Origin of the sequence: Pseudoalteromonas rubra (assembly GCF_000967655.1) — a bacterium.
Taxonomy (GTDB): domain Bacteria; phylum Pseudomonadota; class Gammaproteobacteria; order Enterobacterales; family Alteromonadaceae; genus Pseudoalteromonas; species Pseudoalteromonas rubra_A.
In genome coordinates this window covers 1-57,671 of the sequence record NZ_JXYA01000027.1, presented here as the reverse complement: position 1 = coordinate 57,671, position 57,671 = coordinate 1, and the positions used below count along the sequence as shown (strand labels likewise).

Annotated in this window: 54 protein-coding genes; 26 read left to right on the top strand and 28 right to left on the bottom strand. The window is 50.2% G+C overall.

Features of this window, described 5'->3' with window-relative positions:
• Positions 1 to 62: 62 nt before the first annotated feature.
• Positions 63 to 1,157 (bottom strand): cell division protein ZapE, encoded by a 1,095-nt coding sequence (gene zapE / locus TW77_RS12585; RefSeq protein WP_046005334.1) that lies wholly within the window; start codon positions 1,155 to 1,157, stop codon positions 63 to 65.
• Positions 1,158 to 1,300: 143 nt separating this feature from the next.
• Here zapE and TW77_RS12580 point away from each other — a divergent pair, with 143 nt between their 5' ends.
• From TW77_RS12580 to TW77_RS12570, 3 genes are all read left to right on the top strand, one after another.
• Positions 1,301 to 1,753: a YhcB family protein gene (locus TW77_RS12580; protein ID WP_046005333.1), complete on the top strand. Its 453-nt coding sequence runs from the start codon at positions 1,301 to 1,303 to the stop codon at positions 1,751 to 1,753.
• 111 nt (positions 1,754 to 1,864) lie between these two features.
• Complete coding sequence (locus tag TW77_RS12575; RefSeq protein WP_046005332.1) at positions 1,865 to 3,217, top strand: DegQ family serine endoprotease; 1,353 nt, start codon at positions 1,865 to 1,867, stop codon at positions 3,215 to 3,217.
• Positions 3,218 to 3,377: 160 nt separating this feature from the next.
• The gene (locus TW77_RS12570; RefSeq protein ID WP_046005331.1) at positions 3,378 to 4,460 is read left to right on the top strand and encodes a trypsin-like peptidase domain-containing protein; all 1,083 of its coding nucleotides are present in this window, start codon (positions 3,378 to 3,380) and stop codon (positions 4,458 to 4,460) included.
• A gap of 64 nt (positions 4,461 to 4,524) precedes the next feature.
• On the opposite strand, the gene murA is transcribed toward TW77_RS12570, so the two are convergent.
• From murA to TW77_RS12535, 7 genes are read right to left on the bottom strand one after another with little or no spacing between them, the layout of a single operon-like run.
• Positions 4,525 to 5,790, bottom strand: a complete 1,266-nt coding sequence (murA, locus tag TW77_RS12565; protein WP_046005330.1) for a UDP-N-acetylglucosamine 1-carboxyvinyltransferase — start codon at positions 5,788 to 5,790, stop codon at positions 4,525 to 4,527.
• 12 nt (positions 5,791 to 5,802) lie between these two features.
• The gene (locus tag TW77_RS12560; protein ID WP_046005329.1) at positions 5,803 to 6,060 is read right to left on the bottom strand and encodes a BolA family protein; all 258 of its coding nucleotides are present in this window, start codon (positions 6,058 to 6,060) and stop codon (positions 5,803 to 5,805) included.
• 5 nt (positions 6,061 to 6,065) lie between these two features.
• Positions 6,066 to 6,359: an STAS domain-containing protein gene (locus tag TW77_RS12555; RefSeq protein ID WP_046005328.1), complete on the bottom strand. Its 294-nt coding sequence runs from the start codon at positions 6,357 to 6,359 to the stop codon at positions 6,066 to 6,068.
• A complete protein-coding gene (locus tag TW77_RS12550) occupies positions 6,352 to 7,035 on the bottom strand; it encodes an MlaC/ttg2D family ABC transporter substrate-binding protein (RefSeq protein ID WP_046005327.1) in 684 nt (227 codons plus the stop codon). Before TW77_RS12550 ends, TW77_RS12555 begins: the two co-directional genes overlap by 8 nt.
• A 4-nt stretch (positions 7,036 to 7,039) precedes the next feature.
• Positions 7,040 to 7,585 (bottom strand): outer membrane lipid asymmetry maintenance protein MlaD, encoded by a 546-nt coding sequence (mlaD, locus tag TW77_RS12545; protein WP_046005326.1) that lies wholly within the window; start codon positions 7,583 to 7,585, stop codon positions 7,040 to 7,042.
• A gap of 14 nt (positions 7,586 to 7,599) precedes the next feature.
• On the bottom strand, positions 7,600 to 8,379 hold the full coding sequence (mlaE, locus tag TW77_RS12540; RefSeq protein ID WP_046005325.1) for a lipid asymmetry maintenance ABC transporter permease subunit MlaE: 780 nt from the start codon (positions 8,377 to 8,379) through the stop codon (positions 7,600 to 7,602).
• Positions 8,376 to 9,182 (bottom strand): ATP-binding cassette domain-containing protein, encoded by an 807-nt coding sequence (locus TW77_RS12535; protein ID WP_125716832.1) that lies wholly within the window; start codon positions 9,180 to 9,182, stop codon positions 8,376 to 8,378. Before TW77_RS12535 ends, mlaE begins: the two co-directional genes overlap by 4 nt.
• A 229-nt stretch (positions 9,183 to 9,411) precedes the next feature.
• Here TW77_RS12535 and TW77_RS12530 point away from each other — a divergent pair, with 229 nt between their 5' ends.
• The 12 genes from TW77_RS12530 (at position 9,412) to mgtE (ending at position 18,699) form a co-directional block, all read left to right on the top strand.
• Positions 9,412 to 10,371: a calcium/sodium antiporter gene (locus TW77_RS12530; RefSeq protein ID WP_046005323.1), complete on the top strand. Its 960-nt coding sequence runs from the start codon at positions 9,412 to 9,414 to the stop codon at positions 10,369 to 10,371.
• A 9-nt stretch (positions 10,372 to 10,380) separates the two neighbouring features.
• Positions 10,381 to 11,352 carry a KpsF/GutQ family sugar-phosphate isomerase gene (locus TW77_RS12525; RefSeq protein ID WP_046005322.1) on the top strand — a complete coding sequence of 324 codons (972 nt, stop codon included), beginning with the start codon at positions 10,381 to 10,383 and terminating at the stop codon, positions 11,350 to 11,352.
• On the top strand, positions 11,353 to 11,904 hold the full coding sequence (gene kdsC / locus TW77_RS12520; protein WP_046005321.1) for a 3-deoxy-manno-octulosonate-8-phosphatase KdsC: 552 nt from the start codon (positions 11,353 to 11,355) through the stop codon (positions 11,902 to 11,904). It begins immediately after the preceding gene.
• On the top strand, positions 11,901 to 12,455 hold the full coding sequence (lptC, locus tag TW77_RS12515) for an LPS export ABC transporter periplasmic protein LptC (RefSeq protein WP_046005320.1): 555 nt from the start codon (positions 11,901 to 11,903) through the stop codon (positions 12,453 to 12,455). The genes kdsC and lptC overlap by 4 nt, the downstream gene beginning before the upstream one ends.
• On the top strand, positions 12,445 to 12,984 hold the full coding sequence (lptA, locus tag TW77_RS12510) for a lipopolysaccharide transport periplasmic protein LptA (protein ID WP_046005319.1): 540 nt from the start codon (positions 12,445 to 12,447) through the stop codon (positions 12,982 to 12,984). The genes lptC and lptA overlap by 11 nt, the downstream gene beginning before the upstream one ends.
• The gene (gene lptB, locus TW77_RS12505; RefSeq protein WP_046005318.1) at positions 12,981 to 13,706 is read left to right on the top strand and encodes an LPS export ABC transporter ATP-binding protein; all 726 of its coding nucleotides are present in this window, start codon (positions 12,981 to 12,983) and stop codon (positions 13,704 to 13,706) included. The genes lptA and lptB overlap by 4 nt, the downstream gene beginning before the upstream one ends.
• 44 nt (positions 13,707 to 13,750) lie before the next feature.
• A complete protein-coding gene (locus tag TW77_RS12500) occupies positions 13,751 to 15,259 on the top strand; it encodes an RNA polymerase factor sigma-54 (protein ID WP_046005317.1) in 1,509 nt (502 codons plus the stop codon).
• Between the two features lie 25 nt (positions 15,260 to 15,284).
• Positions 15,285 to 15,572 (top strand): ribosome hibernation promoting factor, encoded by a 288-nt coding sequence (gene hpf / locus TW77_RS12495; protein WP_010386630.1) that lies wholly within the window; start codon positions 15,285 to 15,287, stop codon positions 15,570 to 15,572.
• A 2-nt stretch (positions 15,573 to 15,574) separates the two neighbouring features.
• Positions 15,575 to 16,030, top strand: coding sequence for a PTS sugar transporter subunit IIA (locus tag TW77_RS12490; RefSeq protein ID WP_046005316.1), 456 nt, complete (start codon positions 15,575 to 15,577; stop codon positions 16,028 to 16,030).
• Between the two features lie 12 nt (positions 16,031 to 16,042).
• Positions 16,043 to 16,888: an RNase adapter RapZ gene (gene rapZ / locus TW77_RS12485; RefSeq protein ID WP_046005315.1), complete on the top strand. Its 846-nt coding sequence runs from the start codon at positions 16,043 to 16,045 to the stop codon at positions 16,886 to 16,888.
• Positions 16,885 to 17,163, top strand: coding sequence for an HPr family phosphocarrier protein (locus TW77_RS12480; protein ID WP_046005314.1), 279 nt, complete (start codon positions 16,885 to 16,887; stop codon positions 17,161 to 17,163). The genes rapZ and TW77_RS12480 overlap by 4 nt, the downstream gene beginning before the upstream one ends.
• 177 nt (positions 17,164 to 17,340) lie before the next feature.
• Positions 17,341 to 18,699, top strand: coding sequence for a magnesium transporter (gene mgtE, locus TW77_RS12475; protein ID WP_046005313.1), 1,359 nt, complete (start codon positions 17,341 to 17,343; stop codon positions 18,697 to 18,699).
• A gap of 25 nt (positions 18,700 to 18,724) precedes the next feature.
• On the opposite strand, the gene pmbA is transcribed toward mgtE, so the two are convergent.
• Positions 18,725 to 20,071, bottom strand: coding sequence for a metalloprotease PmbA (pmbA, locus tag TW77_RS12470; protein ID WP_046005312.1), 1,347 nt, complete (start codon positions 20,069 to 20,071; stop codon positions 18,725 to 18,727).
• A gap of 183 nt (positions 20,072 to 20,254) precedes the next feature.
• Between pmbA and yjgA the strand changes: the two genes are divergently transcribed.
• The gene (yjgA, locus tag TW77_RS12465) at positions 20,255 to 20,776 is read left to right on the top strand and encodes a ribosome biogenesis factor YjgA (protein ID WP_046005311.1); all 522 of its coding nucleotides are present in this window, start codon (positions 20,255 to 20,257) and stop codon (positions 20,774 to 20,776) included.
• A 76-nt stretch (positions 20,777 to 20,852) separates the two neighbouring features.
• On the opposite strand, the gene tldD is transcribed toward yjgA, so the two are convergent.
• From tldD to TW77_RS12420, 9 genes are all read right to left on the bottom strand, one after another.
• Positions 20,853 to 22,307 (bottom strand): metalloprotease TldD, encoded by a 1,455-nt coding sequence (gene tldD, locus TW77_RS12460; RefSeq protein WP_046005310.1) that lies wholly within the window; start codon positions 22,305 to 22,307, stop codon positions 20,853 to 20,855.
• Positions 22,300 to 23,124, bottom strand: a complete 825-nt coding sequence (locus TW77_RS12455; protein WP_046005309.1) for a carbon-nitrogen hydrolase family protein — start codon at positions 23,122 to 23,124, stop codon at positions 22,300 to 22,302. Before TW77_RS12455 ends, tldD begins: the two co-directional genes overlap by 8 nt.
• The gene (locus TW77_RS12450) at positions 23,121 to 27,095 is read right to left on the bottom strand and encodes a YhdP family protein (protein ID WP_052713167.1); all 3,975 of its coding nucleotides are present in this window, start codon (positions 27,093 to 27,095) and stop codon (positions 23,121 to 23,123) included. Before TW77_RS12450 ends, TW77_RS12455 begins: the two co-directional genes overlap by 4 nt.
• 46 nt (positions 27,096 to 27,141) lie before the next feature.
• Positions 27,142 to 28,614 carry a ribonuclease G gene (gene rng / locus TW77_RS12445; RefSeq protein ID WP_046005308.1) on the bottom strand — a complete coding sequence of 491 codons (1,473 nt, stop codon included), beginning with the start codon at positions 28,612 to 28,614 and terminating at the stop codon, positions 27,142 to 27,144.
• Positions 28,607 to 29,185, bottom strand: a complete 579-nt coding sequence (locus tag TW77_RS12440) for a Maf family protein (protein ID WP_046005307.1) — start codon at positions 29,183 to 29,185, stop codon at positions 28,607 to 28,609. Before TW77_RS12440 ends, rng begins: the two co-directional genes overlap by 8 nt.
• Positions 29,185 to 29,661 carry a rod shape-determining protein MreD gene (mreD, locus tag TW77_RS12435; RefSeq protein WP_046005306.1) on the bottom strand — a complete coding sequence of 159 codons (477 nt, stop codon included), beginning with the start codon at positions 29,659 to 29,661 and terminating at the stop codon, positions 29,185 to 29,187. The genes TW77_RS12440 and mreD overlap by 1 nt, the downstream gene beginning before the upstream one ends.
• Positions 29,658 to 30,497 carry a rod shape-determining protein MreC gene (gene mreC, locus TW77_RS12430; protein WP_046005305.1) on the bottom strand — a complete coding sequence of 280 codons (840 nt, stop codon included), beginning with the start codon at positions 30,495 to 30,497 and terminating at the stop codon, positions 29,658 to 29,660. The genes mreD and mreC overlap by 4 nt, the downstream gene beginning before the upstream one ends.
• The gene (locus TW77_RS12425) at positions 30,497 to 31,540 is read right to left on the bottom strand and encodes a rod shape-determining protein (protein WP_046005304.1); all 1,044 of its coding nucleotides are present in this window, start codon (positions 31,538 to 31,540) and stop codon (positions 30,497 to 30,499) included. Before TW77_RS12425 ends, mreC begins: the two co-directional genes overlap by 1 nt.
• Positions 31,541 to 31,679: 139 nt before the next feature.
• Positions 31,680 to 33,704 carry an SUMF1/EgtB/PvdO family nonheme iron enzyme gene (locus TW77_RS12420; RefSeq protein ID WP_046005303.1) on the bottom strand — a complete coding sequence of 675 codons (2,025 nt, stop codon included), beginning with the start codon at positions 33,702 to 33,704 and terminating at the stop codon, positions 31,680 to 31,682.
• 211 nt (positions 33,705 to 33,915) lie between these two features.
• Here TW77_RS12420 and TW77_RS12415 point away from each other — a divergent pair, with 211 nt between their 5' ends.
• Positions 33,916 to 34,818: a 1-aminocyclopropane-1-carboxylate deaminase/D-cysteine desulfhydrase gene (locus TW77_RS12415; protein WP_052713166.1), complete on the top strand. Its 903-nt coding sequence runs from the start codon at positions 33,916 to 33,918 to the stop codon at positions 34,816 to 34,818.
• 23 nt (positions 34,819 to 34,841) lie between these two features.
• Here TW77_RS12415 and TW77_RS12410 read toward each other — a convergent pair whose 3' ends face one another.
• Positions 34,842 to 36,437 (bottom strand): EAL domain-containing protein, encoded by a 1,596-nt coding sequence (locus TW77_RS12410; RefSeq protein WP_052713165.1) that lies wholly within the window; start codon positions 36,435 to 36,437, stop codon positions 34,842 to 34,844.
• Positions 36,438 to 36,781: 344 nt separating this feature from the next.
• Between TW77_RS12410 and TW77_RS12405 the strand changes: the two genes are divergently transcribed.
• On the top strand, positions 36,782 to 38,059 hold the full coding sequence (locus TW77_RS12405) for a serine hydrolase domain-containing protein (protein ID WP_240479485.1): 1,278 nt from the start codon (positions 36,782 to 36,784) through the stop codon (positions 38,057 to 38,059).
• 96 nt (positions 38,060 to 38,155) lie between these two features.
• On the opposite strand, the gene ssb is transcribed toward TW77_RS12405, so the two are convergent.
• From ssb to TW77_RS12390, 3 genes are all read right to left on the bottom strand, one after another.
• Positions 38,156 to 38,851 (bottom strand): single-stranded DNA-binding protein, encoded by a 696-nt coding sequence (gene ssb / locus TW77_RS12400; RefSeq protein ID WP_046005302.1) that lies wholly within the window; start codon positions 38,849 to 38,851, stop codon positions 38,156 to 38,158.
• A 27-nt stretch (positions 38,852 to 38,878) separates the two neighbouring features.
• Positions 38,879 to 40,246, bottom strand: coding sequence for an MFS transporter (locus TW77_RS12395; RefSeq protein ID WP_046005301.1), 1,368 nt, complete (start codon positions 40,244 to 40,246; stop codon positions 38,879 to 38,881).
• Between the two features lie 97 nt (positions 40,247 to 40,343).
• The gene (locus TW77_RS12390) at positions 40,344 to 41,096 is read right to left on the bottom strand and encodes a substrate-binding periplasmic protein (protein WP_046005300.1); all 753 of its coding nucleotides are present in this window, start codon (positions 41,094 to 41,096) and stop codon (positions 40,344 to 40,346) included.
• A gap of 124 nt (positions 41,097 to 41,220) precedes the next feature.
• On the opposite strand from TW77_RS12390, the gene uvrA reads away from it, so the two are divergent.
• Both uvrA and TW77_RS12380 read left to right on the top strand, forming a co-directional pair.
• Positions 41,221 to 44,040: an excinuclease ABC subunit UvrA gene (gene uvrA / locus TW77_RS12385; protein WP_046005299.1), complete on the top strand. Its 2,820-nt coding sequence runs from the start codon at positions 41,221 to 41,223 to the stop codon at positions 44,038 to 44,040.
• A gap of 67 nt (positions 44,041 to 44,107) precedes the next feature.
• Positions 44,108 to 45,178: a hypothetical protein gene (locus TW77_RS12380; RefSeq protein WP_046005298.1), complete on the top strand. Its 1,071-nt coding sequence runs from the start codon at positions 44,108 to 44,110 to the stop codon at positions 45,176 to 45,178.
• A gap of 10 nt (positions 45,179 to 45,188) precedes the next feature.
• Here the strand turns inward: TW77_RS12380 and TW77_RS12375 are convergent, their stop codons facing one another.
• Positions 45,189 to 45,578 (bottom strand): acyl-CoA thioesterase, encoded by a 390-nt coding sequence (locus tag TW77_RS12375; protein WP_046005297.1) that lies wholly within the window; start codon positions 45,576 to 45,578, stop codon positions 45,189 to 45,191.
• 29 nt (positions 45,579 to 45,607) lie between these two features.
• Here TW77_RS12375 and TW77_RS12370 point away from each other — a divergent pair, with 29 nt between their 5' ends.
• Complete coding sequence (locus tag TW77_RS12370) at positions 45,608 to 46,324, top strand: 2OG-Fe(II) oxygenase (RefSeq protein WP_046005296.1); 717 nt, start codon at positions 45,608 to 45,610, stop codon at positions 46,322 to 46,324.
• On the opposite strand, the gene TW77_RS12365 is transcribed toward TW77_RS12370, so the two are convergent.
• Positions 46,321 to 46,695: a YacL family protein gene (locus TW77_RS12365; RefSeq protein WP_046005295.1), complete on the bottom strand. Its 375-nt coding sequence runs from the start codon at positions 46,693 to 46,695 to the stop codon at positions 46,321 to 46,323. The genes TW77_RS12370 and TW77_RS12365 overlap by 4 nt on opposite strands.
• A gap of 135 nt (positions 46,696 to 46,830) precedes the next feature.
• Between TW77_RS12365 and TW77_RS12360 the strand changes: the two genes are divergently transcribed.
• On the top strand, positions 46,831 to 47,736 hold the full coding sequence (locus TW77_RS12360; RefSeq protein WP_046005294.1) for an AEC family transporter: 906 nt from the start codon (positions 46,831 to 46,833) through the stop codon (positions 47,734 to 47,736).
• Here the strand turns inward: TW77_RS12360 and TW77_RS12355 are convergent.
• The gene (locus TW77_RS12355) at positions 47,728 to 47,952 is read right to left on the bottom strand and encodes a hypothetical protein (RefSeq protein WP_046005293.1); all 225 of its coding nucleotides are present in this window, start codon (positions 47,950 to 47,952) and stop codon (positions 47,728 to 47,730) included. The genes TW77_RS12360 and TW77_RS12355 overlap by 9 nt on opposite strands.
• A gap of 238 nt (positions 47,953 to 48,190) precedes the next feature.
• Here TW77_RS12355 and TW77_RS12350 point away from each other — a divergent pair, with 238 nt between their 5' ends.
• Positions 48,191 to 49,504 carry a short-chain fatty acid transporter gene (locus tag TW77_RS12350; protein ID WP_046005292.1) on the top strand — a complete coding sequence of 438 codons (1,314 nt, stop codon included), beginning with the start codon at positions 48,191 to 48,193 and terminating at the stop codon, positions 49,502 to 49,504.
• A gap of 38 nt (positions 49,505 to 49,542) precedes the next feature.
• Here TW77_RS12350 and TW77_RS12345 read toward each other — a convergent pair whose 3' ends face one another.
• Positions 49,543 to 50,556: a site-2 protease family protein gene (locus TW77_RS12345; protein ID WP_046005291.1), complete on the bottom strand. Its 1,014-nt coding sequence runs from the start codon at positions 50,554 to 50,556 to the stop codon at positions 49,543 to 49,545.
• Positions 50,557 to 50,729: 173 nt separating this feature from the next.
• Between TW77_RS12345 and TW77_RS12340 the strand changes: the two genes are divergently transcribed.
• The 3 genes from TW77_RS12340 to TW77_RS12330 all read left to right on the top strand — a co-directional run bounded on the left by TW77_RS12340 (position 50,730) and on the right by TW77_RS12330 (position 55,396).
• A complete protein-coding gene (locus TW77_RS12340) occupies positions 50,730 to 51,938 on the top strand; it encodes an EAL domain-containing response regulator (protein WP_046005290.1) in 1,209 nt (402 codons plus the stop codon).
• 89 nt (positions 51,939 to 52,027) lie between these two features.
• The gene (locus TW77_RS12335) at positions 52,028 to 54,481 is read left to right on the top strand and encodes an alpha/beta hydrolase family protein (RefSeq protein WP_046005289.1); all 2,454 of its coding nucleotides are present in this window, start codon (positions 52,028 to 52,030) and stop codon (positions 54,479 to 54,481) included.
• A gap of 210 nt (positions 54,482 to 54,691) precedes the next feature.
• On the top strand, positions 54,692 to 55,396 hold the full coding sequence (locus TW77_RS12330; protein WP_046005288.1) for a response regulator transcription factor: 705 nt from the start codon (positions 54,692 to 54,694) through the stop codon (positions 55,394 to 55,396).
• A gap of 8 nt (positions 55,397 to 55,404) precedes the next feature.
• On the opposite strand, the gene TW77_RS12325 is transcribed toward TW77_RS12330, so the two are convergent.
• Together TW77_RS12325 and TW77_RS12320 are read right to left on the bottom strand one after the other, a co-directional pair.
• The gene (locus tag TW77_RS12325) at positions 55,405 to 56,922 is read right to left on the bottom strand and encodes a YifB family Mg chelatase-like AAA ATPase (protein WP_046005287.1); all 1,518 of its coding nucleotides are present in this window, start codon (positions 56,920 to 56,922) and stop codon (positions 55,405 to 55,407) included.
• 14 nt (positions 56,923 to 56,936) lie between these two features.
• On the bottom strand, positions 56,937 to 57,551 hold the full coding sequence (locus TW77_RS12320; protein WP_046005286.1) for a trimeric intracellular cation channel family protein: 615 nt from the start codon (positions 57,549 to 57,551) through the stop codon (positions 56,937 to 56,939).
• Positions 57,552 to 57,671: the final 120 nt, after the last annotated feature.

Sequence of the window (57,671 nt, the reverse complement as noted above, 5' to 3'; positions counted from 1 at the left end):
ATTGCCAGTTTTAAGGCACAATGCATGGGTTATGCATACATTATGTACGCATTATGCACGCATTATGCAAGGTGCTCACGGGCGAGATACTCCAGTGATTGCATTTCCTGTAAACGGCTGATGCAACGCTTAAACTCAAAGTTCAGTGTACCGTCGGTATAGAGTTCCGTGATGGGCGCCTCAGCAGAAATAATCAGCGTCACGTTGCGCTCATAGAATTCATCCACCAGCGCAATAAAACGCCTTGCCGCATCATCGTTGTTCTGCCCCATCTGTTTAACATCAGACAAGATAACGGTGTTATACAGGCGACTGATCTCCATATAATCCACCTGAGAGCGCGCCGTTTCGCACAGCGCACCAAAATCGAACATCACAATGCAATCAGACACTTTACGGGTCTGGATCAGACGCCCTTCAATCTCTATCGGCTCGTCCAGTTTGCCTGGTTCAGGCGACAATTTATCGAAGTACTCAAACAGGTTATCGTCGGCTGCTTTGCCCAGTGGACTATGAAAGATCTCGGCCTGCTCTAAGGTACGCAGACGATAGTCGATCCCTGAATCCACATTGACCACCTCGGTGTTTTCATTCACCAGTGCAATGGCCGGTAAAAAGCGCGCGCGCTGCAAACCATTGCGATAGAGCTCGTCCGGTATGATATTGGACGTGGCGACCAGCACAATGCCACGTTCAAATAAAGCTTCCATCAAACCGCCCAGCAGCATGGCGTCGGTAATGTCCTGGACAAAGAACTCGTCGAAACAGATGATATCCGTCTCAGCCTTAAAAATATCCGCAACCACTTCCAGCGGGTTTTTCACTTCTTTGAGTTTTTTTAGCTCATCGTGCACACGGTGCATAAAACGGTGGAAATGCACCCGCATTTTACGCTCCGTCGGTAAAGCCTCATAAAACGTATCAACCAGATAGGTTTTACCACGCCCGACCCCACCCCAGAAATAGAGCCCTTTGACTTTGGGCTGAGGTGTTTTCTTCAGGCCAAACAGGCTACCCAGCAGGCTTTTTTTGACCGGCACTTGGTTGACCAGGTCGTCATACAATCTTTGCAGGTGCCTGACGGCATTTTCCTGTGCGCTGTCATAGTGAAAATCATCACGCTGTAAGTCTTGTTGGTACTTTTCCCAGGGCGTCATCATCTTTTTTATTGTCGAAGAGCAGTTTTATTTACCCGCTATATTAACACGCATCGAAACTCAGCGTATATTTAAGCTATCGAAGTCGATTATTTTTTTGCATTCGGTGTGCCATCAGGTGACACCATCAACAGGAGTACTTTATGACAACAATCGCGTGGTTCGGGATCCTTGTAATAGTCGCAATCGCTGCCTTCTTTGCAGGCACATTACTGACTAAAAAACGCTTCAAGCATGATGAGCTGGAACAACAAGCGCAAGAAGCGCAGCATGCATTAGAACAATATCGCCAGGATGTCAGTGATCATCTGGCAGACAGCAAAAAACTGATGGCTAAGCTGGAGGAAAACTACACCCTGCTGAACCGCCACTTTGAAGAGGGCAAACAGCTCCTCAGCCAGGACAAACCACTGCCAAGTGAGCCTTTCTTCTCTAAAGAAACCACTGAACAGCTACATGCTTCACTGCACATGCGTGATGAAAAGCGCCGCGCCAGTGAGCACACCCACGACGCACCACCAAGTGATTACGTTGAGGGAGAAAGCGGCCTGTTCAAAGGAGAAGGGTCACAAAATGAGCAATTAAAAGCCTCTTGATGAACTTTTTTTTGACCCCATAGTCTGTAGAAATAGCAATTGAATAATGGGTGATGCGCGAACGCGCGTCGCCCAACGGACTAACGCTGTTTCCAGGAGAATTCCACGACTATGAAACTGAAATTATCATTACTTACCGCAGCGCTACTTTCTTCAAGCTTATTCTTATTACCCGAAACCAGCCATGCGCGCTTGCCTGTTGCCGTGGATGGCCAGCAGCTGCCCACCCTGGCTCCGATGCTGGAAAAGGTCACCCCCGGGGTGGTCAGTATTCAGGTCTCGGGCGCAAAAGAAGTACGCCGACGCGTTGATCCATTTGATTTCTTTTTTGGTAACCCTGCCCCACGCTCTCAGAAACGCCCTTTCAGTGGCTTAGGGTCTGGTGTCATCATTGATGCAGACGAAGGGTACGTGGTCACCAACAACCATGTTATCGACGAGGCAGACAATATCGTGGTCACCTTAAAAGATGGCCGGGAGTTTAAAGCAGAGCTGGTTGGTGCAGACAAAGAATCCGACATCGCGTTACTGCAAATCGAGGGCGAAGATCTCACTGCCGTGAAATTGGCTGACTCCGATCAGCTCAGAGTGGGGGACTTCTCAGTCGCCATAGGTAACCCATTTGGCCTGAGCCACACTGTGACCTCAGGGATTGTCAGTGCGCTGGGCCGCAGTGGTCTCAACATTGAGGGATATGAAGACTTTATCCAGACCGATGCCGCCATTAACCAGGGTAACTCAGGTGGCGCACTGGTCAACTTGCGCGGTGAACTTATCGGGATCAATACCGCTATCCTCGGTGCTTCGGGCGGCAACGTCGGGATCGGATTTGCCATTCCCTCAAACATGATGAAAAACCTGGTCGACCAGATTGTTGAATACGGTCAGGTACGTCGTGGCTCACTGGGGATCCGGGGTCGAACGCTTGATGCAGGCCTGGCCAAAGCACAAGGCTTTGATGTTAAGCAAGGTGCCTTTGTACAGGAAGTGGTTAAAGACTCAGCCGCCGATGAAGCCGGTATTAAAGCGAATGACGTGATCATCGCGCTCAATGGCGACAAAATAGAGAGCTTTGAGGAATTACGCGGCAAGATAGCAACGCTGGGCGAAGGCAAAAAAGTCAAAATCGAGATTTATCGCGACGGAGACACGCGTACGCTAAATGTCGAATTAAAAGGTCAGAGCGAGCAGCGCGCCGAAGCCGATCGCATTCACCCTAGCCTGCAAGGCGCGGCACTTGAGAGCGGCGAGCGTAATGGCAATCAGGGCATTGTGGTCGTCTCTGTAGAAGAGCGCTCACCCGCTGCCCGAGTTGGTTTGCAAGAAGGGGATGTCATTATGCAGGTCAACCGTCAGCGTGTTGCCTCGGTGCGAGACATGAAGCGCCTGATTGACGACATTCAGGGTAATATTGTGCTGGGTATTAAACGCGGGCGCGACTCGGTGTTTTATCTCATTCAGTAACCCACAACACGCATCTGATTTAATTTGAGCAAACAAAAACACAGCGGCTATGGTCGCTGTGTTTTTATATCTAACCACTTCTTTGAGTCGTGCATTAATGCAGATTGGTATCAATTATGCCATCATTACGCTCTACACCGATAACTAGACAAAAATAACCGTGTTTAAATTACTCAAGCTCATTATCCCGCCAGTCTTTATTGGCTTAGGCCTGGCATTGATTATTATCTGGTTCACACCCGAGTTGCGTCAGAATGCCCTGCGCCTCGAACTGAAAAGCCATTACACCGCTCAGCATATGAGCTTTGCGTCTGGCGTTAACCGCGCGGCCCCGGCTGTGGTGTCGATTTTTTCAGAAAGCTTTAGCAATCAACCGAGATTTAAACGACAAAATACGGTTCAGGAGCTGGGTTCCGGTGTGATCATGAGCCGTGAAGGCTATATCCTGACAAACTATCATGTCGTTAATAATGCCGACCAAATCATTGTGCTACTGCCGGATGGAAGGTTATTTAACGAAGTACAGTTGGTGGGATATGACACCATCACCGATCTGGCGCTGTTAAAGATCAAGGCTGAACACCTCCCCGTGATCCCGGTTGACGATACCTTTAGCCCACAGGTGGGCGATGTGGTGCTGGCCATCGGCAACCCGCTGAACCTGGGACAAACCATCACTCAGGGGATCATCAGTGCCACTGGCAAGCAAACCCTGACAGACAGCCAGTATAATAGCCTGCTGCAAATGGACGCTGCGGTGAACATGGGCAACTCAGGCGGCGCATTGGTGAACTCCAATGGCGATCTGGTGGGGATTACATCGGCCCAATTCAGAGCCCGATACAATATTGATATTCAGGGCATTTCGTTTGCCGTGCCCTACTCTCTGGCCAAAGACGTGATGGCCAAGCTGATCAAAGATGGCCGGGTGATCCGCGGCTATCTGGGATTCAGAGGCACTCCGGTCGACAATACCGGGCAGGAAGTCACCAATGTGTACACCACCATTGTCGGTTTACGGATTAGCGATCTCGACCCACTGGGTCCGGCCTGGCAAGCTGGCATGAAGGAAAATGACATAGTCACTAAAGTAGCTGGTGAACCCGTTAAGAATCCACAGCAGACCCTGCGTAAGATAGGCAACACGGCACCGGGAACCCAACTGGAGTTTGAAGTCTACCGGGGCGATCGCCATCTGACCTTTATGGTGGAAGTGGCTGAGCTGGAGACGCCGATTTATTAATCTGGCAAGAAATTGAAGCAATAAAAAAGCGAGCTTAGCTCGCTTTTTTATTTGTTGTCATTTTTTAATTGTGGCGGCGCTTAATCTTCGCGCCCAGCTTACTGAGCTTATCCTCAATACGCTGATAACCCCGGTCAACATGGTAAATGCGATCAACCACCGTCTCACCACTGGCGACAATACCGGTTAAGATCAGACTGGCCGATGCCCGTAAGTCGGTTGCCATCACCTGAGCACCAGATAAGAACTCGGTTTCGCCACAGTAGGCCGTGTTGCCCTCAAGACGAATATTAGCCCCCATACGCTGCAACTCAGGCACGTGCATAAAGCGATTTTCAAAAATCGTTTCGGTAATGGTCGCGCTACCATTGGCCACCACATTCAGTGCCGTAAACTGCGCCTGCATATCGGTCGGAAAACCAGGATGCGGCATGGTTTTAATGTTAACGCCCTGAAGCTCACGGCCACGCATACTGACAAAAATGCTGTCCTGCGCTACCTCTACCAGGGCATTGGCATCGCGCAGCTTGTCTAATACCGGCTCAAGGCTATGATAGTCTGTGTTTTTACACAAGACTTCACCCTGGCTCATGGCTGCTGCGACTAAAAAGGTACCGGTTTCTATTCTGTCCGGGAGGATCTTGTGCTCACACCCACGCAGAACTTCAACCCCTTCTATTTCAATACGACTGGACCCGGCACCCGAGATCTTTGCGCCCATGGCAACCAGACACTCTGCCAGATTGACGATTTCAGGCTCGCGCGCTGCGTTTTCCAGCACCGTTTTACCGTCTGCCAAAGTGGCCGCCATCAAGAGGTTTTCGGTTGCGCCAACGGATACGGTTTCCATGAAGATTTCGGCGCCATGCAAGCGCTTACCCTGTTCAACATGGGCATTAATGTAGCCGTTTTCGACACGGATGGTTGCCCCCATTTTTTCAAGCCCGGCAATATGCAGGTCAACCGGACGCGCACCGATGGCACAGCCTCCCGGCAACGACACCTGCGCTTTACCAAATCGCGCAACCAGCGGCCCTAACGCCAGCACTGATGCACGCATCTGCTTAACCAGCTCGTAAGGCGCCAGTACTTTATCGACCTTGGCACCATCGATCTCTAACAGCTGACCGCGCCAGTTTACCTCTGCACCTAAAGTGCGCAATAAGGCTTCTGTAGTCCCTATATCCCTGAGTCTGGGTACATTACTGAATGTGCTTTTTCCATCGGCCAGAATCGCCGCAAACAGAATTGGCAGGGCTGCATTTTTAGCCCCGGAAATAGTGACTTCACCGTTTAAAGTGGTGCCACCTTGGATAACAAACTGATCCATTGTGGCTCCAGATTATTGAGGTAAGATAAATTTGCGCTCGCGTTGCCACTCAGTTGGCGTAAAGGCTTTAATGCTGACGGCGTGGATAGTGCCATCTTTAATCACTTCCATCAGCGGAGCATAGACCATTTGCTCGCGCTTAACCCGGCGCAAATCTTCAAAGCAGCCGCCTACTGCGATGACTTCGTAATGACTGCCTTCTGATTTAACTTTGACTTCGTCAAGTTTCAGCGCTTCTTGTAGTAAAGCTTCGACTTGGTTTGTTTCCATTGGACTCACTCAAATAGGTTACTGACCTGACCCAGCGCCATCAGATTTTGTAGCTGGTCAGGCACATTTTTTAACTCAAGACGGACGTCTTGCTGTTTTAATTTGCCTAAAGAGTGAATTAACCAAGCTAAGCCCGCGGTGTCAACCCTGGATACCTCAGAAAGGTCAAAATACAGGACTGACTGCGCATTTTCTAGCAACTGGTTAAGAAGCGATTCATTTGTCAGGCTATCTCGTGTGAGCTCGCCAACGACCGTGACAGTGTCGGCCGAAGGCTTGGTAAGTTGCAAATTAGGCATTGCCGTCGTCACCTCGAAACTGCACTGGCAGTTTGCTTTTCTTGTCCAATAACTCAATCACACGTTCAATCCCCTGCTGACGTAAAATACCGTGCAGCTCAGATTGTTTGGCATCGAGCAAGCTGATCCCTTCTGCCATCATGTCAAAAGCTCGCCACTCGCCATTGCTGTCGCGGCGCACTTTAAAATCGATCTTGATATCCGGTTTACCCGCTTCGACAATCTTGGTTTTGACTATGGCGATTTTGTCACCATCGGCATCACGCGCCGGTTCAAACTCAACGGTCTGATCGGTGTACTGCGTGAACACACCAGCATAGGTTGCAACCAGGTAAGACTTAAAGACATCAATAAAAGTGCGAATGTGCTCAATGGCCTGACGCTTTTCTTCTTTGTCTTCAATATTACGGACTTTCTGAATATGGCTGCCCAGCACACGATAGGCGGCATATTTATAATCAATATACGGCAGCAGCTCTTCTTCAACGATCACCCGCAGATGCTCTTTGTCCTGCGCGATCATTTTCTGATCTTTGGTCACACGTTTAAAGGTGTTATCTGCAACTTGTTGCACCATAGTGTAAGGGTTGGTCATGTCCACTTCACTGGCAGACACAGTGCTGGCAAGTACAATCAGAAAAACACTTGCGAAGAAACCCAAAACTTTCGCCATCATGGTATTACTCACTACTTTGATTAAACAGGAATTGGCCAATCAGTTCTTCCAGAACCAGAGCCGACTTAGTATCAGTGATCATGTCACCATCTTTGAGTGCCGCGCTTTCAACGCCAAATAGCTCACCCAGATCAAGCTCATCATTACTCACCACTTCTTGCCCCAGACAGTTTTGCTTGGCAGACTTTGACGCAATCACCGGAGAAATACCCAGATATTGCTCACCCAGAATGCCTGACGTCAGGATAGAGACCGAGGTGGTATCTGAGAACTGACATTCATAGTGACTGTCGATGCTCATGCTGACAACCGGCACGAACTCTTGAGGGTGAATGCGGATCCCCTCAACGCGGCCGATAACAACACCACCGACTTTAATAGGCGCTCGGGTTTTAAGTGAACCGATATTGTCGAACTTAGCCTCCAGGGTGTAGGTTTCGCCATTTCCGCTGATCCCTGCATTGGCCACTTTCAGTGCCAGCATTACAAAGGCGGCCACGCCTAACGCAACGAACAGGCCGACAAGTATTTCTATTTTCCGTGTATTCATGTTTCTACAAACCCTTAACTTGAAAACATCACTGCTGTCAGAACAAAGTCGAAGCCCAGAACAGCAAGAGAAGAATGAACCACCGTTTCTGTGGTGGCTTTACTGATCCCCTCGGACGTTGGGATACAGTCATACCCTTTATATAGCGCAATCCAGGTCACGATCAGCGCAAATACAAAACTTTTAATCAGGCCATTGACAATATCCTGCTCAAACGACACCTGAGATTGCATAATGGACCAGAAACTGCCTGAATCAACACCCAGCCAGTCAACACCAACCAAGTGTGCACCGAGTATCGCAATGGCGGAGAAAATCAGCGCCAGCAAAGGCATACTGATAAAACCAGCCCAAAAGCGCGGTGAAATGACGCGTTTTAATGGATCAATCGCCATCATTTCAAGGCTCGACAGCTGCTCTGTCGCCTTCATCAAACCAATTTCCGCGGTCAGCGCACTACCTGCCCGACCGGCAAACAATAAGGCGGTTACCACAGGCCCAAGCTCACGTAACAAGCTCAGCGCGACCAGCGGCCCCAGACTGTCTTCTGCGCCATAATCGACCAGTACGGTGTAGCCCTGCAGCGCCAGTACCATGCCGATAAACAAGCCAGATACCATAATAATGAGCAAAGACTGATGACCCACCATATACAGTTGACGAACCAACAAAGGACCGCCTTTTCTGAAATTAGGCATACTGCACAGCGCTCCCAGTAACATCCTGGTTGCCCGGCCCAGCGACGCAAAACGGCTTAGCGTCTTATGGCCTAACTGCTGTAAAAAATCCATCAAAGGCTTCCTCCTGCCAATAACTCATCCTCATAAGGTGCGGCATCAAAATGGAACGGCACCGGCCCATCTGAGTGGCCTTGCAAAAACTGCTGCACCAAGGGGGATTCATGAGCCAGCATCTGCTCCGGTGTGCCGCTACCAATCACGCCTTGTTCGGCAATGATCACCACATGATCAGCAATACTGAGCACTTCGGTGACATCATGCGTCACGATTAAGGAGGACAATCCCAGCACTTCATTGAGTGACTTAATCAGACGCACCAGAACCCCCATTGAAATGGGATCTTGCCCTGCAAACGGCTCGTCATACATGATCAGTTCCGGGTCGAGCGCAATGGCTCTGGCCAATGCCGCACGACGTGCCATCCCGCCCGATAACTCGGACGGCATGAGATCCCGCGCGCCACGCAGACCAACGGCTTGCAGCTTCATCAATACCACCAGGCGAATCAATTCTTCACTCAGTTTGGTGTGCTCACGCAGCGGGAACGCAATGTTGTCGAATACTGACATATCCGTGAATAAGGCCCCACTTTGGAACAGCATGCTCATTCGCTTACGTGCCTGATATAAGGCCTGGCGTGACATAGCTGGAATGCTGTCACCAGAGAAGAGAATCTCACCGCTATCCGGCTTAAGCTGACCACCGATCAGCCGCAACATGGTGGTTTTACCAATACCACTGGGCCCCATGATGGCCGTAATTTTCCCTTTGGGAACGGAGAAACTCATATTTTTGTAGATTGTCCTTTCACCACGAGAAAAGGTCAAATCCCTGACTTCAACTATTGACTGCGTCAAGTCGCTCTCCACATCATACTTTTTCAATTGTGGAATAATACGTTGTTTTGCCGTGATATGGAAAACCCTTAATGGTAAAATTTTGTAATTCATTCGCCATATTTGTTGTGCGAAATGCACGCTTGCTTATCCTCTATACCCCTTCCAAAAACGATGACTTTATTTATACATTTGATGCGCTATTTGTTACTATCTGCGCCATTGAATTTAGTAACTTGGCTTAGACTTCATGGTTTTATCGTTTGTCATACTCATTCTTGGATTCATTGCCCTGGTTTGGAGTGCCGACCGCTTCGTGTACGGCGCGGCGGCACTAGCTAAAAACCTTGGGGTACCAACGTTAATTGTGGGTTTGACTATCGTTGCAATGGGCTCCTCAGCACCTGAAATGATGGTCGCCGCGCAAGCCGCGCTGGTTGACAAAACAGACACTGCCGTTGGCAATGCCGTAGGCTCAAACATTGCTAACATTTTGATGGTACTTGGCATCACCGCACTATTGCGGCCGCTCGGCGTCGGCTCAGGCATTTTAAAACGCGAAATGCCACTGCTGGTCGTTGTGTCGCTGGCAGCCTGGTTGATCATCAGCGACAACCAGTTTAGCGCGCTGGAAGGTTGGCTACTGTTAATTGGCTTTTTTGTGTTTATCGGTGGCCTAATCTATATCTCAAAAACCGGTAAAACCGACCAGGACGATCCGCTCATTTCAGAAGCCTGTGATGAAGTCCCTAGTGATGTCCCAATGAGCAAAGCCCTATTCTGGCTGGTTGTGGGGATGATTTTATTGCCCGTGAGTGCCGATTACCTGGTCGACGCAGCCGTCGACATTGCAAAATACTTTGGCATGAGTGATCTGCTCATCGGCCTGACAATCATCGCTATCGGCACCAGCTTGCCTGAGCTTGCTGCGTGTGTGGCAGGTGTACTTAAAAATGAAGACGATCTGGTGCTGGGCAATATTATTGGTTCGAACATCTTTAATATTCTGGCGGTGTTGTCTATTGCCGGGATCCTCAATCCTGCAACGCTGGACAGCAACATCGCCAGCCGCGACATCTATGTCATGCTGGGCGCAACCGCTGCGCTGGTACTTATGAGTGTCAGCCTGAAAGGCCGTCGCCAGATCAACCGTGTTGAAGGCGGACTGCTCCTTGGTGCATTCTGCGGTTATATGTACTTCATTATTTAAGGATTCAGCATGAGCACGCACAACTTTATCGGCTCTGCCAGGCAGGTATTAGAAATCGAACAACAAGCCATTGCCGAAATTGCTCAGTATGTGGATACAAAATTTACCGCGGCCTGTGAACTTATGCTGCAATGCCGGGGTCGTATCATAGTTATCGGAATGGGCAAATCCGGCCACATTGGCAACAAAATAGCAGCCACACTGGCCAGTACCGGCACACCGGCGTTTTTTGTCCACCCGGGTGAAGCAAGCCATGGCGATTTGGGCATGATCACCGCCGATGACGTGGTTCTGCTTATCTCAAACTCAGGTGAAACCCACGAAGTATTGGCTATCGTGCCGGTGATTAAACGCATTGGCGCACAAATCATCAGTATGACGGGTAATCCCGAGTCGAATATGGCAAAGCTGGCGGATATCCACCTGTGTATCAAAGTGTCCAAAGAAGCCTGTCCTTTAGGCCTTGCGCCCACAGCGAGCACCACAGCGACGCTGGTCATGGGTGACGCGCTGGCCGTCGCTTTACTCGAAGCCAGAGGTTTTACGGCGGACGATTTTGCCCTGTCACACCCCGGTGGCAGCTTAGGTAAACGCCTGCTGCTAACCCTGGCGGACGTGATGCATTCAGGAGAAGCCGTTCCTGTCGTTACACAAGGCTGCACCATTACCGACGCACTGTTTGAGATGTCAGGCAAAGGCTTAGGTATGACCACGATTGTCGATGCCCAGGGGCAACTCAAGGGCTTGTTCACAGATGGGGATTTACGCCGTATTATTGAACAACGACTTGACTTACATAGCACCCCGATTGAGTCTGTTATGACAAAGCGCTGCACCACAGTGACACAAGATATGCTGGCCGCAGAAGCATTGCATATCATGGAGAAAAAACGCATCAATGGCCTGATTGTGATTGATGCACAAGGTTGCCCAATCGGCGCGTTAAATATGCAGGATTTACTGCGAGCAGGAGTTTTATAAATGCTGTTTTCCGATCTTTACCAGCCCATAGACGACGCCATTGTCCGTAAAGCACAGGCGATTAAACTGCTGATCTGCGACATCGATGGGGTGTTTTCTGATGGCCGTATCTATCTGGGTAACCAAGGGGAAGAGCTAAAGGCATTTAATACCAAAGACGGCTTTGGCATCAAAGCGCTGATCAATGGCGGCGTTGACGTTGCCGTGATCACAGGCCGTCATTCACAGATTGTTCAGCAGCGCATGACTAGCCTCAACGTCAAACATATCTATCAGGGGATGGAAGATAAGTTGCAAGGTTACGCTGAGTTGAAAGACACATTGCAACTGGACGATCACGAAATTGCCTATATTGGTGATGATGCACCAGACCTGCCAGTCATGCTCAAAGTGGGCCTGTCTGTTGCTGTGCAAGACGCACACCCGATGGTGATCCGTGCTGCCGACTACAGAACCCTGTTGCCGGGTGGCTATGGTGCGGTGCGTGAACTCACTGATTTACTGCTACTGTGTCAGGGCAAATCGCTGGGTTATGAAGGCAGCAGCGTATGACCGTACTTCGTGTCTTGCTACTGATTGTATTCAGCCTCACTATGCTGTGGCTGTGGTACCCCTATTTATCGCAATCAGGTCAGGTTACCCAACGCTCCGAAGAGGTGCTGGCTAAACCCGATTACGTTGCCATCGACCTGAAACAAACCAATTATGCAGAAAATGGCCAGCTCAGCTATCAAATTACCGCTGACAGAATGGAGCTGTATCAGGAGCTTGGTTTCAGCCATTTTACCGCGCCCATCTTTACGCTGCATAACGATCAGCAAAACTGGCAGCTCAAGGCCAATGAGGCCACTCTGTATGGCAATAATACGTTGATCCTGGAAGGTCAGGTACAGGCCACCAATCTGACAGCTGATGCCATGATTAAGCACATCAATGCCGACCATGTGCAGGTCGATATAAACGAAAAACATATGCGCTCTGAACATCCGGTGGAAATTACCGGGCCCAACTTAACGATTTCAGGTAAAGGCCTGGTGGCCGATCTCAACACTGAAATCATTGAACTCATCAACCATACTGAAACAATTTATTATGAGCAATAAATTAACCTGTTCCCTGATCTTACTGTGCACATTAAGTGCGTTTCATCCTGCGGCTTACGCAGAAAACTCACCCGCTGATCAGGTCATTATCAGTTCGGGCACCCAGCTGGCCCAGTTGCAAACCAATATCGGCGTGTTCGAAGAAAACGTCGAAATCATTCACGGCGAGCGTAAGATTCTGGCCGACCGCCTCGAAGTGCATCGCCGCGAAGAGCTTGGGAAAAATAAACAGCTGCTGGTCGCCACAGGCAGCCCAGCTGTGTTTCAGGAGCGTCAGGCCGATGGCACGCTACTGAAAGCCACTGCCAAAGAAGTGCGTTATGACGTTGCAAACCGCATGTTGACGATTAAAGGCGGTGCCGAAATCAGCCAGGCGGGACAAAAGATCAGCGCCCAAACCATTGTATACGACATGGAAAAGAAGCTGATCAGCGCACAGCGCGGTGAACAGGAACAAAACCGTGTTAGAACCATTCTTTTACCCGAAAAAGACAATTCCAAGCAACCACAAGAGAAGGGTAATCCGTGAGTAAGTTAACCGCCACGGCACTGGCCAAAAGCTACAAGGGCAGGCAAGTCGTTAAGAACGTTGAATTGAGCGTTGAGGCAGGCAGTATTGTTGGTCTGCTCGGCCCTAATGGCGCGGGTAAAACCACCACCTTTTACATGATTGTCGGCCTGGTGCCCAGTGATAAGGGTAGCATTCACATTGATGATCAAGACATTACCTTGCTGCCTATGCACAGTCGGGCAAGGTTAGGCATTGGTTACCTGCCTCAAGAATCCTCTATTTTTCGCAAACTGACCGTCTATCAGAACCTGATGGCCATCTTGGAAACCCGTAAGGAGCTCAATAAAGAGCAGCGAGAAGTCATCCTCAACGAGTTGTTAGATGAATTTAATATCCAACATATTCGGGATAGCCAGGGCATGGCTTTGTCGGGTGGTGAACGTCGCCGGGTAGAAATTGCACGCGCCCTTGCGGCAGATCCAAAATTTATCTTATTGGATGAGCCTTTCGCTGGCGTTGATCCCATTTCGGTGTTAGATATAAAGAAAATTATTGAACACTTAAAAAACCGCGGCATAGGCGTGCTGATCACCGACCACAATGTACGTGAAACGCTGGACGTCTGTGAGAAAGCTTATATAGTGTCACATGGTGAACTGATAGCAGCAGGCACCCCGGAGCATGTTCTGGCCGATCAAACCGTGCGGGATGTCTACCTAGGTGAGCAATTCAGGCTATAGTTATAAGATTAGAAGTAAATAACAAAAAGGATTGTTAGAGATACATGAGGCAATCGCTACAGCTGCGCATGGGGCAGCAACTGACAATGACACCACAGCTGCAACAGGCCATTCGCCTGTTACAGTTGAGTACGCTAGATCTCCAACAAGAAATCCAAGAAGCGCTTGATAGCAACCCTTTGTTGGAAGTGGAAGAAGGTGAGTCTGAATCACATGACAATGAAACTCAGTCCAAATCGGATACTGAGTTAGAACAACACACGACCAATGATAATGACAGCTTTGAGGACTCGGCTGTCAGTGACTACGAACAAGACAGCGATGCTGCATTAAACAAAGACACAGTCAGTGACGATCTGGCAATGGACGTCACCTGGGACGAGTACATCAGTGCAGCCCCGGCAAGCAGCTCTGGCCCGATGCCAGAAGATGAAACCATCTATCAGGGCAAAACCACTGAGACGCTGCAAGAATATATGATGTGGCAACTAGAGCTCACGCCTTTCAGCCCAACTGACAGAGCCATCGCTTTGGCGATAGTGGAAGCCGTTGATGATGCTGGCCTGCTGACAATCAGCTGTGAAGACATTGTCGAGAGCATGAATCAGGACAATGACGACGAACACATAGAACTGGACGAAGTTGAAGCCGTACTGAAGCGGGTGCAATTATTCGATCCCGTTGGTATTGCTGCGCGAAGCTTGCAGGAATGCTTGTGTATCCAGCTCAACCAGTTTGATCGCAACACCCCCTGGCTCACTCAAACCAAAGAAATCCTGACTGAACACATTGATTTGCTGGCTAGCCGCGATTACCGCACTTTGATGAAAAAGACCAAGCTCAAAGAAGCGGATCTGAAAGAAGTAATGACCCTGATCCACAGCCTTAATCCGAAACCTGCTGCCAGCATAGTGCAAGAAGAAGCGGACTATGTGATCCCGGATGTGTCGGTGAAAAAGGTGAAAGGACGCTGGGTTGTTGAGCTCAACCCGGATTCCATGCCAAAAATCAGAGTGAACGATCACTACGCCGCTATGTCTCGCTCTGTCAAGTCGAGCACCGATAGCCAGTTTATTCGCTCGCACCTGCAAGAGGCAAAATGGTTCATCAAGAGCCTGGAAAGTCGTAACGAAACTTTATTAAAAGTTACTAATTGCATTGTGCAGCAACAACAGGCATTCTTTGAACATGGCCCCGAGGCAATGAAGCCGATGGTACTCAATGATGTGGCCGAAATGGTCGACATGCATGAGTCCACGATTTCACGTGTCACTACGCAAAAGTATATGCACACGCCACGCGGTATCTATGAGTTGAAGTATTTCTTCTCAAGCCATGTCAGCACTGAAAACGGAGGAGAATGCTCTTCGACTGCAATCAGAGCATTGATCAAAAAGCTAATTGCCGCTGAAAACACAGCTAAGCCATTAAGTGACAGCAAAATAGCGGATGTATTGGCAGATCAAGGGATCAAAGTGGCTAGACGTACAATTGCCAAATACCGAGAGTCTTTGGCTATCCCACCGTCGAATCAGCGTAAAAGCCTGATTTAGACGTAACTACAGAAGGAAAATGCTTATGCAACTAAATTTAACTGGTCGACATGTAGAAATCACCGATTCGTTAAGAGACTATGTAACAAACAAGTTTGCGAAGCTAGAAAGGCACTTTGATCACATCAATAATGTGCATGTTATCCTAGATGTCGAAAAGCTGATCCAAAAAGCAGAAGCCACATTACATGTGAACGGGGGAGAGATCTTTGCCTCAACCGAACACCGGGATATGTATGCCGCAATAGACGGACTTATCGACAAGCTTGATCGCCAGGTGATCAAGCATAAAGAGAAGCTAACTCGACACTAATCATGAAACTAAGCTCATTGATTTCACAGGACTGCAGCAAAGCTGCGGTCCTTTTTAATAGCAAAAAACGCATTTTAGAGTACATCAGTGAACTGGCTCACAGCCAGCTTCCTGACAGTAATGCCCACGATATCCTGGATGCTTTACTGAGCCGTGAAAAACTCGGTAGTACCGGCATAGGTAAAGGGATCGCGCTGCCACATGGCCGCCTGCCCGGCATAGATAAAGTGGTCGCCATGCTGCTGGTTAACCAGCAAGGCATAGCCTTTGACGCCATCGACAATCAACCCGTCGACATTTTTGTGGCACTCATCGTACCCGAGGGAGAAAATCAACAACATTTGCAGACCTTGGCAACAATCGCTGATAAACTTAAAAACAAGGTGTTTTGTAAACGAATCAGACAAGCTCACAATGATCAGGAGTTATTTGCGATAATTGAAGAGTTTGACAACTAGCGGAGAGTTTCAGTGCAGCTAATTATTGTCAGTGGTCGTTCCGGCTCGGGTAAATCAGTCGCCCTTCGCGTACTGGAAGACCTGGGCTATTACTGCGCAGATAATATCCCAGTTAACCTGCTACCAGCATTAGTACGCAGCGTATCAGACAGTTATGATAAAATTGCTGTGAGCGTTGACGTACGTAACCTGCCAAAAGATCAGCAAGAGCTTGACGATATTCTGGAATACCTGCCTGGATTTGCCGAGCCCAATATTTTCTACCTGGATAGTGAAGACCAAATTCTGATCCGTCGTTTTTCCGAAACGCGTCGTCTGCATCCACTGTCGCTGGCCGATTTGTCGCTGGACAAAGCGATCAAGAAAGAAAAAGAGCTGCTTGATCCGCTTATCCGCCGTGCCAATATCACCATAGATACCACAGATATGAGCATCCACCAGCTGGCGGAGCGGATCCGGGAAAAAATTCTCGGTAAAAAAGACAAACAGTTAATCATTACCTTTGAATCTTTTGGCTTCAAACATGGTATTCCGAAAGAAGCGGACTACGTCTTCGACGCCCGTTTTTTACCTAACCCACACTGGGAGCCTGAGCTTAAGCCTTTGACAGGTTTAGATAAGCCCGTCATTGATTACTTGGCCAGCCACAGCCTGGTGCAAAAATTTACCTGGCAGATCCAAACGTTTGTGCAAACCTGGTTGCCACACCTGGAGCGCAATAATCGCAGCTATCTGACTATCTCTATAGGCTGTACCGGCGGGCAACACCGCTCCGTCTATCTTGCCCAGACTTTGGGTGAGCGTTTTGCCCGTACTCATAGCAATGTGAAAATCCATCACCGCGAACAAGAAAAATGACACAACGCTTTGAAGATACTTTTCTGATCCAAAATAAACTGGGGCTGCACGCCCGTGCTGCCAGCGTGCTGGCCGAGCTGTCAGCCCAGTTTGACGCCAATATCACCTTATTCCAGGGCAGCAAAGAGGCCGAGGGAGACAGCGTGCTGGCGTTACTACTGCTTGAAAGCAGTCAGGGTAAAGAAGTGAAGGTCGTCTGCGAGGGGCCAGATGCCAAACGTGCTTTGCATGCCATCGGCAGCCTGATAGCCGATAAATTCAACGAATCCGAGTAGCGACCACGCGACTTACCCCTGTTCTGGCAGCGTCAGACTGCCACTTTCTCGCTGCTATCTCCCCTTTTTTAGTTATACCAATTGATATTAAAACAGCTATAATTATCATACGCCTATAATCAGTGCGCAATACACTCATGACAAGCTTAACTGTCGACTATCCAATCTGGGACGCCTATGCCTGAAGTTTTTGAACAAGACTACACACTGGAGCTTTTACAGCAAGTTACTAATGCCCTCAACAGTGGTCAGTTTGTTCAAGTCAGGCGCACATTAGCCGAAATTCCGCCGTGCGATACGGCATTGCTGCTTGAGTCCTCCCCACATAAAGTCAGAACCCAGTTGTGGCAACTGGTTGATCCGGACATACAGGGTGACGTGCTCGAAGAGCTGTCGGAAGACGTCAGGCTCAGCATCATTGCCAAAATGGAGCCTGAGCTCATTGCGGCAGCAACCGAGGACATGGACGACGATGACCTCGGTGAGGTCCTCAGGAGCCTCCCAGACCCCGTCTATCAGGACGTTATTGGCGCTATGGACTCTCAAGACCGAGCCCGGGCCACACAGGCACTGTCTTATGTCGAGCACTCCGCCGGCGCGCTGATGAACACAGACACAGTGACCATTCGCCCGGATGTGTCACTGGATGTGGTATTGCGCTATTTACGCCTTAAAGGTGAGCTGCCGGATGGCACCGATGACCTCTATGTGGTGGATAAGGACAATTGTTTTTTAGGAGCACTGCCCATCAGCGTGCTGCTGACCAGTCAGCCAGACAAGCTGGTTAAGGAGCTGATGAATGAAGAGCGTGAAACCATCCCCATTTCAATGGATGAAAGCGATGTTGCTCAGCTGTTTGAGCGCCACAACTGGATCTCAGCCCCGGTAGTCGACGATAACGCGCACTTACTGGGCCGTATCACCATCGATGACATCGTTGATGTTATTCGTGAAGATGCCGAACATAGCCTGATGAGTATGGCCGGTCTTGATGATGAGGAAGATACCTTTGCGCCGGTGTGGAAAAGTAGCCGACGTCGCTCAATCTGGCTGGGGATCAATCTGCTCACAGCCCTGATGGCCGCGTTTGTTGCCAGCTTTTTCGAAGGTACTCTAGATATTCTACCCATTCTGGCAGTATTAAATGGCATAGTGCCCAGTATGGGTGGGGTAGCGGGCAGTCAGACCCTGACACTGGTGATCCGTGGTATTGCCCTGGGTCATGTTAACGCCACCAACCAGCGCTTCTTGCTGGGCAAAGAGCTCGCCATAGGCGCACTCAACGGCCTGTTATGGTCCTTGCTGATCGCCGGGGTGATTGCTTTATGGCAGTGGGATTTTGTACTGGGTGGCGTGATTGCCTTTGCAATGTTTATGAACCTGGTCGCTGCGGGTATTGCCGGAGCCAGTATTCCGCTGATGCTGAAAAAAATGAACATAGATCCGGCACTGGCAGGCAGTGTTGTCCTGACCACAGTCACCGACATTGTCGGTATTTTTGCCTTCCTGGGCACCGCAACCTGGCTGCTTGTTTAAGCAGCCAGACACTCAGTACAATCCATCACTGACCGGCAATTTGCATGCTTTCGATCAGTACCGAGCCTGTTTGCACGGCACCACGGGTTTCAATATCTCCGCCGATGGCTTTGATTGACTTGAACATATCTTTGAGGTTACCGGCAATGGTGATCTCACTGACCGGATATTGGATCTCGCCATTTTCAACCCAGAAGCCAGCGGCACCACGAGAATAGTCACCGGTGACCGTATTGACACCCTGTCCCATCAGCTCAGTCACCAGTAAGCCCCGGTCCATAGTACGTAGCAGCGCCGCCAGATCCGGATCTGTGGCCTGTACCAGCCAGTTATGGATCCCACCGGCATGTCCTGTGCTGCGCATACCAAGACGTCTCGCTGCATAGCTTGGTAACAAATAAGTTTCCAACATGCCGTCTTTGATAATATCGCGCTCAACCGTGCGCACACCTTCCGCATCAAACGGGCTTGATGCCAGCGCCTGGCGCAGGTGCGGTTGCTCCTTAATAGACACACAAGTGTCGAATACGTCAGTGCCCAGGCTATCGAGCAAAAAGCTCGACTTGCGATACAAGGCACCACCGCCAATTGCAGACACCAGATGACCGAACAGGCTATTGGCAATATCGGCCCGGAATACCACCGGCACCCGCATGGTATCCAATTTACGGCTGTTGAGCTTGGCAAGCGTCGACTGGGCGGCCTCAATCCCCACTGAGGCGGCATCTCTCAGCTGTGTATGCACACGCGTAATTGAGTAGGCATTATCGCGCTGCATCACCCCATTTTCTTCGCCTATGACCATAGTACTCAAAGTGTGTCGGGTGCGCGGAAATCCGGCAAGAAAGCCATGGCTGTTACCATAAACACGCAAGCCCTGATGACTGGCCACACTGGCACCATCCGAGTTAACGATGCGTGGGTCAAAATTTAATGCCGCCTGCTCCGCCTCTAAACAGCGCTTTACACTTTCTTCCGGGGTCAGTGTCCAGGGATGAAACAGATCTAAATCCGGCACGTCGGTTGGCATTAAATCTGCGTCAGCCACGCCATTACAGGGGTCGTCCGATGTAAACTTGGCAATTTCAACCGCCTTTTCCACCACAGAACGTAATGCCTGTGGACCCAAGTCTGCCGTCGACGCAGAGCCCTTGTGTTGGCCTACATAGACGCTCAGACCCAATCCACCATCCTGATTAAATTCAATCGTTTCAACTTCCCCCATACGGGTGCTGACAGACAAACCTGAGGTACGACTCATCGACGCTTCCGCTGATGTTGCCCCCAGTTGTTTTGCATAGTCCAGAACGTCAGACACTGCCTGTTTTACTTCATCAATCTGCGTCCAGATGGGATCTTGTTGCTGGCTCATGTTTTTATTCCACAAATCATAGTACTGCTATAATCCTAACACAGCCTACGCAGATGCGCTGTGACTCAGGCAAAGATTCTGCCGGGCAACCGCTACCAGCCTAATGTCTTAATGTAAACGTGACTGCTTTTTCTGACTTCTGGTATAATCTGTACACGAATAACTGAAGTAAGTGCACTAAGCATGGCTAAAAAACCGACTCAAGAGCCAGAAGAAGAGATCATCTACGTCTCCAAAAGCGAATTAAAACGCGATGCACAGCAATATCACCAACTGGGCGTTGATATCGCGCAATTGGGCAAAAAACAAAGAGAAAAGCTGCCTCTCAGCCCTGAGCTGGTTGCCGCCATGGATCTGGCAGACAAGCTACGCGGTAAGCATGATGCGTATCGCCGTCACCTGAACTTTGTCGCCAAACAATTGCGTACCACAAGTAATGTGGAAGAGTTGCAACAAGGCCTGGATCTGTTACTAAACAGAAATAACCAGGCGGAAGTGCTGCTCAATCAGGTTGAAAAACTAAGGGATGAACTCATCGCCAAGGGTGATGAGAAGATCAATGAATTACTTGAGGCACACCCGACACTGGAGCGTCAGAAGCTCAGACAACTGGTGCGCCAGGCCAAGAAAGAGCATCAGGCAGAGAAGCCAGGAAAAGGCTACAAAGAGCTGTTTCAGTTACTGAAGGAGCTGATCCTGCCATAGTCATAAAGGTAAGCTATACCGCAGTATGGCACGCTGGTTGTGCAATACTGCGGGTGACTTGGTTAAGCAGTCCCGCCTAGGCGGTCCCGCCCACAGTAAGTTCATCTATTTTCAGGCTTGGCTGACCGACCCCAACAGGCACACTCTGGCCATTTTTGCCACAGACTCCAACGCCGGTATCCAGCTCCAGATCTTTACCAACCATAGAGATTTTCTGCATCACATCCGGGCCATTGCCAATCAGCGTCGCGCCTTTGATGGGCTGCGTCACTTTACCATCCTCAATGAGATAGGCCTCAGAGGCAGAGAATACGAATTTACCCGACGTAATATCCACCTGACCACCACCAAAGTTAGGCGCAAAGATCCCTTTTTTGACCGACGCAATAATCTCACTTTGACTATGCTCACCCGGCAGCATGTAAGTGTTGGTCATTCTCGGCATCGGCAGGTGTGCGTAGGATTCCCGTCTGGCATTACCGGTCGGCGCAACGCCCATCAATCGGGCATTGAGCTTATCCTGCATATAGCCTTTTAACACGCCGTTTTCTATCAGCACGTTATAGCCTGCTGGTGTCCCTTCATCGTCAATATTCAGCGAGCCACGGCGGTTGCTCATAGTGCCATCGTCCACCACAGTACACAGGCTGGAGGCAACTTGCTCACCCACCCGCCCGCTAAATGCCGACGCGCCCTTACGGTTAAAATCGCCTTCCAAACCGTGACCCACGGCTTCGTGCAGTAACACCCCTGGCCAACCTGCGCCTAGCACAACAGGCATAGTGCCCGCCGGGGCGTCCACAGCTTCAAGGTTCACTCTGGCCTGATGAACGGCTTTGCTGACATAATGCTGCCAGCGTGGCTTACCATCGACCAACTCACGGAAATAGTGGTAATCCAGTCGCGCACCACCACCGGCACTGCCTCGCTCGCGGCGACCGTTTTTCGCCAGTAACACGGAGCAGTTTAAGCGCACTAGAGGGCGGATATCGGTTGCAAAAGTGCCATCGCTGGCAGCAACCAATACTTCCTCGTATACCGCAGACATCGAACTGACAACCTGCTCCGCTTCCGGCGCCAGCTCACGAATAGCCGCTTCCACTTCCCGCAGCAATGCTACTTTTTCGGTGTCGCTCATACTCAATAATGGCTGGGTTGCCTCAAATTGCGTGGCGGCTTTAACGTCACTGAACACCTGTACTTGCTTGTCTTCACCTTGCTGTGCAATGCTTCTGGCCGCCATCGCAGCCTGGTTCAGCGCTTCTATATTTATGGCATCTGAGTAACTAAAACCGGTTTTCTCGCCACTAACAGCACGCACTCCAACACCGCGTTCAATGTTATAACTGCCTTCTTTGACAGAGCCATCTTCAAGCACCCAGGTTTCATGATAGCTGGACTGAAAATACAGATCGGCATAATCCACCTTGTGCTGATGGATATACGACAGCGTCTGCTGTAACTGCTCCCGGGTTAACTCACTGTCGGTCAGTAAATGTTGTTCAACGTGCTCGCTACCAAAATTACTCATAAAAATCGCTCTTAAATCGGTTATGTGCCGCTACAGGCATTTTCTGCCGGATGGCGTGCAGCTCAGTCAGATCTGGTTGCGCATGGATCACGTCAACCCCCTCTGGCGCTTGTGCCAAACAAGCGCCCCACGGAGACACTATCAGACTGTGGCCATACGTTTGCCGACCATTCTCGTGGTGCCCCTGCTGCGCGGCTGCCACCACGTAACACTGTGTTTCTATCGCCCGCGCCTGCAACAAGGGCTGCCAGTGTGCTTTTCCGGTCACAGTCGTGAAGGCACTTGGTACCAGCAATACCTCAGCGCCCTGCTCTCGCATCGCCTGATAAAGTCCGGGAAAACGTATGTCATAACACACACTCATGCCAAGGCGACCAAAGGGGCTGGCCACGGTGACCACATCCTCACCGGCGCAGGTCAGGGTCGATTCCCGGTATTGCCCGGCATTATCTGCCACATCCGCATCAAACAGATGGATCTTATTATAGCGTGCAACTTCAACCCCTTCATTGTTAAACAACAGACTGGCAGCATAATAGCGGCTTTCACCCGCTTTAATGGCGATGGTGCCCGCTGCCAGCCAAATATCAAGCTCCCGACACAGCTGTTGAAGCTGTGCTACCCAGTGCTGGCTGTGTTCAGCATATGCCAGCGTCTGCTGCGGGGTTTCGCAAAAGGCCAGCCATGACTCGGGTAGGCAGACCAGAGCAGGCCGCGTAAACGTCTGTGCACGGAGTAACGCGCTTAACTGGGCAAAGTTTTCCTCAGGCTGTGTTCCTGAACACATTTGCACCGCGTAGATATGGCCGTTTTTCATGGCTTTTCCTCTGATTTTGACTCGGAAGCCGGGTCAAGTGGACCCTCTGCTTGTTCAGGCTCAGGCTGCTTGTCGGTTTGAGGCGCCGCTGTATCTTGCCCTTGATTCTCTGAATCTGGCAATGCTACGCCCGATTGCGGTTGAGCTTGTTCGTTGCTCTGTGGGTCTGCTGGCTGCACAGATTCAGCAGGTTGTGCTTGCGGCGGTTTGGGTAACTCCACTTCACGACTCTTACGATCCAGCTCGGTCACCACCGGCTCATCCATGGTACCGGTTACTTTGAATTTAATTTCTGAAATGACGCGCGCGGAGTGGATCACCTTATCCAGCGCCAAAGCGGCCAGCCCGGTCACCGGGTTCACCATCCAGCCAACAATCACCGGTAGGCTCGACGTGACCTGAGGCGCCACCGACAGTTCGTAATCAATGGCCTTAGTATTAAGATCCGCATACCCTGTAATCGATAAATCGGCAGGTACGCCATCCAACTGCGTGTCCTGGGTATATACAACCCCTTTGTTAAGTTCAAAGGTGCCATCAATTCGGTTATAGAAAAAGCCTTTGGCAAACACATCACGAAAATCCAGCTTTAGTTTACGTACCAGGGAGTCGAGACTCAGCAGGGAAAAGACCCGAGCCCCCTGATCGCTGATCTCCGCCAGGTGCCCTTCCCCAAGTTGCCATTTCACCGAGCCATCCAGGCTGGCCACATCAAAATTGTAGGGCGCTTTAGCCCAGCTCAGCGCAAACTCAATATCCGCATTGGAATCCTGAACGCTGGAGGTAATATCAAACTCTTCCATAAGCTGGCCAAAGTCACTGCTCTCTAGTGTGCCGTTAAACTGCGAGCGACCATTTTGCCAGCTCCCATTCCCCTGCAGCACATGATCGCCTTTATCCACTCGCAACCGAGAAACTTGCAGGGCTTCACCAGTGCCCTGCAAAGCCAGGTTAACCCGGTCTAGCTGATACTGGGCAATACGACAATCATCACAGTTAAATTCAATGGCGGGGACAGCTGTCAGCCATTGCTCAGAGGCTTCTGGCTCGGCTGCCGTTGTATCCGTTACCATGTCTTCGGCCACGGCGTCACCGCCAGCCGGCTCAATTAAATTAAGCCTCAGGTAATCAGCCTGGATCTGGATAGGTTGCCCCGCTTTGCTATCCGGAAACTGTACCTGGGCTCTTAACTCTTTGCCGTTCAAGCGCGCTAACAGCCCGTCAGTATTTGGGCGCAGGCTGAGTTCAAAATCATTGAAACCCATATCAAGCGCATTGAATTGGGCTACCTGAGCGCTCAGTTCACCAAAAGCAGGTAAGATGCCGGGCTGCTCTGACGGTTGCTCAAGCTGTTCGATAATGCGATTAATAAACGGCAGCCAGGGCTCCAGGGATAGGTGTGGTTGAATGATAGCAACGTTAAATCCTGGCTGGCTTAATGCCCGGTTTTGCTCAGCAAAAATCAGTTGAGCACGGTCAATCAGCCCGCTGCTGTTATCGAGAATACCATCAAAATAAAGCTGCTCACCGAGCGTCACACTGATCAAGTTGGAAATGTCGTCACCACGTACCTGGGCCGTTAATGGCAAGCGCTCACCTGCCAGCTTGCCAACTGGCGCAGGCAGGTCAATGCGGGCGCCAAGCAAGTCCGATGTAAAGTTCGCATCATAACTGAATCCTTGCGCCGTAAAGTCGAGCGTTAAATGCCCCTCCAGCAGGGCTTTGCCCTCGATAAAGCCATCCATCAGGCCCTGGGTCAGTGGCATGAGTTTGTCACTGGCTGCACTGAGACGTGTATCTATCTCAAGCTGATATCGCGCGCTGTCTCCCTGCCCAGATAAACTAAACAGCAAAGGCATGCCACGCCACAGCGCCCGGGTATTATCCAGCTCAATGTTGTCATCGATAAATTTGAGCGTGCCACTGAGCTTATCGAGTGCCATTCCCGGCTGCGCCAGATACAGAGCATTGTTATTGAACTCAACCGCGCCCATCACGTTGACATCCAGCGACGCCAAATCGATTAACAAGTCTACATTGCCTGTGACATTCCCCTGTACTTGCGCCACCTGCAGAATATCCGCCAAGGGATCGGCAATCGGGGTGGCGCTAAAGAAAGGCGCCAAAGTACTGGCTTCGGTGGTGTGTGCGATATTGACGGTCAACAGGTCACTTTGTTCAAGGTCCGCAAGGCTGACAACAACACCGTGGTTTAAGGTCTGATTAAGGAGCTGCCCACCATTGGCTGTGATATCCATGCGCTCATCGGCAAAGTGCAATGTCACATCGCCATTTTGTAAAGCGGCCCAGTCCGGCGCGAAAGCAAACTGAGCCTGATCTATCCGGGCGAGCACTTCAAAGCGACCCGACTGTGCCCGGTAAGGGAATTGTCCCAGCGGTCCGGACAACAGCACCTGAGTATGGCGCAGCCGCCCGCCCTGGATCCCGTTATTAAGGTAATTTACCAGGTTTTCATTCATCAGTTGTAGCGGGAAGTAACGTCCTGCGATACTGGCATTGCCACCAAAGACATCGGCATATAAATCCAGTTCTGGCTCTTCGAACAAGCGTAAGTGCATTTCCAGCGCAACGCTTAAATCTGCATTGCTGAGCCACAAATTGTCTGACAACACATGCCATTGCTGTGCTTCATCCTGATAAAAATGAATATCGCCGTTGAGTTCGTTGACACTGATGGGGGCAATAAATTGTTCTTCTACTTCAAATACTTGTTCCTGTGCGCTGAGGCTTAGTACGCCACGCTCTGGTGTCAGCATGAGCTCAGCATCCAGTCCGGAAAACCCCGGAATGCCACCCAGCTGGCGCCAACCAAGGTTCTGTAAGGCGAGCCAAAGAGAAATCGGCATGTCGCTGTCCATAGACAGTCTGGCTGCCGTGACCTGGCCACCAGGAGATAAAGCCTTCACTTGTTCTGCCCAGTCGAAGTGGGTGAGCGAGAGTAATTGAGTCACATAGGCAAGATCCAGACCCTGTATCCATAAGGTGCGCTCAGTATCGGTAAATTGCCCCTGAATACTCAGTGGTGCAAGAGGTTGTCCATTGTCTAATAGCTGCCACTCTGAGCTGCTCAGTGACCAGCCACTGTGTGCACTCTGCAAATGCAAAGTGCCACTTTGCACAGCCAGCTGTTTGCTGGTTTGTGCCTGCTGCCAGTGAATACTGCTGGGCCGCCAGTCGAGCAGCACGTCGTGCAGTTTACCTTGTTCCAGCCGAGCCCAGAGCTGCGCATTCACATTGGCACTGATATCCTGATATTGAGGATCAAGATACGCCTGTAGCCAGCTCATCACCTCAACCTGCTGCGCATCTATGAAGATATCGCCAGCCATGGCATTAAGCTGCTGACCATGAAAACGAAAACGTGCCTTCAATTGGCCTTTCGCCAGCCCCGGGAAGGAGATCTGGCCCTCTCCATGGTGTACATCTTCACTGTTTTGCCAGATCAGATCTGGCACCAGCAAGGTGTGCGCTTTATCGTCTGACGTCTGTAAAGTGAGCTGGCTGTTTTGCACCGCAAAATGCCCGGTATCACCCAGGAACAACTCTTCGATGAGCGCTTGCTGCTCAAATTCGCCGCTGCCCCCTTCCATGCTTTGCGCCATGGCCTGGATATCTACAGTGGCATTGAAGCCATCCAAGACAAAGTAGTTAGATACCAGCCGCCATTGTCGGACTGATTCGACCAGGTTTAGTTGCAGGCTGGTTTGTGCAATATGCAAAGAGATGGGTGAACGTATGTTGTCTTCAAAACTGACGTCACGTAACACCAGTGCAGGGCCATTACCCTGCCAACTGGCGCTGATACTACCAATATTTAACTCAACCCCGAGCTGCTGAAAAACCAGCGCTTCTATGTCTTGTTTATACTCATTGGCGTAGGGCAGGCTATATTTGACCAGCGATACCAGTACGGCAAGCAGCACCAATGTGACAGCAAAGACCTGCCACATTTTCCGTACACAAAAAAAACAAACCGCCTTAACCTGCATGACGTCACTACATCATGACAACATCAAACTGCTCCTGGCTGTACAGGCTCTCAGTCTGAATACTGACCTGTTTACCAATAAACAGCTCTAACTCTGCCAGGTTATGGTACTCGTCGTTCACCAGTGCTTCGCTGACCGCCGGTGACGCATAAACCATGAATTTATCCGCGTCATAAGCACGATTAACCCGCACAATCTCGCGCAAAATCTCGTAGCACACGGTTTCAACCGTTTTCAGTGAGCCACGGCCAGAGCAGGCTGGGCAAACATCACACAAAATATGTTCGAGACTCTCACGGGTCCGCTTACGGGTCATTTCAACCAGGCCAAGCGCCGACAAACCATTGATATTGGCCTTGGCGCGATCTTTCGCCAGTGCCGTCTCGAGCGAATGTAATACCCGGCGCTTGTGCTCATCCGAGATCATATCGATAAAGTCGATGATGATGATCCCGCCGAGATTACGTAGTCTGAGCTGCCTTGCGATAGCCGATGTGGCCTCCACATTGGTATTGAAAATCGTTTCTTCCAGGTTGCGGTGGCCAACAAAAGCGCCGGTGTTAACATCCACTGTGGTCATGGCTTCGGTCTGATCAAAGATCAGATAGCCACCGGATTTCAGCTCCACCTTACGATGCAGCGCTTTTTGAATTTCAATTTCGACGTCAAACAGGTCAAAGATAGGCCGCTCGCCTGGATAATACTCCAGCGTTTGTGACAGCTGGGGCACAAACTCTTCGGTAAAATCTTTCAGTTGCTGATGAGTCAGTTTGGAGTCAACCCGGATCCGCTCCATATCCTCGCCGACATAGTCTCTGAGGGTACGAAATGCCAGGGTTAAATCTTCATGGAGAATACTGGCTTTGCTGGTTTTCTGACGGCGCTTAATGATTTTTTGCCACAGCTTTTTCAAAAACTCAGCATCGTGTTGCAACTCTGCCTCTGCCGCACCTTCTGCCGCAGTACGCACAATAAAACCGCCATTTTCATCGTTGTACTGAGCAACGATTTTCTTCAAGCGGCTGCGTTCTTCTTCGGTTTCGATGCGCTGGCTGACACCCACATGGGTGGCATCTGGCATAAACACCAGGTAGCGTGACGGAATGGTGATGTCTGTGGTTAGGCGGGCTCCTTTGGTGCCGATCGGATCTTTCACCACCTGCACCATAATAAACTGACCCTGTTTTACCAGCTCCCGAATATCCTGCACCTTCTTGACGGGCTGATCATCAACGCCTTCTTCAATAGAAGCGCTGTTGACTATGTCCGAGGCATGCAAAAATGCCGCTTTTTCCAGGCCGATATCAACAAAGGCAGCCTGCATACCCGGCAACACTCGGCTGATTTTACCCAGATAGATATTGCCAACAATCCCCAGATTGCCTACCCGCTCTACCTGTACTTCTTGCAGAACTCCGTTTTCAATGAGTGCAACCCGGCTCTCGCTGGGGGTCACATTAATCAATAACTCACTACTCATCTACACCCGCCATAAATGCTTTAATCAGTTCATCCGTCTCGTATAAAGGTAAGCCGACAACGGCAAAATAGCTACCAGATAGCTGAGTAACAAACCGTCCCCCCAGCCCCTGAATACCATACCCGCCCGCTTTATCCTGCGGTTCGCCACTGTGCCAGTATTGCTCAATCTCGAGATCACTCAAGGGTTTAAATGTAACATCTGTTATCACTGTCTGGCTCAGTACCCGTTGACTATCTGCAACAGCAATCGCCGTCATCACCTGATGAGTTGTGCCTGACAAAGCTTGCATCATGGCGATAAAGTCGTTTTTATCCTTGGGCTTACCCAAGGCTTGTTGGCCAAGCACCACTATCGTATCGCTGCCCAGTACCGGGGCGTCCTGATAACCCATGGCCACGCCACTGGTGGCTTTTAACCGTGCCAGGCGCTCTACATAAGCCAGTGGCGCTTCGTCGGGAAGTTGGCTTTCGTCGGCATCCACTGAAAATTGCGTAAACGTGTAACCAAGCTGAGTCAACAGCTCACGCCTGCGTGGTGATGCCGATGCCAGATAAAGTGTTGCTGTCATTAACGGATCCTAAAGTGCCTGCGATACTTACGTAACAGCAAGAAAATCCAGGGCCAGCACAGCATACCGATCAGCGCTGGCCATAAATATCTGGGGTTAAAATAAATGTCTAGCAGGAAGTGATTCAGCCAAAACTGTAGCAGGTGATACAAGGCTAAAAACAAGCCTATCAGCACTGCCTGCTGCCAGATTGAAAAGTTTCTGATCTTCTGAAAATTACTGGTTGTAATGTACAGACAGATGGAATAAGTCAGTGAATTCACGCCCAACGGTGAGCCCGTTGCCAGATCCATAATCAGCCCGGTGCACCATGCCCAGCCAATATTGACACGATGTGGCAAGGCAATAGACCAGTACATTAATACCAGTAGGACCCAGTCAGGACGAAATGGTTCAATGGAAAAAGGCAACGGCATCAGTGCCATAATTAGCGCAACAAACAGGCTCAGGGCGACCAGCGCGTAACTTCGGTTCATGCCTCAGGCTCCTCTTTGGCCATTTTGCCCAAGATCACCAGCAGACGAATACGATCCAGCTGGGCCACAGGCTCGGCATACACTTTAGAGAAAGGCAGCCCTTCATCACGATCTATTTCTGTCACCACAGCAACCGGGTAGCCCTCGGGAAAGGTGCCGCCCAGGCCAGAAGTCACCAGGATATCACCAAGACGAATATCCAGACTATGAGGCACATGTTGTAGCTGCACCAGATTAATTTTACCTGTGCCTTCGACTACAGTGCGTACATCATTACGCAGAATGCGCACTGGTGTGGCATGTGTGGTGTCGGTCATTAAAAGTACCCGAGACGTGGTACTGCCGACCTGAGTCAGTTGTCCGACAATGCCCATTTCATCAATCACCGGCTGCCCTTCCAGCACCCCGTCAATGGCACCGCGGTTCACCACCACTTGGTGACTATAGCGACTGGAGCGCACCGACAAGACTTCGGCGATCAGACGGGCGCGTTGTTGCCTGGAAGAAGCGCCAAGTAAAGCGCGCAATTGCTGGTTTTCACGCAGCAGGAATTGGTACTGCTGAAGCTGTTCACTTTGCAGCAGCTGTTTTTTACGTAATGCTTCGTTTTCCTGAAACAGCCTGTCGCGCGTATCCAGGCTTTTTGCCCCCAGCGAAAACACTTCATAGGGCACATTGGCCACATACAACAGTGGGCTCACCAGAGTATTGAGACTGGTTCGTACCAGGGTACCGCCAGAGGTGTAGCGGTCGCCCAGGATCAGCAGTACGCTAAGCACAACTGCGACAGTAAGTCGCAGTTGCAGGGAAATAGTACGTCCGAATAGCAGATTCATCAGTCGTAGCTAAATACGTCACCACCATGCATATCTATCATTTCCAGCGCTTTACCACCGCCACGGGCCACACAGGTCAATGGATCTTCCGCCACCACCACTGGGATCCCGGTTTCTTCCATTAACAGGCGGTCAAGGTCTTTAAGCAGTGCGCCACCGCCCGTCAGTACCATGCCATGCGCTGAGATATCGGATGCCAGCTCAGGCGGCGACTGTTCCAGTGCCACCATTACCGCACTCACAATGCCCATCAATGGTTCTTGCAAAGCTTCGAGAATTTCGTGGGAGTTTAGCGTAAAGGAACGCGGTACCCCTTCAGCCAGGTTACGACCACGGACCTCAATCTCGATAGGCGTTTCGCTCTTAAACGCAGAGCCAATTTCGTGCTTGATGTGCTCAGCCGTCGCTTCACCTATCAGACTGCCGAAGTTACGGCGTACATAGTTGATGATGGCTTCATCAAATTTATCACCACCGATCCGCACGGAAGACGAATACACCACACCGTTTAGTGAGATGATAGCCACTTCCGTGGTACCGCCACCTATGTCTACCACCATAGAGCCGGTTGCTTCAGACACAGGTAAACCAGCACCAATCGCGGCCGCCATTGGCTCTTCAATCAGATACACTTCTCGGGCACCTGCCCCCATCGCAGACTCACGGATGGCACGTTTTTCAACTTGAGTTGCACCGCACGGCACGCAGATCAGAACGCGAGGGCTTGGACGCATAAAGTTGTTGTTGTGCACCTGTTTGATAAAGTGCTGCAACATTTTTTCGGTCACATAGAAATCGGCGATTACGCCGTCTTTCATCGGTCTGATGGCCTTAATATTGCCTGGTGTCCGGCCCAGCATTTGCTTTGCAGCTGTACCCACAGAAGCAACGCTCTTTGGTCCACCCGCACGCTCCTGACGGATCGCCACAACAGAAGGCTCGTTCAATACGATCCCTTCTTCTTTCACGTAAATCAGAGTATTGGCCGTACCTAAGTCGATCGACAGGTCGTTTGAAAATAGTCCACGTAGTTTTTTAAACATGAGGCTGGGTAACCTTTAAGAATTCTTTTTGCAAACCATGCAGCGGCTCAGGCCACTGCGTTGAAATTTTTCACTCTGTGTCTGTGACACAGTGACTCAGGCATGAGTAACGCCGCCTCATTGGCGTGCTTAAACAGCCTTAACGTTCTCTTACTAATCTAAATCCGATGTAATTGGCCCGAAAATCCGGCGCCAGGGCCAAACGTGTAGAAACACGCGCAAGGCTTGGCGCAAAGTTCCAGGCGCCGCCACGCACAGTTACATCATCCTGTGAGGCGCGTTTTTGTGTCCACTCCCAGACGTTGCCAACGGTGTCGTATAACCCGTAGGCGTTGGCCGCAAACTGCCCCACCGGCGCAGGGCTTTTGTTTGACCATTCACTGCCACACCAGCCACAGTTGGCCTGGTTACGGCCGATTTCGTTGCCCCAGGGATATTCCGAGGTGGTATCACCACGGGCGGCATATTCCCACTCAACTTCATTGGGCAGACGATATTGCATTCCCTGATCGCCAGACAGCCAGTTCGCATAGGCTTTGGCATCTTCATAAGAGACACACACCACAGGAAAGTCATCAGCCTGCTCATAACCTGGTGAACGCCAGTTATAATCTATCTCCCAGACCGGCTCGCCATTTTTATAATGGGCACAGCCCTTGCCTTTCTCGGCTTCAGTAACATATTGAGAACTATCGATAAAACGACGGAACTCTGCCACCGTTACTTCTTTGCTTTGCATCACATAAGAGTGGCTGAGTACTTTCTCTACCACAGGTCGCTCGTTGGCCAGGCCATTGCCCGTCAAATCGCCCATCTTAAAGCTGCCAGCAGGAATGATCACCGTTTCATTGATCACTCGATCAGGAGTGACCACTTTTACAGGCTGCGTTACGTTAGCTTGCTGAGTTGACTGAATTTGCTCACTTTTTGGTGTCGGTGCAGCAATCGACTCAGGCTTTTTTACCAGCCGGGCATTTAAAGTCCGAGCTCGTCGCAAATTAAGATTGGCCTTGTACGGCTCATATCCCAGTTTACGTACTTCGATGTCGTGCATACCCGTTGGCAGGTTTACCACCAACTTGGTCGAGCCATAACTGACACCGTTAATAAATACTTCGTCATCATACACGTTAGAGCGCAGTGTCAGTTCGACTTCGCGATTTTTTGGCGGCTGAGGCACCACCTCAGTCGTGATATCCGGGGCCGCTGGCATTCTTGCCACACTAACCACAGGGGCACTTTTTGACAGTTCATTTGAAAATGTCAGCTGCTCATCACTGAATGTGGTCGGGTAGCTGGCCTGATAACCCACCGCCAGTGGCGAGCCGTATTCACTACAGTAACGATTATCCAGGTTAAGTAAGCTGCACAGGCGGCTGTTATTGACATCGCCACGCATTGTCACGCTCAGATTGACACTATAGTTGCCCTGCCCGCTAAATGCGCTGCCTACAACATGACTGCTAACCACCTGCACCTGAGCTCCGGCAAGATGGCGCTTTGGCTCTACCACACGCTGCTCTGTCAGGTTAGCAAAAATTTGGTCGATAAAATGTTTGGTGGCCTTTTGCAAACCCAGTTGCTGACCACGCTGCTCGCACGCTGCCAGGGTTTCGGTGCGCTTACAGTTAATGGTGTGATCCACTTCCAGCGTGCCTTCACGACTAAACTCGTTGCGTAAACGCTCGATCCGAGCGGTGCTAAGTTGATCATTTAAACTGGCGATGGTGTTAACTAAGGTATGCTTGGTAACGCGGATTTGCTCAATGTCTTTGCGGTGTGATGCAATCGCCGCCAACTGCATTACAATGTCTTCTTTGTTCTGTTTATGCTCCGCAACTGCCTGCTGATATCTGCTTTGTGCCGCCGAGATATCCAAAGAGGGATCGTCAATCAAGCGCCGATAGATATCGTTCATCGCATCAAGCGCCTGGTTCTTTTCTTTATCCAGCTCCGCAGATCGCTGCCGCAGCAGATCTAACTGCGCCTGTAAACGCGTTTCTTCACTCAGATGTTTATCGAGTACCTGAGTATAGTTATCTAATTCAGCTTGCTTTTCAGTGCGCTCAGTTTCAATGGCAGTCACAGTTGCAGTATCTTGCGCCGACACACTTAAAGATAAAAGGGTCGCAGAGACAAAAAGAGATAAAGGAGCAATTTGCATAAATTCCATTCCCAACAGCGGCAGTTGTTTGGTCTTTGTTATTTTTTATAATTTAGCGCTTAATGCTATGTACTTAAGAAGCAAAACACAAGCCTAGCACAATTAATATCTGAGTTTACAACTATTAGCCACTTCCTTACCAGTGTTCTACCAAGATTTTCATGAAATAATAGCGGGTATTAGACACTAAACGACACAGACTGAACCTAAGATGGACAAGCTTGATTTTCCTGAGTCTCCGTTACACACGATCCATGCGCCGGAACTCGACGCTGCCGGTGTTTCACTGCGCATTAAACGCGACGATCTGCTCCATCCGACAATCCAGGGGAACAAGTGGCGCAAGCTTAAATATAACCTTAGAGCAATGAAGCAGGAACATAAATCGGCTTTACTGACATTCGCAGGGCCCTTTTCCAATCACCTCTATGCCACAGCGATGGCCTGTAAACAGTTCGGCATTCAGGGAAACGCCATTATCCGCGGCCCGCAGCTGGATTTAAACAATCCGACAATCCGCTTCGCTAAAGCCTGCGGTATGACATTGCACCCAGTCTCTCGCCTGGAATATCGACAGCGCAATGAAACGGATTACCTGCGACAGTTACAATCGCGCTTTCCTGACACTTTTATTATTCCCGAGGGCGGCAGCAACCAGCATGCCCTTGGCGGATGTAAAGAATTGGCGCAGAGCCTGCCATCGAGTGATTATGTCTGCTGCGCTGTGGGCAGCGGCGGTACGCTGGCCGGTATGATTGACGGCCTGGACGACGAGTGTCAGTTACTTGGGGTTGCGGTATTGAAAGGTGCGCAGTATCTGCACGATGAAGTACTGAGGTTAAACCCGCGTGCAGTAACGCGCTCTAACTGGCAGCTCTTACACGACTACCATGATGGCGGGTACGGCAAATTCTCCGCGCCGCTGTGGCAATTTTGCCAACGCATGCGCCAGGAGCATGCCTTGCCCTTAGAGCCCATTTACACCGGTAAGCTGATGTTTGCCCTCTGGCAATTAATTACCCAAGGGTATTTTCCACGCGGAAGCCAGATTATTGCGATCCACAGTGGCGGATTACAAGGTTTAGATGGACTGCGCTACCGGCAGCTCATCTAAAATCGCAAAGTATGTTAGAAACCCTAGAGGCTCTGCTCCAGCTGAAGCAAAGGTGCGCTGAAATAGTATCCCTGCGCGCCGTCCACGCCCAGCTTGGTGATACATTCAAATTCTTCTTTGGTTTCGACACCTACGGCGTAAACCGGTACACCCAATTCTTTGGCCTGCGCCACAACCTGACGCACAACACTGCGTCGCTTGGCTGAATGATGCACTTCGTGGATAAGCTCAAACGCCAGTTTAAGTGCCGCTACCTGGCCAAATCCGCGCAGCGTTTCAAGTTTTACTGACGCGTTCACATGATCCAACACAAACCGGCAGCCTAATTCAGACAAAGTCGTGAGGACCTGCCTTGCATACTCTTCGTGCTGATAAAAGTCCTGCAATGTCAGTTCAAACGCAATATCGCTTGCCCGGCCCGACGTTCTGACCTGCTCACGTAGCCAATCGATGAACTCCACATTACTCCAGTTGAGCACATGTAAGTTAACACTCACTGAAAAGCCCGCGGGCTCTTTGGTCAGGGCATTGAGCGCATGACGCACCATGGTTTTATCCAGCAGCATCAGGTGTTCAGCCTGATGAATTTTATGAATAAATTGCCCGGCAGACATCAACCCCAAAGACCGATGACGAACCCGTAATAACGCCTCACTTTGGATCACATCCTGTTGCGCAAAGCCAAAAAGCGGCTGAAAGAACAACATAAACCGACCGGCTTTAATATCATCAATGATCTCGCTTTCAGCCCGGCGCAAGCTGGTGCTCAAGGTATGATTCAGCGGCATAATGTGGACATGCTGCCAAACATTACTCTGCGCTATGCTCAGTGCCGAACGCACCACCTGATATACCATGGCCTGATCGGCCCCTTTGGCATAAAAGCACACCCCACACTTAACCGTACTGCGTGACAGATCCGGGCGAAAAGACAACAAGGCCTGATAAACCACTTCATGGATCCGCCGTGCCAGCGCATCAACATCCACTTTATCAACCGGTGACAGTGTCATCACCAGCGCACCAGACGACAGGTACTTACATGAACAGCGTTCATATTTCGCAAAACATCGCGCCAGTGTTACGCTAAAATGGCTTTGCGGATCCAGCTCATCGGGCAGTGCCTGGCGCCACTTCAGCATCGCAAACACGGACACTTTGCGACTGGCCTCTGCTGCTAACGCTTTGGCCTGTGTATCAGGTGCTAAATCAGAGGTAATAGCCTGGTTTTGGGTCACAACGCCATGTGTATGAGCCTGGTTTCTCATCCATCTAAACAGTAAATACCCAGCCACCAGCAGCAGCAAATTTATAAACACCACAACCGGTAGACAGTCTTGCAAAATGGGGACTGGTGAGAGCAACAACTCGGAGCCAGAAAACTGAAAAGGAACACTGTCTGTCATCCACAGCCAGACACTGGCTGTCTGGGCCTGATCAACAAACCCATAATGGTGTATCAAGGTGGTAAACTCACCTGAGCGTGCAACGCTAACCGACGCGCCAAGCTGGGTAAAATGGCTTTGCAACTCACCCGCTTGCTGCACTATTTGCGCCTGCGTAAATTGCCACAATGCGCCGTTGACCAACAGCCAGACAACCAAGCTTACCGCGCGCATACCCCACCCGGAAAAAACTTCATTACCTGACCTTACAAATCGACGCATGCCACTACACAAGCCTTAGAATCCTTCTCCAAGTTTTGTTCAAGTCCGGCTAAAACTCAAGTTGCGGACACAGATTCCTCAGCGAGCTAATAAACACAGCCCAACCAGCGTTATGATGGCACTGTAACTCGTCAACCTCAGCTTTAAAATCTTGCACCTACGTGCTTACGCTCACACCCTATTCAAACTATTTTTCAGTCCTCTACACAAACCTGAATTATCGCTTTAGTAGATCATGCACTAAAAATAAAGCTACATTATTCATCAAAAATTAAATCAACTAAAAGCAGGGTTCCATGAGTTTCATCAATAACATATACCGATATGGAGTAGTTTTGACTCGTGTGAAGAACAAGCTACTACTGTTGTTTATTGTCTGTAGCTTCTGCAGCACAGGCAATGAATCGGGTTTGAAGCCTACAAAACAACCTGCGCCAACTGCCAGTGCTGACGAAGCAATAATACAACACTGGAGACAACCTGAAATAAAGCGTGAGTTTTGGGATATTTCTTTACTACCACAGGCTTTTATAGATGTTAAGCCAGCCCCGGGAGGTGATGGCTTAGTCGTTGGTGAGTTGGGCGTTGATGGCGGTAAAAAAGCCACTATTCTTGCTCTGGCTGATGAGCTTGCCAAAGGAAGACATGGTAATTTTGACAGCCTGCTAATTCACCACAAGGGCAAGCTGTTATTTGAGTCATATTACATGAGAGGCCGCGTAGACTTATCTCACCCTCAATCTTCAGTGACCAAGGCTTATACAGGCATGTTACTGGGTCGTGCCATTCAGCTGGGTTATCTAAGTATGGATGACTTAGACAAACCCGTGGCGGGCTTCCTGAACAAACTGGACGCTGCAAAATTTGTTGATGGTGCAAATCAAATTACCTTGCACCAAGCTTTAACAATGACGACAGGTCTTCGGATCAGCGATGTAACCCGTAAGTCTATGTTTGAGAACCCTTCATTAGTCAAAGGGCAAAAAGAAATTCAATTTCTTTTCGAGAACAGCGCAGCCATAACACCCGAATCGAAAAGCTTTTATTACGATATTGGCCCTCAGCTTATTATGCAGGTAGTTGAGGTGGTTATACCCGGCAATATTGAAACATTTATTAAGACTGAGTTATTGGGACAATTAGACATCACAAACTTTGACTGGAAGACTGCACCAAGTGGATTACCCGAATCGATATGGAGGTCGAGCTTAACATCAAGAGACATGATAAAAATGGGCATACTCGCGGCAAATAAGGGTAAATGGAAAGGCAAACAAATAATTGACAGAGATTTTATGACCAGATCCACAAGCAAACTTATCACAACGGGAGATGATGAAGTTTTCGGAGGTGGTAAAGACGTCTCCAATCAAGGCTATGGTTATTATTGGTGGAGTTCAGACCTGCAATACAAGAATAAAAAATATTCGAGTGTCTCAGCCCAAGGCGGTGGTGGCATATACATCATTTTGATTGAAGAGTTAGACTTAATTATTGCAGTAACAGCACATCATGTTGACCATGCAACACAGCAAATTGTCGCAGAGCGGATCTTACCTGCATTTGTCAATTAGCGTGACAGATGGCTTCTCCTTTTTCCCATAAACTAAAAAAGCCGCTCAACAGCGGCTTTCTAGAGTATTTTTCAACACTAACACAGTTGTGTTTGCTTAGAACGGAATATCGTCATCAAAGTCGATAGGCGGTTCCATTGGGTTGCTGGCGCTGCCGCTTGCATTGCCACCGGTGTTACCACTGGCATTGCCTTGCTGAGGCGCGAAGCCGCCTTGTGCAGGCGCATTATGCTGCGGTTGCTGACCCATAGACTGACCACCACCAAAGCCGCCGCCTTGTTGTTGGTTCTGCTGAGGCTGTTGTGCTTGCTGAGGTGCAAAACCGCCCTGCTGCTGTTGTCCATACTGAGACTGGCCACCCTGGTTGCCATAGTTAGACTGGTTAGACTGGCCATAGTTTTGACCACCCTGCTGTCCACCCTGGTACTGGCCGCCACCTTGTTCACCACGACCGCCCAGCATTTGCATCTGGCCACCCATGTCTACAACGATCTCTGTGGTATAACGCTCCTGTCCACCTTGATCTGTCCACTTACGTGTCTGCAAGCGACCTTCGATATAGACTTGTGATCCTTTACGCAGGTACTCGCCCGCTACTTCTGCCAGCTTCCCGAATAGCACTACACGGTGCCATTCAGTGCGCTCCTGCAACTGACCCGTGTTTTTATCTTTCCAACTGTCGGTCGTTGCAATACTGATGTTCGCTACGCCGTTTCCGTTAGGCATATAACGTACTTCAGGATCTTGGCCTAAATTACCAACCAAAATAACTTTGTTTACACCGCGTGCCATGGCACCCTCTCCTCACACTATTGCAAGCTAGCGCAAGCCCAGGGCTTGCTTTGCTTGGTTTAAATCAAATTCTTTATCGTTTACTTTCAAGTAGGTACGATTTTCTTCACTGACAACGGTCGCTTCGATCACCCCGGGTAATGCGACCAGTTGATCGGCCAATTCATCGGCTTTTTCTGGCTCATCAACCTCAGTCACAAAACTGAGAGTTTTACTTCGCACCGGGATTTGCATACGCCACGCAATAAATAGCCATATTACCCCAATTGCCGCAGCCGCAGCAAACACAGTTTGAGGATTAAAATGCTGGGCCAGGTAGCCGCCCATAACACCACCGGCAAATGCGCCAAAAAACTGCGAGGAGGAAAACACCCCCATCGCCGAACCCTTTTGGGTCGCGGGTGCGATACGCGATACCAAAGCGGGCATAGTAGCTTCCAAAAAATTAAACGCTATAAAATAGACTGTCATCGCCACCGCGATGCCGACCAGCGAATTTGCCGCCGGGATCAAAGCCAGGGTGCTCAGCACCAACAGGGCAATTGACGCCAGAAATACCTGCTTCTCTTTTTGTTTGCGAATGGCCACTATCATCAGGGGTGCCATCAGTACAAACGCGAGCAATAAGACGGGAATATACAACTGCCAGTGGTCCTGTGCTGCCAGGCCATCTGCAATCAGCTGTCCCGGTAGCGCGACAAATAACGTCGTCAACGTTAAGTGTAGCAGCAACACGCCAAGATCCAGTCGTACCAGCTGTGGATGGCGCACCAGCTTACGAATGTCGGCCATGCTGGCAACCGTATCTCCTTTTGGTGCGCGGTTTACGGCACTCGGCACGATAAACATCACAATTCCGATCCCGAGTATCGCCAGCGCTGCCGTTAACCAGAAGATACCTGCAATGCCGAACGCCGCGGCAACCATCGGGCCCAGCAGCATGGCCACCGCAAAGCTCAGACCAATACACATGCCAATGACCGCCATCACTTTGGGTCTTTGCTCATCCCGACTCAGATCAGAAGCCAGTGCCAGCAACGCACTGGCAATCGCCCCCATGCCCTGCAGGGCGCGCCCAGCGGTGACCCAGTAAATCGACTCAGCCAGCGCCGCTATCACAGAGCCAACAGCAAACATAATTAAACCGGCAACAATAATGGGTTTGCGACCAAATTGATCAGACAGCCAGCCCATGGGAATTTGCAGCAGTGCCTGTGTCAGCCCGTAAGCACCGATCGCCAAACCAATCCACAATGGCGACACATCAGTGAGTGACTGGCCGTAAATTGCCAGCACCGGCATCAGCATAAACAGCCCGAGCATTCGAAAGGCAAAGACACTTGCCAGTGAAATGGCTGCACGTTTTTCTAAAGAGTTAAGTGATTGTTTCGACATGACACTTATTTGGCTAAGACAAAAACAGGCGCTAGTCTAGCAAAAAAGTAACCCGGTGTTGACGACCAGATCGGATTTTAGTGAGAAAAACCGGGGTTTAATCTAATCCATACTTGGCAAGGATCTGCTTTAGCCGCCCTGAATGTTGCAGCCGCTCAAACGCCGCCGCCAGGAGGCGCCTGTCTTTTGCCGACACCGACTGTTTGCTGAGGGCGTAATAGACAGGCTCCCGATTGACCACCAGCGGGCTTACCGTGATCTGGGCAAAGTCGGGATTATGCTGCGACTGATACAGCACATTAAACTTTTCCTCTAAAAAACCGGCGATCCGTCCGTGTTTCAGTAGACTCAGTTTGCGCTGATTATCCGCCACATAAATAAAGCGCTGCGACTCGGCTTTGCTCTGTTCGCGTAACAGCATTTCATTAAATACATGACCATAGAATGCCCCTTTTTGAACGGCAACGGGCACCGGGAGTTTAAACAGGTCTGCCAGAGTTTGCAGCGAATAAGGCCGCAGCTGATTCATCGCAAATACAATGGTTTCCATTCTTTGCGGACCAATAAAGTAGGCAAACTGCTCCCGCTCGGGCGTGCGGGTGACGCTGAGCACCATATCAAGCTCACCGTCAGCCAGCATTTTCAGAGCGCGTGCCCACGGCACATTAATAAACTGGTAATCGCAACCAGCTTCATCGAGCAGGGCTCTGGCAAAGTCGACATCCAGACCATGCCACTTTAAGGTGCTGTCTAAACGGGATTGTGCCGCGTAGTTTTCAAACCGCACAACCAACTCACACCCTGCTACCAGAGGCGTGAACAGCGCACATATCAAAGCAAACCAGTGCAAATGTGATCCCCGGTTTCAAGGTTTCTCGTAAGTTTAGCCAAGATAGCTTAATTTTACAGACAGGATAGGGTACTCTTGGAGTCTGAGAAAAACACTGTAAGTTTGTACAGCAAATAAGGCCACCATGGATAAAATAGAAGTTAGAGGTGCACGCACGCACAACCTCAAAGACATCTCTCTGACAATACCGCGCGACAAGCTCATTGTGATCACCGGTCTGTCGGGGTCGGGGAAATCATCGCTGGCATTCGATACTTTATATGCCGAAGGACAGCGCCGCTACGTCGAATCGCTCTCGGCGTATGCCAGACAATTCCTGTCGCTAATGGAAAAGCCTGACGTTGATCATATTGAAGGGCTCTCGCCAGCGATTTCTATTGAGCAGAAGTCGACTTCTCACAATCCGCGCTCAACGGTCGGGACCATTACCGAGATTTATGATTATCTGCGCTTATTGTTTGCCCGTGTTGGTGAGCCGCGCTGTCCGACGCACGATTTACCCCTCAAGGCACAAACCATCAGCCAGATGGTGGATACGGTACTGGCCCATCCCGAAGGCAGCAAGCTGATGCTGCTGGCCCCGGTGGTGAAAAACCGCAAAGGGGAGCATGTTAAGCTTTTGGAGCAGCTCGCCAGCCAGGGGTTTATTCGTGCCCGTATTGATGGTGAGGTATGCGATTTATCCGATCCGCCCACGCTGGAATTACACAAAAAGCACACGATTGAAGTGGTCGTTGACCGGTTTAAAGTGAAGGAAGGCTTGGAACAAAGACTGGCCGAGTCTTTTGAAACCGCGCTGGAACTGGCCGATGGTATCGCTGTGGTGGCCGCCATGGACGACAGCCTGGACGAAGAACTGGTGTTCTCCGCCAACTTTGCCTGCCCAACCTGTGGCTATGCCATGACTGAACTGGAGCCCCGGCTGTTCTCTTTCAACAACCCCGCCGGCGCCTGTCAGAGTTGTGACGGCCTGGGCGTACGGCAATTCTTTGACCCCAGCCGGGTTGTGCAAAATCCGGAGCTGAGTCTGTCCGGAGGCGCTATTAAGGGCTGGGACAAACGGAGTTTTTATTATTATCAGATGCTCAGCTCGGTGGCCGAACATTATGACTTTGATTTAGAAGTACCGTTTAAAGACCTGCCAAGCGATGCACAAAAGGTCGTCCTGGAAGGCTCGGGGCGCACCAAAATTGCTTTCAATTATCGCAATGATCGCGGCGATCTGATCACCCGCAATCATGAATTCGAAGGCGTACTGAACAACATGAACCGCCGCTATCGTGAAACCGAGTCGGCCTCAGTCCGCGAAGAACTGGCTAAGTATCAAACCAGCCAGGCCTGTCCAAAATGTGCAGGTTCCCGGCTCAGAGAAGAAGCCCGCCATGTATTCATTGGCGCGACTAACCTGCCGGCTGTCACTACTATGAGTATCGGCGAAGCCTGTGACTTTTTCGGTACGCTTACGCTTAGTGGCCAAAAGGCCAAGATCGCAGAAAAAGTATTGAAAGAGATCCGCGATCGTCTGTCTTTTTTGATCAATGTTGGCCTTAATTATCTGTCACTGGAACGCAGTGCCGATACCCTTTCCGGTGGTGAAGCGCAAAGGATCCGGCTGGCCAGCCAGATTGGTGCCGGCCTGGTTGGGGTGATGTATGTACTGGACGAGCCTTCCATTGGTCTGCATCAAAGAGACAATGATCGCCTGCTCAGCACTTTAACGCATCTGCGCGATCTCGGTAATACCGTGATTGTGGTTGAACATGATGAAGATGCCATCCGCGCCGCGGACCACATTATTGATATTGGCCCGGGTGCCGGCGTGCATGGTGGTTATGTGGTCGCTGAAGGCAGCCGCGACGACATTATGGCCAACCCAGAGTCACTGACCGGTCAGTATCTCAGTGGCAAACAAGCCATTGCTATCCCAGCACAACGCCACCAGCCGGGTGAGCACTGGCTGGCTTTGCATGGCGCAAGCGGGAACAACCTTAAAGATGTCAACCTGAAGATCCCGTTTGGCCTGATGACCTGTGTCACCGGCGTGTCTGGCTCTGGTAAGTCAACCCTGATCAACGACACCCTATTCAAGCTGGCACACCGAGAGCTGAACGGGGCAACCGTTGCTGAGCCCTCGCCTTATCAGTCTATTGAAGGTCTGGAGCACTTCGACAAAGTGATCGACATAGATCAAAGCCCGATCGGTCGCACGCCGCGCTCTAACCCGGCCACCTATACCGGGATCTTTACGGCGATCCGGGAATTATTTGCTGGTACTCAGGAAGCACGCTCGCGGGGTTACAAAGTTGGCCGCTTTAGCTTCAATGTCAAAGGCGGTCGCTGTGAAGCCTGTCAGGGCGACGGGGTGATCAAGGTCGAAATGCACTTCCTGCCTGATGTCTATGTGCCCTGCGATGTGTGTACCGGTAAGCGCTATAACCGGGAAACCTTAGAAGTCCTGTACAAAGGCAAAAACATCCACGAAGTATTGGAAATGACTGTAGAAGATGCCCGCGAGTTCTTTGATAAGATCCCGGCCATTAAGCGCAAGCTCCAAACCCTGATGGACGTGGGCCTGTCGTACATTCGACTGGGCCAGGCAGCCACCACCTTGTCAGGGGGTGAAGCGCAACGGGTTAAACTTGCCCGCGAGCTGTCCAAGCGAGACACAGGGAAAACTCTGTATATTCTGGATGAGCCCACCACAGGACTGCACTTCCATGATATTCAACAGCTTCTGGTGGTACTGCACCGCCTGCGTGACCATGGCAATACGGTGGTGGTGATAGAGCACAACCTGGATGTAATCAAAACCGCTGACTGGATAGTCGATCTGGGTCCGGAAGGTGGCGCTGGCGGAGGCCAGATCCTGATCGCAGGCACGCCGGAAGAGGTTGCTGACTGTGCAGCGTCTCACACTGGACGATATCTCAAGCCAATGCTATAACGGAGCAAGCAAAAGGGGGGGAACTCCCCCCCCACTCTCTAAAAAGTCAGGGAACGGAATAATAATAATGAAACTGACAATACCCGGGGCGATGCAAAACGCATTAGCTCCCCTCGTTGTGGTGCAAAAAAAATGGCTGGCATTTTGGCAGGTACTCAATGTCGCACAGCGCTGTTATTGCTCAGCGACCATACTGTGCCTGCTTGGCATTTTTAATGAGGTGCCAGAAGACAGCTCGCTCTATCTGGGCGCATCGCTGCTGGCACTGATAGCCATGACCCGGGAATTCTGGCCCAGGTTTATTCATCTCTGGGAAAGCTTGCCCGGCAAGGCCGTGATCTTATTGTTTTATGCATTTATTGCCAACTATGCACTGGCTCAGGCGGCTGGCATGGTCAATGACATCACCGGGGTTAATGCCGATCACCTGCCCTATTCCCATAACTTTAGCATGTTGCTGTCCGTACCGACCTGGTTTGTCACTACCAGCATTTTGTTACTGATAGTGCTGCAGCTCATCCAGCCAGCCTATTTGTTTGTACTGATGCTGTTGAGACCCTTTGGCTTACACAAATGGTGGCACAGCCCGGATTACCAGTATCCTGTCACCACGGGCTTGGTGCGCTTTTTCTTTGGCTTGTTTTTGCTCTATCAAATGGCGGTGTTTATATCCTCAACCGGTATGTCACGAGGCGTAAATAGCTTTTTGCAGCATATCTTCGAAGGCTTCACCGGTCAGTCAATTAAGGTCAATGTTGCGGTGCCAGAGGAATCTCAGAATGTCATCGCGCGCGCGAATGTTGACGCCATTGCAGGTTCAGGGCTTGATGATGTGACACAAGCAAAACTGGCAGAAAAACAAGCTGAGCTTGATGAAATCAAGGTGCAGCTATCCACATTTGAAAAAAATGCCGACAACTACGAGCGCCACCTGCAAAACGTACTCACTTATTTCATCTACGAGTATGAATCGGACAGTCGCTCGCGTTGTGAAATAACGCCGGGTACCCGGATCATCGAGTTAAACGACTACGAACTGTTAGAGATCACTAAGATTGATGACGAGCCGACCCGCTACGAGTTTGTTGTTAAACCCTGTATTTCGGCGGCTATTGGACATCAGTTTCGTACCAAGTAAAGCGCCAACGTTATAACGCATACTGTGCGAGTGCCGCTTTTTCCTCGTCACTCAGTGGCTGTGCGGCTTTTCCCGCAAAGTCATAACGCACCATCACAGTACGGCCCTCAGCGCAGCATTCACCGTGCTGCCAGGCCTGCTGTAAGATCACAAAGGAGCTGTTGCCAATTTTTTCAATGGCTGTTTTAACCTCAACCGCTTGTCCGTAAAACAGCTCGCCTTTAAAGGTCACCTCCACTTTGGCCACAATCAGCTTCCATTGATGTGGATTAAGATCCGGTGTAAAAATTTTGAAAATAGGCGTGCGCGCCGCTTCAAACCATACCGGGAGTGCGGTATTGTTGATGTGTCCGAGGACATCCGTTTCACTGAAACGCGGCATAAGAGTTTCTGACAACATAATAATTCTAACCAATTTTGGATATCAACATGACTGATTTTATTCGCATTTATGAAAATGCACTGAGTCCTGAGTTTTGCCAGCAGTTTATTCAGACCTTTGATAACAGCCCTCACCTGGCTCAGGGGACTACCTCAGGAGGTATCGACCTCAGTAAGAAAGTCAGTCAGGATTTGTATTTAAATCAATATCCGGATTATGCGCAGCAATTAACACACATTCAACAAACTACGTCGAAATACCTGTTCGATTATATTGAAGAGCACTTTTTTATGATGATTGGGGCCTTTGGACTGAGTGTCTATCACCCCAAAACCGGCAAGCCCGTTAACTTAACCGTTGATAACTTTGAAGAAGTGGGCAAGCCTCAGTTACCGATTTTAACTCAGCAATTGTTCCGCTTAGGCTCTATTCAGGCGCAGCGCTATCCAACCAATGAAGGCGGATACCCCTACTGGCACAGTGAAGTTTACCCACAATTGCAGCACAACGAAGCGCTGCACCGGGTACTGTTGTTTATGTTTTATCTCAACGATGTCGAGGAAGGCGGTGAAACCGAGTTTCATTATCAGGATAAACGTATCAAGCCACAGCAAGGCTCCATGGTTATTGCACCGGCCTACTTTACACACACGCACCGGGGCAACATGCCTCGCTCTAATGACAAGTATATCCTCACATCCTGGGTGTTATTTAATCGGGCAGAGCAATTGTATGGTGCCCCGCCTCAGCAAGCCACCAGCTAACGACGACGGCGAATAAAGTCCTGCCAGTCGAGCAACAGGGCTTCGAAGTCTTCGAAGCCGCAACCTGCGCTCAGGCCATGCTCTTCCAGAGCAAGCGCATCATCGCTGTAAGCCGACAACGCATCTGTTTGCTCATGGTATAAGTCGTGGGCTTCAAACAGGGCTTCCTGGTGTGACACAATCAGGCGCACCTCGCGTCCTTCCAGACAAAACTCATCCCGGGTCGCTTTGATCTCCTTTAGTCGCGCCAGTAACCCCGGCAATGCCGCATGCTCAAGTTCGTCGTTCAACCAACGCCCCACCAGCTCATGTTCAGCTGACATTTTAACGCGAAACCCACTGATAGGATCGCGAATAAACTGATACTCCATAGTCACTTCAAGTTCATTTAATACAACCCTGTAAGTATACCTTAACCACACGCCACTGCATTGTTAAGTAGAGATAAACCCGTATAATAGTTTATTGCATTGCCAGAGCCCCCCGTCGCAACCAACGAGTAAGCCGTGACTTTCATTGATATTCTGTTTCCACTGATTTTCGTCGTCACCTGTGGCTTTTTGGCTGCACGGATCCGTTTTATCTCTGGCGCACAGCTGGACGGGATCCGGGTCTACATTTTTAATCTCGCCATTCCCGTACTGCTTTTTTTAAGTATGTTTCGTGCCGATCTGTCGCAGGTTGCATCGGCCTCTCTGCTGCTGGCCTTTTATCTACCGGTAGTGGTGCTGTACCTACTGGTACTCGTCTTGCTGCGGGTTCGCTTTAATCTCAGCATGAGCGATGCGGCGCTTAGCGCACTGAATAGCACTTACTCAAATACCGTGGTGGTGGGTCTGCCAGTTATTCTGGCCGCGCTCGGCGAGCAAGCTGCGGCCATGGTGTTTATGATCATTCCGCTGCACAGTGCCGTGTTGTTTTCACTGACCTTTGTACTGGCCCGAAAAGCAAATGGCGGCCTTGAATGGCTCAAACCGCTGTTTCTAAACCCGGTTGTACTCAGCATCAGCCTCGGGCTCGTTGCCAATCTGATGTCTTTGAGCCTGCCGGCACTATTGTTATCAGGCATGGAGTGGTTTGCCCAGCCCGCGATTGCGGGTGCATTGTTTGTATTGGGTGCCAGTCTGGTTCAGTACGGATTTCGGCCGGTGTGGTGCCCGGCACTGATGCTCAGCGTCGTCAAACTACTGCTCCTGCCTTTGTGTGTTTACCTGACAGCAACCCTGCTGGCGCTTGAGCCGCTGCAACGCCAGGTCGTCACCCTGATGAGTGCAGCGCCATTGGGGGTTAATGCCTATCTGGTTGCACGCCAGCTAGGCGTGCAACAGGCTATCAGCGCGGGCAGCGTAGTATTATCCACACTGCTGAGTGTCGTATCGCTGAGCCTGTGGCTGGCTATTCTATCAATCTGATGAGCGATATTTGGCCGCATCAATGATAGACCATAATTGCACAATCGCTGCCAAAACAGCTGGTATCACCAGCCACCAGAGTGCATATCCGCCAACACAGATGACTGCAAAGATAAGTGCAGCAAGTAAACGTCCCTGCACTAATTGGCCTAAGCCCGGAAAAAAGACATTACATATCGCAGCAATTACATTGCCTCCAGAACCCTGTCCTGCCATAAAGACCTCTCTTAGTTAATTTGCTGCTGCGCATATAGCTAGTGACGCGCAGTCAATTCAATCGTATGATTTATCTGTAACATGTTTTGTGCCAAAATTATAAGTTCATAAAAATCAATATAATATAAAAATAGCGCGACTTTCCCTGCGACTAATATAGCTTAATTGACTAACTTTTAGTGAATTAAGTCACTAAGCCAGGAAGCGGATTGTCGCACGCATTCAATGGGAACTTGTCATGCTAAACCATATCACTCAGCCACTCAGCCGACTGGTCGAGCGCTATTTACCCGACCCTTATGTGTTTGTCTGTCTGCTGACCCTGCTGGTGCTCGCCCTTGCCAGCGTGTTTACACCAACCTCACCACTCGAGGCTATCACCATCTGGGGACAAGGGTTCTGGAACCTGCTGCAATTTGCCATGCAGATGCTCTTAATCTTAGTCTGTGGCTATATGTTAGCCAGTACACGCCCCTGTATTTTGGCATTGAATAAACTGGCAACCCTGGCGCGCACACCCGCTCAGGCGATCATGCTGGTCACTCTGGTTGCGATGCTGGCCAGCTGGCTGAACTGGGGATTTGGCCTGGTAGTGGGCGCTTTATTTGCCAAAGCACTCGCTCGCCAGATTGCGGTGGATTATCGCCTGCTGGTTGCCAGCGCCTATTCGGGCTTTATTGTCTGGCATGGCGGACTGGCCGGGTCAGTTCCCCTGACCATTGCCACCCCGGGACATTTTGCTGAAGCTCAGATAGGTGTTCTGAACACCAGCCAGACCTTGTTTGCCCCTTTTAACCTGCTTATTTTGGGCGCGCTCCTGGTGATCATGCCCCTGCTTAACCGCTCTATGCTGCCTCCAGCCCAGTCGCAGGTCGTGGTTGACCCGACCAAACTGGCGCACTCAGAGCCGCACAATCGTCCTGCAACGCTGACTCCGGCAGAGCGACTTGAGCATAGTGCGTTGCTTGGCACCGCCGTGGGCCTGCTCGGATGTGGCTATCTGCTTTATTATTTTGTGGCAGCCAACGGCACACTCAATCTCAATAGCGTCATCGCGCTGTTTCTGTTTTTGGCTATCCTGTTACACCGCACGCCTGCCAATGTCTTGCATAGTCTCCAGGAGGCGATAAAAGGAGGGGCTGGTATTGCTATCCAGTTTCCCTTTTATGCCGGGATCATGGCTGTGATGGTAAAAACCGGACTGGCGCAGCAGATCTCCAGCGGCTTTGTCGAGGTAAGTAGCAGCACCACCTTGCCATTATGGAGCTTTCTCAGTGCCGGTCTGGTCAATATTTTTGTTCCCTCTGGCGGCGGGCAATGGGCTGTGCAAGCACCGATTGTGATCCCGGCGGCCCAGGAGCTGGGCGCCGACATTGCGCGTGTTGCGATGGCTGTGGCCTGGGGAGACGCCTGGACCAATCTTATTCAACCCTTTTGGGCACTGCCGGTGCTGGCGATTGCTGGCTTAAAAGCAAAAGACATCATGGGGTTTTGCCTGCTTCAGTTGCTCGTCAGCGGCGTTGTGATTGCACTGTTGCTGACTCTGGCTTAGCTGCAGGGGTGCCGGTCAGTGCGCTGACCGGCCGAAGGCTAGTTCGATAGCACCTTGATGGGTAAGCTCAGTAACACGCTGTCGGCGTCTGCGAAGTGCCACATAACGGCAATTAAACCAGCGCAAACACCAACATAAAGTGCCGTTGAGACAATCTGTCCATAGCGGTCCAGCGGGATCAGGTGCGCCTGATGACGACCGCGCCACTCCAGTAAAATATCTATCGTGCCTATTACCAGGAAAAACACCAGTAACATCAGACCAAAGGTATAACTGATCAGCACACCCAGCAGGATCCCCGCCAGACAGATCAGCAAACCAACCCAGGAGCGCATGGAAAAGCTGATGCTCTTAAGTACGTGTCCCCCATCCAGGGGTAAAATCGGCAGCATATTAAACAGGTTAAGCAAGGCGCTTAGCACCGCCACGCCTGCAAATATCTCCAGCCCGGTAGTATAATACAAGGCCACCGCTGCCACAGAGGCCAGCAAGCCAAAAGCCGGTCCCATCAGGGAAATAATGACATTCTGCCAGCGCGTTGTGAGTTTGTCTTCACTAACCGCCAAGCCACCAACAAATGGAATAAGATAAATCCCTTTGGTTTTTAATCCGAAGTAACGCATTGCCCGGATATGGCCATATTCATGGATCACCAGACATGCCAGCAACATGACGGCAAACTGCCAGGAAAACAACCAGGCATACCCGGCCAGTGACGCGCCAGCCAGTGCTGCTTTAACCACATTGGCACTTTTCAGTAACTTGAAGCCCAAAGCGGCAAGCCCAAACCAGCTGCCCTTGTTATCATTGTGCGCAGCCGGCACTTCGAGCCATTGCCAGGGCTCTTCGTTTACGGCGACGGCTAATAACCCTTCCGGAAGCCGACTGGGGTCCAGCCGGAGCTGTTGCCCGGCGACCGTCACTGCAACCTGTTGTGCCTCTATGGGTTCATGTGCCAGCATCTGCTGGTCCTGATAAACCTGAAGGATCTCCTGGCGGTTCACTAACACAGACACCTGATGGCCTGCTAAAGGAAATTCAATGCGGGTCATACTGACTCGTTGTTAACTATACAGTGTGCCCATTATACGCACTTTTTATCAGCAAGTACCTAGCCTGCAATTCGTGTCTGAGGTGATTATTTTACCCTGTCACCTCACTGTTATGTGCGTTATACATCCCATGTACTAGAATTGAAAATAGGTTCCGTACTAAGGATAGCGTTATGCAGCATCAGGCTAAACACATTCTCGTGGTTGACGACTCTCAAGCCATTCTGGTGGTGATGAAAGCCATACTGGCAGAGCTGGAAGTTGACTACGTTACCACCGTTGCCAGTGCGCCCCAGGCGCTGGAGCTGGTCAGGCAAACCCCTTTGCAATATGATGCGGTTTTTACCGATCTCAATATGCCTGATATGGATGGCATGGAGCTGATCCGCAAGCTGGGAGAGCTGCGCTACCCAGGCGGTATAGTGATTATTTCCGAAATGGAAACCCGGGTCATGGACCTGGCCGCGAACCTGGCAAGGCAACACAACACCCACTTGATCGGCAACATCGCCAAGCCAGTGCAACTGAATGATGTCGACCGCCTGCTGAAAAAACTCGACAGCTTTATTGGTAACGACGACACAGAAGAGCCGTGTGTCACGGAAGATCAATTGCTGTATGCCATCAGTAACAGTGAGATCACCCCCTTTTATCAGCCCAAAGTGCATCGCGGCAGTAAAAAGATCAAAAGTGTTGAGGTGCTTGCCCGCATTGTTTCGCACCAGCATGGCGAAACCCTGTTACCGCATCGCTTTATCGGGGTGGCCCAGGATCTGGACTTGATCAACCTGGTGACCTTCCAGCTGTTTGAGAAAGCCACCAAAGAGTTTCAAAAACTCAGGGCTGAGCTGAATTACCCGTTTAAGCTTGCGTTTAACCTGTCGCCTGTGCAACTCAATGACAGCGGTTGCCCCGACAAACTGGCACTGATCCTCGAACTCAATCGCCTGGAGCCCAAAGAAGTGATCATAGAGATCACCGAAAACCAGCCGATTGTCAGCAGCTTACAACTGGAAACCATCAACAGGCTAAGATTACGGGGGTTCGATTTGTCTTTGGATGACTTTGGCACCGGATTTACCAACCTACAGCAACTGAAAAACCTGCCCTTTACTGAGATCAAACTGGATCGCTCGCTGATCACTTATATAGAGTCTGATCGCTTTTCTCAGGTGCTGGTCGATAGCCTGATTGATATTGCGCAAAACCAGCAAATGGATATTGTCGCCGAGGGCATTGAGCGCATCGAGGAATTACAATATCTGGAGAAGTACAAATACAGCTTACTAATGCAGGGTTACCTGATCAGCCGGCCCAAAGCCCTGCCCGAGTTTATTCGCTGGATCCATTCATGGCAGAGAATGATCAATTCAAATCCATGAGGGACTCTGAGGTTAGTCTCACGCTTGGGTGAGAAGCACAAAGTCTATGTTATAGTATACGTCTAATTTACCCACAATAGGCGCAAACTATGAAGTTAAGATCGGCTGCTTTGTTGCTGTTGTCTGCCCTGAGCACCTCACTCAGTGCCGCTCCAATAGACAAGCAAGATATCCAGTTTATTGGCCCACTGGGCCAGGCCAGCACAATTAAGCCCTATAATACGGCACATCAACAAACCATCATTGCTAATCTGATCCCAAGTTTATCCGGTGCAGAAAAAACCGTGTCTATGCTGGGTGTTGATGCTAAATGGCAGCCTCTGTCGCAGCTAAACGCCCTGACTATGGGCGGACTACAGGCGATGAAAATGGAGTTCTCAGTCAACCGCTTCGTTCAGGGTGAGCTGGTGCTGGATGGCATAGAAAAGGCGCATATTTTCCTCAATGGTGAACGCCATTCTGACAAAATGACCTCAACACTGAATTTACCCACGGGCGATCACCAGATCATCATTGTTGCTGAACAAGTTGCCGACTGGAAAAAAGTCGCGGTGGCGTTTAATGGTAAGACCGACCACGACCGCCTGCTATTTACTGGTAAATCTACCCGCACTTTATCTGCCAAGCAATTATTTGATGCGCCGGTGATCAGTGCGGTTTCATACTCTCCTGATGCAGAACACTATGTCGTCACGCAGAAACATTACCAGCCAAACCGAGGTAATCAGGCGCTAACCAGCACCACGCTGTACAATGAAGATGACAAGGTGATTTTCACCCTTGACGGTGTTAACGCAGCTTCACTGGCCTGGCGCGAGGATGGGGAGCAGCTAGTATACAGTCAGCACGGCCAGCTCAAAACACTGGATCTTGCTAACCTCAGGTCTCGGGTTATCGCCGAAGATTTGGCAGGAGCAAGCGACTTTGCCTACTTTAACGATACCAGCCTGATATTTAGCTGGTCTAAATCTCCTGCAGAAGACACCTCTTTGGTAAAACACTACCAGGGCCTTGAGGATCGCTGGTCATACGCACGGACCAACACACAAGTCTATCTGCTGGATATCAAAACCGGGCTGATCCAGGCGCTTACCGAAGGAAAGCAAAGCCACACACTCGAAGACCATGATGCCAAAAACAACCGTATTCTTACCAGCCGTACGGTGCAAGATTATGCCGCGCCGCCTCACATGCTCACAGAGCTGGTTGAGTTTAACCTGACACAAGGCTCGCACACCGTCATTGGCCAGTATCGCACCTTCAACGAAGCAAAATATGGCGCTAAGGGCGTATATGTAGTGGCAGGGCCAGAGTTTAACAATGGCCTTGGCAGAGCCGTTGACAAAGACCAGTTATCAAACAACTATGACGGTCAGTTATATTGGTTAGATAGCCAAGGCGCAAACGCTAAAGCTCTGAGCAAGCAGTTTAACCCTGCTATTGGCAGTATCGATGTGCTCAGTAACGGAGATGTGATTGCCAAAGTGAAAGAGGAAGATCGTCAGCCGCTGTATCTCTATGATGTGAGCAAAGATCGTTACACGCGTTTGGACGCGGATCTGGATGTTGTTGAGCACTTCAGCATTGCCGATAATCGTAAACCTAACCTGTTAGTGGCAGGCACCCAAGCCTCTGCACCACAGCAACTCAAGCAGGTCAATATCAGTAAAAACCGCGCTCGCACTGTGTGGGATTCAGCGCCGCTTGCATATGCCAACAGTGAGATTGCGAAGCTCGAGGAGTTTAACTTTACCAACAGTCAAGGCACTGAAATTAAGGGTCGTGTATATCTGCCTCACAACCTGGATAAATCTAAACAGTATCCGGCATTGATCTACTACTACGGCGGTACGTCTCCGGTTTCAAGAGCCTTTACGGGACGTTATCCGTTTAACCTGTGGGCGGCAAATGGCTATGTTGTTTATGTATTGCAACCCACAGGTGCAACCGGGTTTGGACAGGATTTCTCAGCTCAGCATGTCAATGCCTGGGGCGAGCAAACGGCCGATGACATTATCGCCGGGACCAAAGCATTTCTGACCGAATATCCGTTTGTCGACAAAGAACGCCTCGGTAACCTGGGAGCTTCCTACGGGGGCTTTATGACCATGCTACTGACAACCAAAACAGACTTGTTCAGTGCCTCTATTTCTCACGCCGGTATCTCTAATATTACCTCGTACTGGGGACAGGGTTGGTGGGGCTACCTATATTCAGGTGAAGCTTCAAAGCACAGCTTCCCCTGGAATAACCCCAAGCTCTATTCGCAGCATAGCCCCGTATTCCATGCCGATAAGGTTACCACCCCACTGCTGCTGTTACATGGCGATGCCGATGTCAATGTCCCAGTTGGGGAAAGCCATACCATGTATACGGCGCTGAAACTGCTGGGTAAGGACGTTGAGCTGATTGAAATCAAAGGTGCAGATCATCAAATATTTGCCCGTGATCGACGCTTTCAGTGGTGGGATACTATGCTCGCCTACTTTGATAAGCACTTAAAAGACCAACCACAGTGGTGGCAACACCTGTATGGTCGGTAAGGTTACAGGTAGCACTTAGGTGCTGCCTTTTTTATAAAAAACCATTCAACTGTATGATATTTCAAAATAGTCACATTTTTATTCAGCCACCAGTCTCATACTAAAGTTTTATTTGAATTATTTTTTATTTGAAAATAATCAACTTACCCTTCTCAGCCCAGTTTTCTCAGTGCTAATATATAAGTGATTTATTGATAAAGTTACGGTGCTATGAACATTAACGTGCTTCTGGTGGAAGATGACGACTTACTGGCAAAAAGGATCGCAAACCATTTTGCTGATACTGAATTTCAGCTCACGCTGGATAACACCGGTGCACAAGCATTGCAGCTCGTTCGTAACAAGATGAATGAGGGTAGCCCATTCGATATGGCCATCGTCGATGTTGTGTTACCCGCAACGGATGGTCTCAATCTAGTCAAAGAACTCAACACACTCACCGATATTGGTGTGATCATGCTCTCCAGCCGAGATACCCAAGCAGATCGAATTGCCGGCCTGGCGCAAGGTGCCGACGATTATGTCTGTAAACCCGTGGATCTACTTGAACTGGAATTGCGCATGCGAGCCCTGTACAAGCGTATAGCCGGTACTAAAGGCGAAGATGAATCAGAAGAGTTTATCGAATATGCAGATTTTAAACTTCACCCGGATAACCGCACACTCATCAATCCACATGGCGACGAAGCCAGGCTTACTGAAGCCGAGCACAAAGTGCTTATCTGTCTCATAGCAAACGCAGGTAAAGCGACCTCCCGGGCCAAAATTTCGGAAGAAATCGGCCAACCGGACTGGAGCCCCAGCGACAGGACCGTTGATGTACTGATAGGCAGACTGCGTAAAAAACTTGGGGACGAAAAAGAGCAAAAACGCATCGTTACTGTCCGTGGCAAAGGCTACATGCTATCAACCTGACCGAGTGCTTAGCTGTAAGTCAGCTGACCCAATAGCCGCTCGAACGCCCGATAACTCAACGCTTCTTTCAGATCTGGTACTGTTATATCCGAACGGTGAGCCAGATCAGCGATTGTTCTGGCGACCTTGATAATTCGGTGATAGGAACGCGGAGACAGGTTGAGTTTCTCAGTTGCTCTGGCAAGCAATTGTGCGACTTGTGGGGTAAGCACACAATAAGTTTCTATTTCTCGGGTGGTTAATCTGGCATTCGCTTTACCTTGACGGTTTAGGGCAACTGCAAAGGCTGCTTCAACGCGGTTGCGGATCTCCTCACTGGTTACTTCCTGTCTGGATGATTGTAATTCCTGTGTACTTAACCTGGGCAACTCGATCTGTAAATCAATTCTGTCGACAAAAGGACCAGATATTTTACTTAAATATCTCAGTACCTGATCGGGCGAGGCCCGTTTATCAGTATGACAGCCTGTAGGACTCGGGTTCAGTGCAGCAATAAGCTGAAAGCACGCGGGAAAATCAACTTGCTGCGCGGCGCGAGAAATAGTCACCTGACCCGTCTCCATCGGCTCTCTCAGTGAGTCTAAAACCTTACGCTCGTATTCGGGTAATTCATCTAAGAACAACACACCATTGTGTGCAAGGGAGATCTCACCAGGTCTGGGATTGGATGATCCCCCCACCAATGCAACAGCTGAGCAGGTGTGATGGGGCGCCCTGAATGGCCTGCTACGCCAGGTATCGAGACCCAGCTGCTTTCCCGTCAACGAGTACACGGCAGCGGTCTGCAGCGCCTGCTCGATGCTCATCTTTGGCATAATCCCTGGCATTCGCTGCGCCAGCATCGACTTGCCTGTACCGGGAGGACCAAGAAACAAAATATTGTGACCACCGGCCGCCGCAATTTCGAGTGCCCGCTTAGCCATTGACTGGCCCTTTACATCACTCATATCCAACAAAGGGTGGGTAGACAAATCTGAAGGCTGCGCGTGAACACAGTCCATCAAAGGTAATGATGCCTGCCCACTTAAGTCTAACCACAAGGCATGCAACGTATTTGCCGCGATGCATTGCTGATACTCAACCAGCTGAGCCATGCCTGCGTTTTGTTCGGGAATATAACATCTATGCTGCTCATTTTTAGCGGCCATGACCACCGGAATAATCGCGGTAACGCCCCTAATCTCGCCATTGAGCGCAAGCTCGCCATAAAATTCACACCCCTGTGTTGCCTGCTCATTAAGCTGGCCCGACGCCACCAAAATACCAACAGCAATTGCCAGGTCATAACGCCCACCCTGCTTTGGCAGATCCGCCGGGGCAAGGTTCACCGTAATGCGTTGCTCAGGAAATACAAAACGGGAATTGTGCAGCGCGGAGCGCACTCGCTCTTTAGATTCTTTCACTGATGTTTCCGGCAAGCCCACGATGTTGAAGCTTGGTAGCCCATTGCTCAGGTGCACTTCTACCGTTACGACGGGAGATTCAATGCCAACCTGGGCACGTGTGAGTATTCTTGCTAATGACATTCCTTGTCCTTTGATTAGTCTTTGTAATTAAAAACATGCAGTACAATATGCCAGCGCATAGCCGCCAGACGGGCGAGCAGAGTCGTGGCCATTGCCAGCAACATGACGACTTCCGTCGATAAATTAAAGTCGATTAACTGAGTATAAACGATCCCACCCAAAATACAGGTGATGGCGTACAGTTCTCCCTTGAGCAAGAGCGGGATTTCTCTCGCCAGTACGTCTCTGATCACGCCACCAAAACAGCCCGTCAAAACGCCCATAATCACAGCGGTTGTGTCTGGCATACCAATATTCAAAGCTTTTTGAACCCCCATTACGGCAAAAAACGCCAGCCCGAATGCATCCGCTATTTGCAGGTATTGAGTTGGGATCTGCTTTTGCCTGTTAAGTGCCCAGATACTCACCGCAACGGCAGAGAAAATAGCGATAAAGTAGCTTGAATCATGCAGCCAGAAAACGGGCACATCGAGGATCACATCTCGTATAGTCCCTCCTCCAACACCCGTGACCGTTGCGAGCACCACGACACCAAACCCGTCCATATGCTTACTATAGGCAATCAAAGTACCCGATATGGCAAATACCATGACACCCAATAAATCAAACCAGTGATAGAGTTCAGACATTGTTTTAACGTTATTTCATTAGATGTTTGGATACTAGCTCAGTTTTGGCTAATAAAATAGTAGTGCAAAGTACAATGACAGCGAGCAACGCGAGCACATTTATACCAAATTGATTAAATT

Bases quoted from the DNA above. Each gene is read 5' to 3' on its own strand.
- mreD (WP_046005306.1), bottom strand. From the start codon at position 29,661: ATGAACCGAAGTTACGCGCTGGTCGCCCTGAGCCTGTTTGTTGCGCTA.
- murA (WP_046005330.1), bottom strand. From the start codon at position 5,790: ATGGATCAGTTTGTTATCCAAGGTGGCACCACTTTAAACGGTGAAGTC.
- TW77_RS12480 (WP_046005314.1), top strand. From the start codon at position 16,885: ATGACACAACGCTTTGAAGATACTTTTCTGATCCAAAATAAACTGGGG.
- TW77_RS12440 (WP_046005307.1), bottom strand. From the start codon at position 29,185: ATGACAGCAACACTTTATCTGGCATCGGCATCACCACGCAGGCGTGAG.
- TW77_RS12560 (WP_046005329.1), bottom strand. From the start codon at position 6,060: ATGGAAACAAACCAAGTCGAAGCTTTACTACAAGAAGCGCTGAAACTT.
- hpf (WP_010386630.1), top strand. From the start codon at position 15,285: ATGCAACTAAATTTAACTGGTCGACATGTAGAAATCACCGATTCGTTA.
- TW77_RS12370 (WP_046005296.1), top strand. From the start codon at position 45,608: ATGACTGATTTTATTCGCATTTATGAAAATGCACTGAGTCCTGAGTTT.
- ssb (WP_046005302.1), bottom strand. From the start codon at position 38,851: ATGGCACGCGGTGTAAACAAAGTTATTTTGGTTGGTAATTTAGGCCAA.
- TW77_RS12530 (WP_046005323.1), top strand. From the start codon at position 9,412: ATGGTTTTATCGTTTGTCATACTCATTCTTGGATTCATTGCCCTGGTT.
- kdsC (WP_046005321.1), top strand. From the start codon at position 11,353: ATGCTGTTTTCCGATCTTTACCAGCCCATAGACGACGCCATTGTCCGT.
- uvrA (WP_046005299.1), top strand. From the start codon at position 41,221: ATGGATAAAATAGAAGTTAGAGGTGCACGCACGCACAACCTCAAAGAC.
- TW77_RS12500 (WP_046005317.1), top strand. From the start codon at position 13,751: ATGAGGCAATCGCTACAGCTGCGCATGGGGCAGCAACTGACAATGACA.
- yjgA (WP_046005311.1), top strand. From the start codon at position 20,255: ATGGCTAAAAAACCGACTCAAGAGCCAGAAGAAGAGATCATCTACGTC.
- TW77_RS12375 (WP_046005297.1), bottom strand. From the start codon at position 45,578: ATGTTGTCAGAAACTCTTATGCCGCGTTTCAGTGAAACGGATGTCCTC.
- TW77_RS12575 (WP_046005332.1), top strand. From the start codon at position 1,865: ATGAAACTGAAATTATCATTACTTACCGCAGCGCTACTTTCTTCAAGC.
- TW77_RS12525 (WP_046005322.1), top strand. From the start codon at position 10,381: ATGAGCACGCACAACTTTATCGGCTCTGCCAGGCAGGTATTAGAAATC.
- TW77_RS12380 (WP_046005298.1), top strand. From the start codon at position 44,108: ATGAAACTGACAATACCCGGGGCGATGCAAAACGCATTAGCTCCCCTC.
- lptC (WP_046005320.1), top strand. From the start codon at position 11,901: ATGACCGTACTTCGTGTCTTGCTACTGATTGTATTCAGCCTCACTATG.
- TW77_RS12555 (WP_046005328.1), bottom strand. From the start codon at position 6,359: ATGCCTAATTTGCAACTTACCAAGCCTTCGGCCGACACTGTCACGGTC.
- mlaD (WP_046005326.1), bottom strand. From the start codon at position 7,585: ATGAATACACGGAAAATAGAAATACTTGTCGGCCTGTTCGTTGCGTTA.
- TW77_RS12365 (WP_046005295.1), bottom strand. From the start codon at position 46,695: ATGGAGTATCAGTTTATTCGCGATCCTATCAGTGGGTTTCGCGTTAAA.
- TW77_RS12425 (WP_046005304.1), bottom strand. From the start codon at position 31,540: ATGTTTAAAAAACTACGTGGACTATTTTCAAACGACCTGTCGATCGAC.
- TW77_RS12340 (WP_046005290.1), top strand. From the start codon at position 50,730: ATGCAGCATCAGGCTAAACACATTCTCGTGGTTGACGACTCTCAAGCC.
- TW77_RS12415 (WP_052713166.1), top strand. From the start codon at position 33,916: ATGGACAAGCTTGATTTTCCTGAGTCTCCGTTACACACGATCCATGCG.
- TW77_RS12320 (WP_046005286.1), bottom strand. From the start codon at position 57,551: ATGTCTGAACTCTATCACTGGTTTGATTTATTGGGTGTCATGGTATTT.
- TW77_RS12405 (WP_240479485.1), top strand. From the start codon at position 36,782: ATGAGTTTCATCAATAACATATACCGATATGGAGTAGTTTTGACTCGT.
- TW77_RS12490 (WP_046005316.1), top strand. From the start codon at position 15,575: ATGAAACTAAGCTCATTGATTTCACAGGACTGCAGCAAAGCTGCGGTC.
- rng (WP_046005308.1), bottom strand. From the start codon at position 28,614: ATGAGTAGTGAGTTATTGATTAATGTGACCCCCAGCGAGAGCCGGGTT.
- TW77_RS12580 (WP_046005333.1), top strand. From the start codon at position 1,301: ATGACAACAATCGCGTGGTTCGGGATCCTTGTAATAGTCGCAATCGCT.
- TW77_RS12350 (WP_046005292.1), top strand. From the start codon at position 48,191: ATGCTAAACCATATCACTCAGCCACTCAGCCGACTGGTCGAGCGCTAT.
- TW77_RS12330 (WP_046005288.1), top strand. From the start codon at position 54,692: ATGAACATTAACGTGCTTCTGGTGGAAGATGACGACTTACTGGCAAAA.
- TW77_RS12335 (WP_046005289.1), top strand. From the start codon at position 52,028: ATGAAGTTAAGATCGGCTGCTTTGTTGCTGTTGTCTGCCCTGAGCACC.
- lptA (WP_046005319.1), top strand. From the start codon at position 12,445: ATGAGCAATAAATTAACCTGTTCCCTGATCTTACTGTGCACATTAAGT.
- mreC (WP_046005305.1), bottom strand. From the start codon at position 30,497: ATGAATCTGCTATTCGGACGTACTATTTCCCTGCAACTGCGACTTACT.
- TW77_RS12450 (WP_052713167.1), bottom strand. From the start codon at position 27,095: ATGTGGCAGGTCTTTGCTGTCACATTGGTGCTGCTTGCCGTACTGGTA.
- TW77_RS12395 (WP_046005301.1), bottom strand. From the start codon at position 40,246: ATGTCGAAACAATCACTTAACTCTTTAGAAAAACGTGCAGCCATTTCA.
- TW77_RS12550 (WP_046005327.1), bottom strand. From the start codon at position 7,035: ATGATGGCGAAAGTTTTGGGTTTCTTCGCAAGTGTTTTTCTGATTGTA.
- TW77_RS12420 (WP_046005303.1), bottom strand. From the start codon at position 33,704: ATGCAAATTGCTCCTTTATCTCTTTTTGTCTCTGCGACCCTTTTATCT.
- TW77_RS12410 (WP_052713165.1), bottom strand. From the start codon at position 36,437: ATGCGCGCGGTAAGCTTGGTTGTCTGGCTGTTGGTCAACGGCGCATTG.
- zapE (WP_046005334.1), bottom strand. From the start codon at position 1,157: ATGACGCCCTGGGAAAAGTACCAACAAGACTTACAGCGTGATGATTTT.
- mgtE (WP_046005313.1), top strand. From the start codon at position 17,341: ATGCCTGAAGTTTTTGAACAAGACTACACACTGGAGCTTTTACAGCAA.
- TW77_RS12345 (WP_046005291.1), bottom strand. From the start codon at position 50,556: ATGACCCGCATTGAATTTCCTTTAGCAGGCCATCAGGTGTCTGTGTTA.
- TW77_RS12455 (WP_046005309.1), bottom strand. From the start codon at position 23,124: ATGAAAAACGGCCATATCTACGCGGTGCAAATGTGTTCAGGAACACAG.
- pmbA (WP_046005312.1), bottom strand. From the start codon at position 20,071: ATGAGCCAGCAACAAGATCCCATCTGGACGCAGATTGATGAAGTAAAA.
- tldD (WP_046005310.1), bottom strand. From the start codon at position 22,307: ATGAGTAATTTTGGTAGCGAGCACGTTGAACAACATTTACTGACCGAC.
- TW77_RS12355 (WP_046005293.1), bottom strand. From the start codon at position 47,952: ATGGCAGGACAGGGTTCTGGAGGCAATGTAATTGCTGCGATATGTAAT.
- TW77_RS12325 (WP_046005287.1), bottom strand. From the start codon at position 56,922: ATGTCATTAGCAAGAATACTCACACGTGCCCAGGTTGGCATTGAATCT.